Origin of the sequence: Aquabacter spiritensis, from assembly GCF_004346185.1 — a bacterium.
Classification (GTDB): Bacteria; Pseudomonadota; Alphaproteobacteria; order Rhizobiales; family Xanthobacteraceae; genus Aquabacter; species Aquabacter spiritensis.
Map to the genome: position 1 here is coordinate 1 of NZ_SMAI01000015.1, position 56,322 is coordinate 56,322.

The window sequence follows — 56,322 nt, forward strand, 5'->3', positions numbered from 1 at the left end:
AAATCTATGATTCAAGGGAAACCGGACCATGCGCAAGAGTCCAGAAAGACTCAGCTTTCTCCGCCGACCAGACTCCACTTCAAGGGAAAGCGACAATCGCCGACAGCGGGCAAAACGGCCTGGGAAAACGCCGCCTGACAGGTCTTCGCAGACAACCCCTCGCGGGGGAGATCGGCAATGATCGTCGCGCTCCTCAATCAGAAAGGCGGGGTCGGCAAGACGACGCTGGCGTTGCATCTCGCCGGGCAATGGGCTCGGCAGGGACAGCGGATCACGCTGATCGACGCCGATCCGCAGGGCTCCAGCCTCGACTGGTCGCAGCAACGCAGCCGCGAGGCATTGCCACGGCTGTTCGGTGTCGTCGGGCTTGCCCGCGATACGCTGCACCGGGAGGCGCCCGAGCTTGCGCGTGACGCCGATCACATCGTCATCGATGGTCCGCCCCGCGTCGCAGGGCTGATGCGCTCGGCGCTGCTCGCCGCCGATCTGGTGCTGATCCCGGTTCAGCCTTCGCCATTCGACGGTTGGGCCTCGGCCGAGATGCTGGCGCTGATCCGCGAGGCGCGGATCTACCGCCCGGAGATGGTGGTCCGGTTCGTCCTGAACCGCTGCGGCGCGCGCACCGTTCTCGCCCGCGAGACCGCGCGGACGCTGGCCGATCACGATCCGCCAGTGCTCGCCAGCACCATCGGTCAGCGCATCGCCTTTGCGGCGGCGGCACAGTCGGGCCGTCTCGTCTTCGAGCGCGACGATGCTGGGCCGGCCACGCGCGAGATCGCCGCGCTCTGCGCCGAGATCAATGGTCTCGACCTCGGGAGGCTCGCGCCATGAGCGAGCGCCCGATCCGCCGCGACTTCGCCTCTCGGCCTGCTGATCCCGAGCACTGGATCAAGGCAGCAGATGTCGCGCCAGAGCACCGCCCCGGCGCCGCGTTCACTGCGCGGCTCACCATTGATGTGACGCCCGAACTGCGCGGTCGGATCAAGGTCGCCGCCTTCCGCTACGGCGTCACCGTCGCCGAGATGCTGCGCGACCTGCTCGCGCGCGAATTCCCTCCCCAATCTGGAGACCAGCCATGAGCGCGGCGTTTGCGCCCCGTGCGGCAAGCACGGCATTCGCACCTGTTCCCCCGTCCGATGCCATGACCCATGTGGAGTTGACCCATATCGAGAAGCGGATTGAGAACTGGATCCGCTTCGGCCATCACGCGCATGAGCAGCTATTGGATCGCCGCCGGCGCATCCTGTCTTTCCCTCCCGGCAGCATCTTCGCCTTTGTCCGATGGGCGTCGAACGACCTCGGCACCGTGGCCTCCCGCCTCGACATCGTGCGCTGCGTGGCGCCAGGCGAAAGCTACCAGACGCTGCCGTTCGTGCGGCCCGGTGGCGAGATCCTGCTGCGGGTCGATGGCTGGCCGAAGGTCGAGAAAATTCTGCAGCACATTGACGCCATCGAAGCGATCGGCATCGATGCGGCCACCGTCGCGCCCGATCACTGGGGCCATGTCGCGCACCGCATCAGTGTCGGATTCGAGCCGCGCGCCTATAGCGTGGAGCGCCATCAGGCGTGGCTGAAGCGGCGGGAGTGCGGACAATGAACCGCGCCGCTTATGTGCTGATGGCTGCGGCCGCCAGCGTCGGCATGGCCTACGCCGCCACGCTGCCGACGCCGCTGAAGCTGATCTGGAATGTCTCGGCGAGCGTTCCTGTCGGGCTCTACTCGGTCGAGCCGGCGGATCATCTCGAGATCACCGATCTGGTCGCGGTGATGCCACCGCCGCCGCTCGCTGCGTTCCTCATCGCACGTGGCTATATCGGCGAAGGCACGCCGCTGTTGAAGCGCGTGATGGGTCTGCCTGGGCAGGATGTCTGCCGCCTCCGTGACGCCATCACAGTTGATGGCGTGCCACTCGGCGAAGCGCTGCCGCGCGACCGCGGGGGCCGCGATCTGCCGGTCTGGCAGGGCTGCCGGCGTATTGCGCCTGGCGAACTGTTCCTGATGAACCCGGACGTTGGTGACAGTCTCGACGGACGGTATTTCGGGCCGATTTCAGACGGCACCGTCATCGGCCGTGCGATGCCACTCCTCACGGATGAAGCCGGCAACAGTGACTTCATCTGGCGCGCTGCGGTGCGCTGACATGCATCCCTCTGTGCTCTTTCTCGCATCCGGGCTGTTGATCGGCGGTGCATCGCACGGCTCTGCCGCCGCGCAAACCACGCTGCCGACCGTGGCGTATTCCGTCACGTCCTACGCCACCTTTATCGACGAAGCCGCGCAGCGCTTCGAGCTTCCAGCCAGATGGATCCGTGCCGTCCTGCTGGCCGAGAGCGGCGGCGATCCGCGCGCCGTCTCACCCGCCGGCGCCATGGGGCTGATGCAGATCATGCCCGCGACCTGGGACGAGCTTCGCGTCCATCACGGTCTCGGCGTCGATCCGTTCGACCCGCGTGACAACATCCTCGCCGGTGCCGCCTATCTGCGCCAGCTCCATGACCGCTATGGCAGCATCCGCGCTATGCTCGCGGCCTACAACGCCGGGCCTGCGCGCTATGAGGCGTCGCTTGCCGGCAAGCCGCTGCCGCCGGAGACGCGCGCTTACTTCGCGGCCTTGGCGCCGATCATCGACACAGAGTCTGCAGCCGGCGCCACCGCATCGGTGCTGCCAATGGCGCAAAGCTGGCGTGAGGCGCCGCTGTTCGCCACGCCGCCCGCGCGCAGCAATCCCATCGATGCCGCGCTTCTCGCGCCGCGATCGGGCGCGCTTTTCGTTGCACCTTTGCCCTTGCGGAGAGCGCCATGAGCAGGCGGGCCCGCTTTCGCATGGTGTCGGGCTCTGGCGTTCCTTGGCGAGCAAGGAGGCGCAGGACAGAGACCACGACCGCACGAGGGCAGGATAAAAGGGCGCACATTGCGCGGCGGTCGGGGTGTTGTTTCTGCACATCTTTCCTGCGCCTTCGGCACCTTGCGGAGCCGAACCACAAGGTTTGCGCGTGCCGCAAATGGCGCCGCATCAACGATTTTCCGCACATTGCGAGGCTTCGCCATGAGCGATGACCGCGAGTTCCGAGTCCGTCCCGGCCGCATCCGCTCGACCCGCGCCCAGCAGGCCCGCCCCTTCGTCGCCCAGGCGCTCGCTGCGGCCCGGAAGGCCGGCGGCGGGGTCTCTCGCTCGGCCAAGATCGCCACCGGCAACCGCTCGCGTTTCGGCAGCGGACAGGTCGCCAGCCTTCAGGCCAGCCGCCGGATCACGCCGCACTCGCGTGGCGCTGTGGTGAAGGCCCGCGTCGTCCGACACACGACCCGCGCGGGTTCCCTCAGTCAGCACCTCACCTATCTCCGCCGCGAGGGCGTGACCCGCGACGGTGAAAAGGCGCGGATGTTCGGTCCCGAGAGCGCCAGCGTGGATGTTGACGCCTTCACCGAGCGCTGCCGCGATGACCGTCACCATTTCCGCTTCATCGTCTCGCCTGACGACGCCCTGGAGATGGAGGATCTGCGCGCCTTCACCCGTGACCTCACCCGGCAGATGGAAAAGGACCTCGGCACCGGCCTCGACTGGGTCGCCGTCGATCACTGGAACACCGAGCATCCCCATGTGCACCTGATCGTCCGTGGCCGCCGCGACGATGGCCAGGACCTCGTGATCTCCCGCGACTATATCAGCGAGGGCATGCGCGATCGCGCCCGTGACCTGATCACCCAGGAACTCGGCCCGCGCACCGAGCTCGATATCCGCCGGAGTTTGGAACGCCAGATCGAGGCCGAGCGCTGGACCGAGCTCGACCGCCAGCTTGTCCGCGAGACCCGCGAGAGCGGCATCATCGACATGGCGCTGGTTACCGGCCGACAGCCGGACGAGCACCATGCGCTGAAGATTGGGCGCCTCCGCAAACTCGAGACGCTCGGCCTCGCCAGTGAGATCGGCAACGCGCAATGGGTGATGGAGCCGGAAGCGGAAGCCACCCTGCGCGGGCTGGGGGAGCGCGGCGACATCATCAAGCGCATGCACCGCGCCTTCACCGAACGCGGGATCGAGCGTGGCACGGCCAGCTATGTCCTCACCGCCGAGAGCCTCGACGTGCCGGTGATCGGCCGACTGGTCGCGCGCGGCCTTGATGACGAACTCCGCGGCTCCGCCTATGCCATCGTCGATGGCGTGGACGGGCGGTCCCATCACATCCGGCTGCCCGATCTCGATGCAGCCGGCGATGGCGCGCCGGGCTCCATCGTCGAGCTGCGGACCTTCGACGATGCCCACGGCAAACGGCGCGTCGCGCTCGCCGTGCGCTCCGATCTGGATCTCGCCCACCAGGTCACGGCCACCGGCGCCACCTGGCTCGACCGGCAGTCCATTGCGCGTGATCCCGTCGCTCTGTCGAACGGCGGCTTCGGCGCGGAGGTGTGTCAGGCACTCGACAGGCGCGCCGAGCATCTCATCCGCGAGGGGCTGGCCGATCAACAGGGACGACGCGTCGTCTTCGCCCGCAATCTCATCGACACGCTCCGCCGCCGGGAACTGGAGGCCGTCGGCGAGAAGCTCGCCGCCGAGACCGGCCTGACGTTCAACAAGGCCGGTACCGGCGAGTATGTCGCCGGCACGTATCGCCAGCGACTTGTGCTCGCGTCCGGTCGCTTCGCCATGCTCGATGACGGGCTCGGCTTCCAACTCGTGCCCTGGTCGCCCTCGCTGGAGCGCCAGCTCGGCGGGCATGTCTCCGGCGTCGCCCGTGACGATGGCGGCGTCGACTGGAGCTTCGGCCGCAAGCGCGGCCTCGGCCTCTGACTTGAGAGAGGAACCATCACCATGTCGGCGGCGAAAATCCTCTGGGGGCAGATCCTCACCGTGCTGCTGATCGTGCTGGCGGCAATCTGGGGCGCGACACAATATGTGGCCTGGAGCCTCGACTATCAGGCGCAGTTGGGCGCGCCGTGGTTCGCGCTTCTCGAGTTGCCCATCTACTATCCGCCGGCCTTCTTCTGGTGGTGGTACTTTTTCGATGCCTATGCGCCGGAGGTGTTCTTCCGGGGCGCACTGATCGCCGCCTCCGGCGGCTTCCTCTCCATCGCCGTCGCCATCGCCCTGTCGGTCTGGCGGGCGAGCGAGGCATCCCGGGTCGAGACCTATGGGTCGGCGCGCTGGGCCGAGAAGGAGGAGGTCCGCGCCGCCGGGCTCCTCGGCACCGATGGCGTCGTGCTCGGCCGCTTCGACCGTGCCTATCTGCGCCATGACGGGCCCGAGCATGTGCTGTGCTTCGCGCCAACCCGGTCCGGCAAGGGCGTCGGCCTGGTGGTGCCCTCGCTGCTGACCTGGCCGGGATCTGCCATCGTCCATGACATCAAGGGCGAGAACTGGCAGCTCACCGCCGGCTTCCGCGCCCGGCATGGCCGCGTGCTGCTGTTCGATCCGACCAACGCCAAGTCCGCCGCCTATAATCCGTTGCTGGAGGTGCGTCGCGGCAAATGGGAAGTGCGTGACGTCCAGAACATCGCCGACATTCTCGTCGACCCCGAAGGCTCGCTGGAAAAGCGGAACCACTGGGAGAAGACCAGCCACGCGCTGCTGGTCGGCGCCATCCTCCACGTGCTCTATGCCGAAAAGGACAAGACGCTCGCCGGCGTCGCCGCCTTCCTCTCCGATCCGAAGCGGCCGATCGAGACGACGCTCGACGCCATGATGAAGACCGGGCATCTCGGCGAGGCTGGCCCGCATCCCGTCATCGCCAGCGCCGCCCGTGAATTGCTGAACAAATCCGACAATGAGCGCTCGGGCGTGCTCTCCACCGCCATGTCCTTCCTTGGCCTCTACCGAGATCCGGTGATCGCCGAGGTGACACGGCGCTGCGACTGGTGCATCGCCGATATCGTCGGCGGAAACCGGCCGTCGACCCTCTATCTCGTGGTGCCGCCCTCCGACATCAATCGCACCAAGCCGCTGATCCGCCTCCTCCTCAACCAGATCGGTCGGCGGCTCACCGAAGACCTGCAGGCCAAAGGCGGACGCCACCGTCTGCTGCTCATGCTCGATGAGTTTCCGGCGCTGGGTCGGCTCGACTTCTTCGAATCGGCGCTCGCCTTCATGGCCGGCTATGGCCTGAAAGCCTTCCTCATCGCCCAGTCGCTGAACCAGATCGAGAAAGCCTATGGGCCGAACAACTCGATCCTCGACAATTGCCATGTCCGCGTGAGCTTCGCCACCAACGACGAGCGCACCGCCAAGCGCGTCTCCGATGCGCTCGGCACCGCCACTGAGATGAAGGCGATGAAGAACTATGCCGGCCACCGGCTCTCGCCGTGGCTCGGCCATCTCATGGTCTCGCGCTCGGAGACCGCCCGCCCTTTGCTCACCCCCGGTGAGGTAATGCAGCTACCAACCACGGACGAGATCGTCATGGTCGCCGGGACCCCGCCGATCCGGGCGAAGAAGGCGCGATACTATGAGGACGCGCGCTTCCGAGACCGGCTTTTGCCGCCGCCAACGCACTCTCGTGGCCTGACCATCCAACACGATGACTGGACCGCGCTGCCGTTGCCCATACCGCAGGAGAGCATGGGCGGGAGCGCCGCCATCGAAGGTCGCGACGATGACCCTACCGGCTCCGAGCACCGGCATCAGCCCGAGCTCAGCCGAGTGAAGCCGGTCGAGAAAAAGCAGCCCATCGAGAACGAGTTCGAGTTCGACACGGATCGCGACGATGAGATGGACGACATCGCTACCCGGAACCGCCGCATGACCGGACTCATGCAAGGCGTGGCCCGACAGGTCAGCCTCAATCCCAATGACGGCATGGAGTTGTGATCGCCATGGCAGGCCGCACGAAGAAAGCGCAGATCTCGGTCTATCTCGAGCCGGACGTCATGGACCTGCTCGCGCATTACGCCGCCCAGCGCGACCAATCCATGTCCCTGATCGCCCAGGCCGCAATCGCCTCCTTCCTGTCGCCCGACAGCTCAGAGCGCCAGGAAGCCGCTCTTGCCCGGCGCCTCGGCCAGATCGATCGCCGTCTCGCGCGGCTGGAGCGCGACCTCGGCATCTCGACCGAGGCCTTCGCCACCTTCATCCGCTTCTGGCTCGCCACCACCCCCGCGCTGCCAGAACCCGCCGCCCAGGCCACGCGGGCCAAGCTCTCCGAGCGCTACGCTGCTTACACCGGCGCGCTCGGCCGGCGCCTGGCGAAGGGGCCTCAGCTGCGGCAGGAGATCGGGGAGGATGTTTCTCAACTGGAGGGTGACGGAGGCCGCCGATCGTGACGCATTCTCGGGCATTGAGTACGTCTGCTTGTGACGAACGGACCGAGCCAAGTCGCCGAATGGGTCCGAAACCTCAGAGTTAAAACGCCCCGAAGCTGTTTGAACATGGAGGGGTTCATCGCGCACATCGGATCGCTCTGGGATTCAATGTGATGGCATCCGGCTTTAGGCTAGAAAGAACCGTGCCGAGCGCCGCGGTCTGGAGTGGTGCAGAGGAGTGCGTGACACGGTGTCCCCCGAAGGCCACATCCTCATCGTTGACGACGATGCCGAAATCCGGCGTCTCGCCGGCAAGTTCCTGCGCGAGCACGGGCACAAGGTCACGGCCGCGCAAGGCGCCCGCGAAATGCGGGAGACAATGGCTGCCGGCACGGTGGACCTCGTCATTCTCGACATCATGCTGCCGGGGGCGAGTGGGCTCGATCTGTGCCGGGACATCCGCCGCACCTCGAATGTGCCCATCATCATGCTGACCGCCCGCGGCAGCGATGTGGACCGGATCGTCGGCCTGGAGCTGGGTGCCGATGATTACCTGGCCAAGCCCTTCAACCCGCGCGAGCTGCTCGCCCGCATTCATGCGGTGCTGCGGCGGACCCGGCTGTCCGACCCCGCCGCTGTTAATGGCGGCACCCGCCTGACATTTTCCGGCTGGACGCTCGACACCCGGCGGCGGGAGCTCACCAACCCGGAAGGCGCCATCGTCGATCTTTCCACCGGCGAATATGATCTGCTGCTGACCTTCCTGGAGCATCCCCAGCGCGTGCTCACGCGCGACCAGCTGATGGATGCCGCGAAGAACCGCATCGCCACCGGCTTCGACCGGGCGATCGACATCCAGGTGAGCCGGCTGCGCAGGAAGCTCGATTCGAGCGGCGGGCCGGAGATGGTGAAGACAGTGCGTGGGACCGGCTATTTCTTCGTCCCGGAGGTGGCGCGCTCATGATCCGCGCCATCGACAGCCTCGCTCTGCGGACCGCAGTCGTGGCCGTGCTCGGAATCGTCGTGGTCCATGTGCTGAGCCTGTGGACCTACGAACATGCCATGGAGCGCGAGCGCCATGCGGCACATGCCGTCCGCCTCGCCGACCAGATCGTGGCGCTGCGCCGGTCACTCGCCGCCGCACCTGCGGAGCGTCGGGAGGAGGTGGCCCATGCCCTGTCGGGGGGCGCCATCGATGCCCATTGGGGCCGCGAGGCCATGGCCGCGACGGGGCCCCACGCCGACGAGTCCGCCCAGCGCCTCGCCGCCGAGGTTCGCGCGCTCGCACCGGACCTTGCCGCAGCGGACATTCTGGTTGGCGCCGGGCCCGATCCGCACCTCAGCCTCGTGGCCGTGCGCCTGCCCGACGGGAGCTGGCTGAATGTGCGCCTGTTTGCCTCCGTGCCGCAGACCGCCGGGGGGCACGGCTCCCTGCTCTCCACCACGCTGATGGCGGCGGGGGTGCTGCTCCTGTCCCTCGCCATCGCCGCATGGCTCACGCGGCCTTTGCGGGCCATGGCGCGCACCGTCGCGGCCCTGCCGCCGGATGCGGCGCGCATTCACCTGCCCGAGACGGGGCCGAAGGAGGTGCGGGAACTGGCCCATGCCTTCAACGGCATGCAGGCGCGCATCGCTGGGTTGGTCGAGCGGCGCACCCAGGCCCTCGCGGCGGTCTCCCACGACCTGCGCACGCCCATGACGCGCCTGCGCTTCCGCCTCGAGGATGTGAGCGACCCGGCGCTGCGCGACGCCATCGCCGGGGATGTCGCGGAGATGGAGCAGATGGTCGAGGCCACGCTCTCCTACCTGCGCGGCGAGGCGAGCGAGGAGCCGGTGCGGCCGCTCGATCTCGTGGCTTTGGTGGAAACCATCGTGGACGACGCGCGGGACCGGGGCCTGCGGGCCGATCTTTCGGCGCCGCCGCGCCTCGTCGTCGCGGGACGGCTCGTCAGCCTGAAGCGAATGGTGGGCAATCTGGTGGACAACGCGCTCGCCTATGGCGGCTCCGCGCATGTGTCCATCATGGACGAGGAAGCGGATGCCGTCCTGACGGTGCGGGACGAGGGACCGGGGATTCCAGTGGACCAATTCGCCGCCGTGCTAGAGCCCTTCGTGCGGCTTGAGGCGTCGCGCAGCCGCGCTACTGGAGGCGTCGGGCTCGGCCTCACCATCGCCAGCGCGGTGGCCGAGGCGCACGATGGCACGCTGAGCCTCGCCAACGCCACCGGCGGTGGCCTCGTCGCCACGGTGCGCCTGCCCAAGATCCAGGCTGAAACAAACTGATACAGAAGCGATACGCGGCGTGACGCGCCGCGCGCTATCGCTCTCCCGTACCGGAATCACCAGCGGACGGGTTGAGGCATGGGGCGCCATTTCTTGCGGAAAGCCGTCTTCGGCCTGTGCGGGCTTCTCGCCGGCGCGGCGCTGTCCGGCTCCGCTGTGGCCCACGAAGGCCACGACCACGGTGCGCCCCCGCCGCCACAGGTGACAACCCTCGCCCCCCGCGCCGAGGCGGCCTCGGCCGATTTCGAGTTGGTGGCGGTGCTGCGCGACGGCATCCTCACCATCCACCTCGACCGCTTCGCCGACAACGCCCCGGTAGAAGGAGCCACCATTGAGGTAGACACGCCCGAGGGCTCGCAGGCCGCGAAGACCTCCGGGCCGGGCACCTATCTGCTGCCGGTTCCCTTCGCCGCGAAGCCGGGCGCGCACGACCTTGCCTTCACCGTTACGGCCGGCGACACGGTGGACGTTCTTGCCGCCACCTTGACCATACCTGCCGCTCCAACTTCGTCCGAGAAGCAAGCGCCGGCGATGCTGGCGCAGCTCGGCGGGCTGCGAACCGACCTCCTCGCGGGCATTCTGGCGGGCCTCCTCATCGGCTTCCTGGCCGGGGCGCTGGTCATGTCCCGGCGTCGGGCGGGCGCGCTCCTCGTCCTCGGATCGCTCGGCGTCGCTCTGGCCGGTGCCCCGCAGGGGGCATGGGCGGCGGACACGCAGCCGCCCGCTCGGCAGCCCCCCGCTCGCGATGCCGCTCAGCGCCTCCCCGACGGCTCGGTGATCGTGCCCAAGCCGACCCAGCGCATCCTTGGCGTGCGCACCCTCGTGACCGCTGCCGGCACCTTTGCCGGCACTGTGGAACTACCCGGCCGCGTGGTGCCGGATGTCAATGCCAGCGGCCTTGTCCAGACCGCGGTGGGTGGGCGCCTCGCCCCGCCGGAGGGGGGCTTCAAGCCGCTCGGCACCAAGGTCGCGGCTGGCGAGATCCTCGCTTATGTGCATCCGCCCATCGGCGCCTCCGACCTCAAGGACCTGGAGCAGCAGGGCTACGAGCTGGACCAGCAGATCGCTATCGTGAAGCGGCGCTACGAGCGGCTCTCGGCCATTCCCAACGCCGTCACCCGCCGCGAGGTGGAGGAAGCGGAAATCGAGCTGAAGGGGCTCCAGACCCGCCGCGCCAGGCTGGAACGGGTGCAGCGCGAGCCGGAGGCCCTGCGCGCGCCGGTGTCCGGCGTCATCGCCGCCGCCGATGCGGTCGCGGGGCAGATGGCGGACCCGAATACGGTGGTGTTCCGCATCGTCGATCCCGGCCGACTGTGGGTGGAGGCGCTCGGCTTCTCGCCGGATGCCGGCCGGTCCGGTGCCACAGGACGCCTGCCCGACGGGCGCACCGTGGCCCTCGCCTTCGTGGGCGCGGGGATATCCGACCGGGCCCAGGCGTTTCCCGTCCTGTTTTCCGTCGCCGCGGACATCGGGGAGCTGCGCCCCGGCCAGTTCCTGACGGTCTTCGCGGAGGCCGGCGCCCCGCGCACGGGCATCGCCATCCCCCGCTCGGCGGTGGTGCGTGGGGCGAACGGCCAGCCCATCGTCTATGAGCACGTCAGCGCCGAGCGCTTCATGCCGCGCGAGGTGAAGACGGAGCCCCTCGACGCGTCCCGCGTGCTGGTGCTGGCGGGCCTCGCGCCCGGGCGCCGCATCGTGACCGATGGCGCCGAACTCATCGACCAGATCCGCTGAGGCCGGCGATGTTTACGGTCCTCGTCACCCAATCGCTGCGCAACCGCCTGCTGGTGCTGGCGCTGGCTCTCGTGCTGGTGGTCTATGGCGCCTATGCGGTCACGCGGCTGCCGGTGGACGTGCTGCCGGACCTCAACCGGCCCACCGTCACCATCATGACGGAGGCGGAAGGCCTCGCCCCGGCGGAGGTGGAGCAACTCGTCACCTTCCCGCTGGAAACGGCCATGAACGGCCTGCCGGGCCTCGTCCGCCTGCGCTCGGTGTCCGGCGTCGGCCTCTCCGTGGTCTATGTTGAATTCGACTTCGGCACCGACATCTTCCGCAACCGACAGCAGATCGCGGAGCGCCTCGCTCTGGTGCGTGACCGGCTGCCGGCGAATGTTTCCCCGCAGATGGGGCCCATCAGCTCCATCATGGGCCAGATCCTGATGTTCGCCGTGACGAGCGACACCGCATCGCCCATGGCCGTGCGGGAGGCGGCGGACTTCATCATCCGCCCGCGCTTCCTCGCCATCCCCGGCATTGCGCAGGTCATCCCCATGGGCGGGGAGGTGCGGCAGTTCCGCGTCTCGCCGGACGTTTCCGCCATGCGCGCCTACGGCATCACGCTCGATGCGCTGGAAAAGGCGCTCTCCCAATTCGGGACCAATTCCGGCGGCGGCTTCGCCGACCAGGGCGGCCGGGAATTCCTCATCCGCAACATTGCCCGCACCCTGAGCCTCGATGACCTCAGGACCCTCATCCTGCCCCGCCCCGCCGGTGGCAATGTCTTCCTCCACCAGATCGCGCAGGTGGATTTCGCAGCGCGGCTAAAGCGCGGCGATGCCGGCTATATGGGCCGGCCTGCCGTGATCCTCTCCGTGGAGAAGCAGCCGGAGGCGGACACCCTTGCCCTCACCAATGCGGTGGAAGAGGCGGTGGCCGACCTCAACCGCACGCTGCCCGACGGCATCCGCATCTCCCCGCCGGTGTTCCGTCAGGCGGACTTCATCGCCGCCTCCATCGGCAATGTGGAGAAGGTGCTGCTGGAAGCTATGGCGGTGGTGGCCGTGGTGCTGTTCCTGTTCCTTCTCAACTGGCGCACAACCCTCATTTCGCTCACCGCCATCCCGGTGTCGATCCTGGCCACCGCCATCGTGTTCCACGCCTTCGGCCTCTCCATCAACACCATGACGCTGGGTGGCCTCGCCATCGCCATCGGCGAGCTCGTGGACGATGCTGTGGTGGATGTGGAGAACATATTCCGCCGGCTGCGCGAGAATGCCGCCGCAGCCGTGCCCCGTCCCGTGTTCGACGTGGTGGTGGCGGCGAGCCGGGAGGTGCGCTCCGGCATCGTCTACGCGACCCTCATCATCGTATTGGTGTTCGTGCCACTGTTCGCCCTGCCGGGCATTGAGGGGCGGCTGTTCGCCCCGCTGGGGCAGGCCTATATCGTCTCCATCCTCGCGAGCCTTCTGACCTCCATCACACTCACGCCGGTGCTCGCCTTCTATCTGCTGCCGGCCCTCAGCCGCCATGCGGAAAGGGACGGCGCGCTGGTGCGGATGCTGAAGGGCGGCTACGCGGCGTTGCTCTCCACCGCCTTCCGCCACCCGCGCCTGGTGATGGGCACGACCGCGCTGCTCTTCGTCGGCGCGCTGGCCGGTGCCGCAAGTCTGCCGCGCGCATTCCTGCCGCCGTTCAACGAGGGCTCGCTCACCATCTCCATGTCGTTTCGACCCGGCCTCTCGCTGGCCGAGAGCGACCGCATGGGGCTTGTCGCCGAGACGCTGATCCTGGACGTGCCGGAGGTGAAGGCGGTGGGTCGGCGCACCGGCCGGGCGGAGCTGGACGAACATGCGGAGGGCGTGTACGCCTCCGAGATCGAGGTGGACCTGCGGCCCTCCGACCGCAGCCGGGCCGAGATCACGGCGGATATCCGCGACCGCCTCGCCGTCCTGCCGGCGTCCTTCAATTTAGGCCAGCCCATCTCCCACCGGCTGGACCACATGCTCTCCGGCGTGCGGGCCGAGATCGCCCTGAAGCTGTTCGGCGACGACCTCGACACCTTGCGCGCCACGGCGGAAAGCCTGCGCCAGCGCCTCGGCGCCATTCCCGGCCTCGTCGACCTACAGGTGGAGCGGCAGGTGCGGGTGCCGGAGGTGACGGTGCGCGTGGATTACGGCCGCGCCGCCCTCCATGGCCTCCAGCCCGCACAGGTGACGGACGCGCTGGCGCGGCTCTCCAACGGGCGCGTGGCCTCGACCCTCGTGGACGGCAACCGGCGCTTCGACCTGGTGATGCGCCTGCCCGAGGCAACGCGCAGCGCCGAGGCGCTGGCCCGCCTCCTCATCGAGACCCCATCCGGCTGGGTGCCCCTCTCCCAGGTGGCGGACGTGAAGGAGACGGACGGGCCGAACCAGATCCTGCGCGAGGGCGGGCGGCGGCGCATCGTCGTGCTCGCCAACACCTCAGGCGGGCGCGACACGGCGGCCATCATCGCCGACATGCGCCGCGTGATCGCCACGACGGACTTGCCGTCCGGCATGTCCACGAGCCTCGAAGGCACCTTCGCGGCGCAGGAGGAATCCATGCGTACCATCGGCGCACTCGGCGCGGTGTCGCTGCTCCTGGTCTTCGCCATCCTCTACAGCCGCTACCGCTCGGCACTGTTCGCGCTGGTCATCATGGGCAGCGTGCCGCTGGCCCTCATCGGCGCGGTGGTGGCCCTGTGGCTGGCCGGGCAGCCGCTCTCGGTGGCGAGCATGATCGGCTTCGTGACGCTGACCGGCATCGCCGCGCGTAACGGAATCCTGAAGATCAGCCACATCATCAATCTCGCCATCACCGAAGGCCTGCCGTTCGGTCCCGCGCTGGTGGCGCGCGGGAGCCTTGAGCGGCTGACCCCGGTGCTGATGACGGCCGCCTCCGCCGGCATCGCCTTGCTGCCGCTCATGAGCGGGGCCGAGATGCCGGGCAAGGAGATCCTGCACCCCGTGGCCGTCACCATCTTCGGCGGCCTCGTCAGCGCCACGCTGCTCGATGCCGTGCTCACCCCCGTCCTCGTCCTTCTCTACGGCCGCCGCCCGCTGGAGCGGCTGGTGGCGGCGGCGGGCGAGACCGGCCCCACCCCGGCCGCCGCCCGCGCGGATGCCTTTTGATCGGAGTGCGCCATGATCTTCCGCCCCCTTGCGTCGGCCCTCATCGCTCTTCCCCTTGTTGCGACGCCGCTCCTCGCGCACGAGCCCGGCACCGGCCCCAACGGCGGCGTGCGCGTGGACGCCGGGCATTATCACGCCGAACTGGTGGCCGATGGGACGACTGCCGTCTCGCTCTATATCAGCGACGGCTCCGACAAACCGGTTCCTGCCGACGGCTTCAAGGCCAATGCCATCCTGCTGGTGGACGGCAAGGCCCAGCGCTTCCCCTTGACGCCCGCCGGCGGTAGCCGGCTTGCCGGGACCGCCCCGGTCACCGTGCCCAAGGGCGTGAAGGGCGCTGTCCAGCTCACCGCGCCGGACGGCTCAACGACCCAGGCGAAATATTGAACTCAATCCCTGCCTCGCCTCGTCTGCCCGGCGACGCACCCAGGAGGCCGACCATGACCCGACCTAAGCACCTGTCCTCCGTGTCCCGCCGCACCGTCCTCGCGGGTGGCGCCGCTGCCGGCGCGCTCGCCCTCTCCGGCGGATGGAGCCGCGTCCTCGCCGCCCCGCTCATCACCGTGGAGAACCTCACAATCGACGTGAACGGCAAGGCGGCCAAGGTCTTCGCCGTCAAGGGCCCGGGGGGCGAAGGCATCTTCGCGAAGGAGGGCGATCGCCTCGCCGGCTCGGTGCTCAACGCCTCGCAGGTGCCAGCGGTGATGCACTGGCACGGCCAGATCTTCGCTCCGGCGGATCAGGACCGCGCCCGCCCCGACGGCGGCGAACTCGCGCCCGGCGGGACGGACCAGGTGGACTTCCTGCTCACGCCCGGCACCCATTGGATGCATTCCCACACGCTGAGCGAACAGCAGTTGCTCGCCGCGCCCCTCGTCACCCGCGAGGCGGATGCGGGCGATGCGCAGGACGTGGTGGTGATGCTGCACGATTTCTCCTTCCGCAGCCCGGAGGAGATTCTCGCCGGCCTCGGTGGCGCGAACGCCCATGGCGGCCACGGGGCTCACGGAGCGACCCAGCCCACTCAGGCTGCGGTGGGGATGGCGATGCCGGGAATGGGCCATGCCGGCCAAGGCATGGGCGCGATGGGCGGCATGGGCGGCGGAATGATGGGGGCGGGCCAGAACGCGGGCCACATGGGTCACGGCATGGGTGCGGGCATGGGCGCGGGAATGAGCGGCGGCATGATGGCCCACGCCAACGACGTCGATTATGACGCCTTCCTCGCCAACCGCCGCACCCTTGTCGATCCTGAGGTGGTGAAGGTGGAGAAGGGCGGACAGGTGCGGCTACGCATTATCAACGGCGGCACCGCCACTGCCTTCTTCGTCACCGTGCCGGGCCTGAAGCCGCGCTGCGTCGCGGTGGATGGCTCACCCTGCGTTCCGCTGGAGGCGGATGCTTTTCCGTTGGCCCAGGGACAGCGCATCGATCTTCTCGTGGATATTCCGGCGAGCGGCGGGGCCTTCCCGGTGCTGGCGCAGGTGGAGGCCTCGCCCCGGCGTACCGGCCTCGTCCTGGCAACCGCCGGAGCGACCGTCGCGCGCATTGCCGACACGGCCGACCGTCCGCAGGGCCTGCTCGACCTCACGTTCGAAGCGCGCCTTTCCGCCGGAAAGCCGCTCGCGCCGCGCAGGGCAGACAAGGTCTTCCCCATCATGCTCGGCGAGGAGGCGGGCTATCGCTGGACCATCAACGGCCGCACCTATGGTGAGGGAAGGCCCTTCGCCGTCAGTCCAGGCGAGCGGGTCGAGATGACCTTCATGAACCCCACCACCATGAGCCATCCCATGCATCTGCACGGCCACCATTTCCAGGTGGTGGGCATCGGCGGGCGCCGCTTCTCCGGCGCGGTGCGCGACACGGTGATGGTGCCGCCGCACATGCCCGTCACCATCGCCTTTGACGCCGGGCCGAAGGGCGAATGGTTCCTGCACTGCCACCACCTCTACCACATGGCCACGGGCATGATGGCGGTGGTGAAGATAGCTTGATCCCGCAGAGGAGAGACCGTCATGTACTACGATCAAATGATGGGCGGCGGCATGTGGGGGATGTGGCTCTTCGGCCTCCTCATCCTGGCGCTCGTCGTGCTCGGCATTGCGGCGCTCATGAAATATCTCCGGCGCTGAGACGGAATACACTGGCAGTCTGACCGTCCACGGATAGGCCTGATCGTGCCTACGGCGCGGCCATAGATTTTGCGGGTCGGACAGTCAAACAGCCTCGGGCCGTGCTCTGGTCACGACGGTCAATTCCGCCCTGGCTCGGGCCGGTGCACCGCTGCCTGGTGCCGTCGATGGCCTTCGCGAAGCCACGCGTGATGCGGATGGCAAGAGCACCAAACGCCTGGCTCGCCGCAGGCGAGAACCGGCCGCTCCTCTTTTTGCCGGCCTCCGTGGAAAGGCGTGCGCAAGACTAAGGAACGCGGGGCGCGGGGCGCGCCTCTACGGCGGCCTTGCCACCAAGCCAAACTCCGAACTAGCGAGTGTGCGGGGTCACGGACGAGGAGCAGGACGCGCAGATGCGGGGCGCAACGGGATGAGGCGAAGACGTTACAGAGGCTGCTGGAGATGGAGTGCGGGCGGCTGCTTATAGCCGGCAGGACAATGTCGCAGATTGACCCAACGCGACCCCTCAACGGCCCTTTCAGAGACGTCCGCTTTGCGCCGCCAAATCGGTCACTCGAATGATCGCAAGCGGATCCCGAAAGAAGTCATTTGCTCATCGTAACTCTCCGGGGCCGCGACATGTCCGGCCTGTTCGGGTAGAAGATTATGGACCAATGATTCCGGACCAGGGAGGGAATTCTGGTTAGGGGGTGAGATGCATAAACATGATCCGGTTCGACAGATCAGCTTCATTCAGCAGGCGCTGTCGCAGAACCGTAAACCGATCGGCTTCTTCCTCGGCGCGGGCTGCCCGCTGTCGATCCGTGTCAATGAGCGCGAGGAGGATGGGAAGACTGTCACCGACCCGCTGATCTGGGACGTGGCTGGACTGACGAAGGTGATCGCCAAGACCCTGTCCAGCGGGGACCCCGCGAAGCCCAAAAGCTGGGACAAGATCGTTCAGATCGTGAAGGAGGATGGCGGCAACAGCGGCAATATTGAACTGATCCTCAGCCGCATCCGCGTGTTCGCGAGCGTCGCCGGCATCGGAAATGCGAGAGGCCTCACAGCAGCAGAGCTCAAAGTGCTCGATTCCGAGGTCTGTAAGGTGATCTCCAAGGAGGTCACTCGTACGCTTCCGGAAAAGGATAGCCCTTATCACAATCTTGCGATCTGGAGTCGCTCGATCCGTCGTGAGCGGCCCGTCCATCTCTTTACGACCAATTACGACCTGCTGATGGAGCAGGCTCTCGAGGAAAGTTCAGCGCCCTATTTCGACGGCTTCATCGGTGCCCGGAAGGCTTTCTTCGACCTCGGCGCCGTTGAGGACGAGGGCTTGCTGCCGCCGCGGTGGGCCCGGCTGTGGAAAATCCATGGCTCGCTCAATTGGCGCCTGGAGAATGAGACGGTTGTCGTTCGAACCGATGAGAAGACCGATAAGCAGAGCTATCTAATCTACCCGTCGCATCTCAAATATGACCAGAGCCGCAAGATGCCCTATCTCGCGATGCTCGATCGACTTAAGGCCTTCCTGCTCGCGCCGTCGTCGCTGCTCTTCATCTGTGGCTATTCCTTCGCAGACGAGCATATCAACGACGTCATATGCCGTAGTCTCGAGGCGAACCCGACCGCGCATGTTTTTGCCTTTGTTTATGGTGACCTAGAGACAGATAGCTACAAGCTAGCGCGCCAGTGTGCGCTAGCGACTCCGAATCTGAGCCTGTTGGGTTTCGACAAGGCTATCATTGGCCGCACACCGGGTGACTGGACAGGCGACGGCGCGGATGACCTTGTACTGCCGCCCAGCATCCTCGTGAAAGATGGCGACAAGGTCACCGTGCGGCTAGGCGACTTTGCTGCGCTCGGCGCGCTGTTGCGTGGTCTCTCCGGCGACGGGATGAGCGATGATCCAGCCTGATCTGGCCAACCGGGCAACAGTTATCGGCACTGTCCAAGACGTCAGCGGCACGTCGGTCAGCGTCACCTTGACGTCGGACCGCTTCTCGGGCCTGAGCTTTGTCCACGGTCAGGGCCATAAAATCGGCCAGATCGGTAGCTTTGTTAAAATTCCGATCGGCTATGTCGACCTTTATGGGATCGTGTCGCAGGTAGGCGCCAGTGCGGTTCCCGAGAAGGCCGCGCTTTCGATGCCCAACGGGCTGCGTTGGATGACAGTTCAACTTATCGGCGAAGGCTACAGGACAGGCCGGTTCCAGCGTGGCATCTCGCAATATCCGACCTTCGAGGACGAGGTCCATCTCGTCTCTGAGACAGATCTCCAGGCGATCTATGGGCGGTCGGGCAAGCAGAATCATCTGGTCCGGGTCGGTCATGTTGCAGGCAGCGAGTCGATTGACGCACTTGTCGACGTCAACAAACTCGTGACGCGCCACAGCGCGGTCGTTGGGACGACCGGCTCAGGCAAGTCGACGACAGTCGCGGGGCTGTTGAACGTCCTGTCGGATGAAAGCCGCTTCCCGTCGGCGCGGATCGTCGTGCTCGATCTCCACGGCGAATATGGCAAGGCACTCGGCGACCGAGCGAATATCTTCAAGATCAACCCGGATGCCCGCAACGCCAATGAGCATCGGCTGTGCATCCCTTTCTGGGCGCTTAGCTTCGATGAGCTCATTCGGGTGACGTTTGGAAGCCTCCCGCCCGATGGAAAAGCACGCAACATCATCCTCGAGCAGATACTCGAGGCCAAGATCGCAAGCCTAACGGCGCAGCCGGTCGCCGGTGTCGATTCCGCCAGCATCACCGCCGATAGCCCGGTGCCTTTCTCGCTCAACAAACTCTGGCATGACCTCTATTGCCGGGAGTTCGGAACCTATCTCAGCGCTGGTGGGGCAAACCCATCAGATCAGGCGACTTGGGCCTACGAATGCGATCCTTTGGGCGCGAAGATCGTGGGGGATGCGCAGGCCGGGGTCCCACCGCGCTTTCGCAAGGTCAAGAATGTCGCCTCTGATCCGGAGAAGATCAATTGGCTCCCGGACGTCCTCAACGTCCGTGGGCCACTTGAGGCGCTCGGCGCCCGGCTTCGCGTCGCGCGCTATGACTTCCTGCTGAAGGCCGGCGACTGGCATCCCGAGCTCGACGGCACGACGACCAAGACGCTCGCCGAGTTCGTCGGTCAATGGCTCGGCAGTGACAAGCCGATCACGATCCTCGACCTGTCAGGCATTCCCTCGACGGTCACGAACGATATCATCGGCAGCATCTTGCGCGTCCTTTACGATGGTCTCTTCTGGGCGCGGAACCTCTCGGAGGGTGGACGCGAACGCCCGCTGTTGGTCGTGATGGAGGAAGCGCACAGCTATCTTGGCGACAATGGCAGCAGCGCCGCCTCAATCGCGACCCAGCGCATCGTCAAGGAAGGGCGCAAATATGGGATCGGCGCGATGATCGTCAGCCAGCGCCCGGCCGAGATCAATCCCACGATCCTGTCACAATGCGGAACCTTCTTTGCGATGCGCTTGAGCAACGCCACCGATCGCTCACATGTGACCAGCGCGCTCTCCGACAACCTTGAAGGTTTGACCAGCATGTTGCCGGTACTGCGCACCGGCGAGGCTATCATTCTCGGCGAAGCGGTGAGGCTTCCGATGCGGACAATGATCCAAGCGCCGCCTCGCGATCGTCGCCCCGACAGTCAGGATCCGCTGATCTGTGACGAAGCCGCGCCCGAGGATTCGATGACGCCAGGCGGTTGGAACCTGAAAATGCACATCGCCGCGGACTATCAATATTTTGTCGAGACCTGGCTCCAGCAGAACCCGGTCCCCACACCGCCCAAGAAGGAATAACACATATGGCCTGGCAAGATTTCGCTCCCTTCACCTCGTCAAACATCGCCGCAATCCGCTACGATGAAGATCAGCTGCTGCTCGAGGTCGAGTTTCTCAACAGCACCCGCTATCATTATTACGAGGTGCCGCCGCAGATTGCGCAGGCTTTCGATCAGGCCGGATCGAAGGGGACTTTCCTCGCGTCGACCATCAAAGGTCACTATCGCTACAGCCGGGTCTAATATGCCACTTGTCAGCCTTGACCAGAAAAATAGTCGCGTTCAGTTTGGTGCCTTCGAGGTCGACAACAAGATCCTATTCGAGTTCTTCAACAAGGTTCCCGCTACCGATCGCGACGAGCAGCTTCACAAGGCGCTTTATATCGGTGTCTTGGCTCTCATGGAGGACCGGCTCTCGAGCTTCCTCTCGCGCACAGCGAACGAACTCGGGACTGAGCTCGAAAGTCTGAAGCTCATCTTCGATATGAAGAAGGAGCTTTTCTACCGGTCGGCGGTGAAGGGCGTGCTCGCCGAGGCCGATATCGCCGACTTCTTGTCGGAGTTTTTTAATCGCCAGAAGCTCGCCGACCGTATTGAGCTGACCGGCGACCGTGCCGGTGCAATCCGTCGAAACAAGACGGGCGACATTGTTTGCCATCTTGCTGGCGACAGCGGCAAACGGATCGCGATCGAATGCAAGTTCGACAAGAGCATCCGCCTCGGCGACATCCAGACCAAGGATGTCTTCACCAAAAAAGCGGATACGGCCTGGAGCCAGCTACTCGAAGCGCAGGCCAATCGCGAGGGGCAGGCCGGAATTATCGTCTTCGACGCCTCGCTCGTCGACAACAGTATACTCGCCACCGTCCAGGACCTGAAATTCCTCCCCGGTATCGGGCTGATCGCGATTATCGATTCCCAGAAGGGCGATTATCGCAACCTCGCCATCGCTTACATGCTAGCGCGCGACATCGCCCTCAACGCGAAGACGCTCGAGCTCGACACCGACGTCCTTAAGATCATCGTGAACCGACTGATCAAGGATGCGCGCGACATGGCGCTGGTGAAGCATCTCGTCAACGCCAATATCGACAATATGAAGCAGATCCTCGCACAGATCGAGAAAGGCATCCTTCTTGCTGAATTCAATCAGCGCTACCTCATCAAGTTTCTCGCCGAGGGGACCCTCACGAAGGACGACATGCTTGTTTTCTATGCGGGAGAAGAGATTAAGGAGCGTTTCCGGCTTGTCGAACGCGAGATTAGCGACCTTTGCTCATGAGATGTTGAAATGTCGCCCCCGCAGTCGCCTTCATCGAGGTTTGCGCTTTGAACCTGCCAGTCCGGAAACGGCCCCAAAAGTGCCGGTCTGCAATGCGCCCCCATATCGGTCATTCTGGTTCGAGTTGGCGGATCCCAAAAGCGGACGAACATCATTTGCGATATCCTCACGATCAAAAGATAGTTCGAATCCTTCCGGGCGCGCCATTTCAGTACAGAACTATGAACGCCGAACGCCGCCGATTGCCCGCTAGAAGCGGCCACCCGCGTTCGCAGCAGTTCCGACTTCGATCCCATGATGCGGACTTCTTGATCTCCTTGCGCTTGACGCGCAGCAACTGCGCGAGCCTCCGGCCTTCACCGATGGCGACGAGATAGAAACCGGTCGGCTGACCTTCACCGTCAAGCTCCGGCTCCACCACAATTTTTTGCAGGTTGGGAAACTCAACTCATCGGGCATGAGCAAGGCTTCCAACGCCAACGCCGCCGAGGTCCACAACCAGGTTATGATGATGCTGGGGCATGAAATCTTCGATCCCGACATCGGAAAGTGCGTGCTTGTCGATCACGCGTTTATAGTTGCAGGTGGCGAGATTACGAAGGCGGAGCGCAACTGGTTGGGCAGTAAGCTCGACGCGACGAAACGCAGTCAGATACTGTTCATGGATCGCGAGGACATCTTGAACCTCTTCGTCGTCACAAGCCTGCCACTACCGGCGGGCGCCGTGCCGGCAACTGTGGCTGCGGATGACGACGATCTTCATTTCTAGATCACGCGAGGAGTAAGGCGCGTGCGCTGCGGAGCGCAACTTCGGGCGAAGATCGTCATCGAGTGGTCCATCCAGATCCAGAAACGTAAACGAACGATGAGCAAAAGTGCGAAGGTGATTTCCGAACTGCTATCTTCAACTATATCTGTCATCGTGTCGATGTCTTCTCGACTAGGCCGAACGGGGAACGACGGATGCGAATGCCATTCCCCGAGATAGTTGAAACGGCTGAAATCGCGGCCGGTCTGCTCGAAGAACGCAGTCAGTGCTTTGTGATGTAGGGCTGGATCGCGTCGAAAATTGGCATGCGACCCCGAATGCGAATCGAGCGAAAAGTCGATAATACGGAAGCGCCCCGGCGCAAGTTGCTCGGCGAACAGCATGCCGCCAATCTCGCGTGATCCTGCCCGCTGAAGCGCCTTACGCAGACGCGGCTCGATGTCAGGTGCCAGTTCGATCCGCATCGTCCGCCGCCTTATCCAGGAGTGAGACCACGTACTCGAGCGCGGCGCCAGCGTGTTCTCCCGATACAGGGAGCTGCCATTCATCTTCGGCCGCGAAATCAATCGGCCGAGTGTCAAACGGCTCATCGAACACCCAATCCGCTGCGAGGCCGATGACATAGGCCGGATGTGGGAAGATGGAGGTGTCGCGCCGAACCAGTACGTCAACCGCCATGCGTGACGTATGCGCGGCGATGACTGCCACGTCGGCGTCGTCGGCAATGAGTGGTGGGCCGGCATCGCGGTGCACGTCGTAGTCATTTCCTTGGCCATGCCACGGAACCCCCTGGCTACGACACCACGCGAGGTATTGGCGGCGCGCCGCATGCGGAGGCGGCTCAATACCCGGTCGCAGGCGAGCCACGAATCCGCCGATGCCTCCGGCATAAACTTCGGCCCAGATCATCGGGCTACGGGCCCGTCGCGCCACCGATGCAACGAAGTTGAATGCCTGCGGATCGGCGGTTGCGTCGATCAAGAGATTGCATTCAGCAAGTGCGTCAAGGATGGTGGCCGTGCTGCCAGAAGATTCCTGACCGCCCAAATCGACGCGCCAAACCTCGACCGTCACGTTAGGCGCGACCGCGCGCAGGCGTTCTTCAAGTGCGTCAACCTTGTGCGAGCCGAGGCTTTCTGCCGCCAGTTCATTCCGTGCGAGGTTGCCCGGCTTCAAAATGTCGTCATCGATGAGCACGAACTGTCGGACGCCGCTTCGCGCGAGGCTTGCGGCGATCTTCGAGCCCAGTGATCCACAGCCGACGATACCGACCTTCTTCCCGGCCATTGCTGCGTAGAAGTCCGGCAGGCGCGCGCCGGTTTCATTGGAAAGGTCGATGGTGCGATAGTGCAGCACCTTCCACGTGCCCTTGTGTAAGAACGAGAAATGGAACTGTGCGCTCGTCGCGTCAGCGAGCACAGTGAATCGCGACGTGGCATTGTCGTCGGTAGGCGCCTGGCCTTGAATAGCCGTGGCGGTGACAATGCGCTCCAGTTGCTCCTGCTCTGAGACTGCTACGCCATCGAGTGACGGAAGCCGCACGAGGAGCCCGGGGCTGCCCTGGCTGTCTCCAGGCGGTATGCTGTCTTCCTGCCATACGGGCGCGGATACGGGGCCGATCGAGGCGACATAGGCAGTCCACGTCCGGCGAGGGCCATGCGTTTCCACGATATTGCAGGGATAGCCGGCTCCAGCTTCCAGGGCGGCGATGTAATCGCGCAATCCGGGGGTCAGGAACGCTCGGCAGCTCGCGCTCCGCAATTGCTGACCGAGGGATGCCTGATGCGCGCTCGGTACGACGGCGCGCCGATCCAGTGCTGGTTGCTCACCAGAGAGAAGACGATGCGCGCTTTCGATCATCATCGCGCCAGTTACCGCGGGGTCCCAGTTGTCCGTCCTGTATTCGAGGCACAACTCGCCTCCATGTCCCCATTGATGGCTCGAGTAGTGTCGCCCGTCCCGAGGGAGAACAGAGGGCGGCGTTTCCGGAAAGAAGGCCGGATAGGTCAAGGTGAATGGCAGGGCTTCCCCGTTGACGGCCATGTCGAAATCGACGGCGAACTGCAGACCTTTCATCATGCGCGGCGTCGCGACCGCCAGCCAAGGCGCACTCGCCCGGAGGGCCTCGATGCCGGTCACTTCCGTTTTCAGGCGCTCGGGATTGTGGATGAACCACATCAGCCAAATCCCCTCGGCTTGTCGTCGGTGCGCGGCGCGTTGGGGAAAGAGAAGGCTCCTGCAGGCGGCGCAACCGACGCGACCTTGAGAAGGGCAGACTTCTTTTCGAACTTGGTTTCGTCCCGATTGCTGAAGAAGGTCGTCGCATAGACCTTGTCCCAGCATTTCAGAGCTTTGGTGCGGGTGCAGTCGTGCTCGAACAGCGGGGCGAGCGTGTCGATCGCCTCGGTCAGACGCCCGCGCAGGAAGCGTGCGCGAGGATCATCCGTGCCCCTGGTGATGGTTTGATCGGGGGTCACCGGATGTGCAACCACGAGGTTCCAGTTCAGCCGGTCGCGGATGGCCTTCATCGTCGCGTATAGGGCGCGATCTTCCCTCCACATGTCACCTTGGAAGCACTCTGTCACGAGCTTCGTGATGCCAAAGCCGCTGAGGATTTGACCGGACCAGCTTTCGCGGCTGCGTGCGTACTTCTTGATTTCGCGTACCACGCGGCGGAGCTGGCGGCCGTTGACGGTATCAGGGCTCTGCTTTGTGTTCTCGTCTTCGAACCACTTCGACACGTCCCGGGCGTCCGAGCGTTTCCAGTCGCTGCTGGCAAGTTCGTGGTGGTAGCTCTCGCTTCCAAAGATGTCCTTGGTTGCTACGCGACGATACACTGGCACATCCACGCAATATCCTGCGAGGTAGTAGACACGCACACAGTTCTTGCGCACCTCTGGCGGGGTCTTGAATGAACCGTCGTCGAGCGCGTCCCGCGCCATCTGGCGTGCTTGGAGCGCAGTCATCTCCGCGCCGCGCTCGCCAACGAGCACGGCCTTCTCGAAATAGACGCCATCGTCAATATCGTAGTCTTTGGCAGGGTGCTGCGTCATCGTTTTCATGGCGTAACTGCCTTGGCTCGCGAACTCGCGCGGCGCGGGCTTGTCCTTGTCCTTCAGGCCTTTCTTTAGGCGCTCGCGGTTGGCATCACGCCGTCCGCGCATATTGGTCCGCTCCGCCTGCGGGAGGGTCACCTCGTCATCGTGATAGGCAAGAATGTCGTTGGCGCAGTTGTACATGATCACCTCGAATTTTTGAGTTACGCGACCGTCGGGCCGGCAGCGGGCGAAGCCCGGAACGCCAGAGGATCGGTTCGAGGCGGGACGGTATTGAACAGGCCACAGATCAACGCCGCCTCGACGTCGGTCCCTGCGTAAGCACATTTGCTATTAGTCATGTCCGCGTCGGTGCGGGCCTGGTTGATGAGCGCCTCCATAGCTTCGGAGCGCGTTTCGTCAAGATCGAGATATGGGATGAGGGCCGCGGGCACTTTCTCGCTCGGGAAGCGGATAATCGTGCAGTTGCGGTTCACATGGCGCGCAAGTTTCTTGGCCATGTGGTCATATGCGAACTGCTGCGCATCAACAGCGAGGCTGGCAGCCTCGCCGCCGAACTTCCACTCGCCCAAACCGCGATCGAGTGCGGACCTGGCGATCTGTTCACCTGCTGGCATTGGGCAGGTGCCAAGGCAAAAGATTTGGATCTCCTGCCCAGGCGCGGTCAAATCGAGCGCGTCGATAAGACCAATCAGCACGGGATTGTTTGCCCACAGCCCCCCGTCGACAAACACGTTGAAGCCGCTGGACGAATTGTCGGGATGATCTACCGCAGCCATCGCGCGGTAGATCGGCGCGGCCGTAGTGGCAAGGCATACGTCGACGAGTGCGTAGTTGTCGTCGCGATGGTTGGTTGTGTCCTTGAGGTGCGGTGTCTTAAACACCCAAGCGCGGTGCTGGCTCATTTCGACGGTAGGGATCGCGAGGCCGATGCCGCGCGCCGCATAGATGTCGCCCAGCGTCGTCGTGCCGAGCTTCTCGACGAGCGCCTTGCGCAGCACCTCTGTTCCGGCAGCCAGCGCAGGCGGCCGCTTCCAAGCGTCGGGTATGGCACCCATGACACCGGACGGGAGGGACCGCGAGAAGATCTTCGGTCCGTGCTGAACGTAGAGATTAACAATATCCGAAAGCGGGACACCGGCCGCAAGGGCGCAGGCGATGATGCCGCCCGTGCTCGTGCCGACGATGAGATCGAAAGCTGCACCGATATCGACGGCCGCGATACCGCGCCGTTTTGCGAATGCAGCGCCGACACGGTCGAGATAGGTGGCAGTATAGGTTCCACGCATGCCGCCGCCGTCGAGGCTGAGCACGCGAAATGGCGGCAAGCTGGATGTTGTCATGAAATCCTCAAGTACGTTGCCGCCCGGATCGTTCTCCGCCGCGTCGCTACACCACATGTCGTATATAAAAATTCATTGTCTACAATATATGGCGGAGAAGATGGACCGGGCAATCATGTCAAATTCTCACGCCGCCCTCCTGCTCTGGCGGCTGTTGATCCAGTCCCAAGCTTCCTGCGGGAGCCAGCCCTGGTAGTCGCTGGTCACTCCAATCAGCAGGAAGAAATCACTCTTGTCGACGTGCGGCGCGATGCGGTCCCAAATGCCGTTGGCGCGGAGCGATGTATCGACGAGCCACGTCGACCCGAGGATGTGCCACCACTCGCCGCAGTTCTTGATTGCGTCGTACAATGCTTCATAATTCTGACCTGGGCGCTTCAGGTCATAGTTGATCGCATAGATCATGTTGGCTCCTTGACCGGTTACGACGCTGAACCGGCCAACCGGTGCGTCCTGACTCCCTATGCGGAGGCCGGAGCCAGCGCGGACATGGATTGCACCATGTCCGCGCCGAGCGGTCTTCCCGCATAGGCATATTGAAAGGAGATGCATGAGGTGAATTCGGGCCAGGTTGCCGCTACCCGCACTCGTGACGAGATCGCTGTAGCGATTCGATCGCTCACGGCTGCCGACTTGGCGCGCCTGAAGATGGTGGCCAGGAAATACGCCTTCGGACGGCCGATCGAAAGCGACGACCTTCTACAGGAAGCATACGTCCGCGCGTTGGATAGCCGCGCCTGTCCCTCGCATGTCGATGTCGTCAAATTCCTGGCCGAGGCCATGCGTAGTATCGCCCACGGAGAAGCGGAAAAGGTGGAGCACAAAGTCACTATTGTTCCCATCGCGAAAACAGGCGGACCGGAGGACGAAGCGAACTCCATTAGAGATGAGGCTGATGATGCCGAAACGCGGATGATAGCTGCTCAACAGGCCGAGAGGTGCATCGCCGTCCACGCGGCGGTGATTGCCTTGTTCGACGATGAACCTACCGCTCAACTAGTATTGGAAGGAATGATGGAGGAGATGACTGCGGGGGAAATGCGCGAGCTGACCGGCCTCGACAAGACCGGTTACGACAGCAAGCGCAAGCTGATCCGCCGTAGAATTGACAAGCAATATCCCGAAGGATGGAAGCCATGACCGGAAAAGGAAAAAGGGAGCGCGTTGCGCTCGACCGGCTGGCAGATGTCCTTGTCGATGAAATTCTTAGCGCGCCCGATGAGGACGTTCTGGCCGAATTCAAGGAAGCAGGTGGCGACCCAAACCAGAATGCTGCTGAGATGCGAGCTCTCTTCGAAAGAAGCGTCCTCGCATCGAACAAGAAGCGCCTCGCTGTAGCTAAAGCGGCTGTGACAGCGAACCGTCGTTCGCCAACTACGTCTGCGGCCACGCCAATTGATATGGCGGCTGCCCGCGCCCGTCTTCGTGTAGTCATTGATACACCTGGCTTGCCTCAGAAGGTCACGCTGGCCGCCCGAAAAGAGAACGAGCTATCTGATGCAGATATCCTCGGCATGCTTGAGGATCTGCGGGAGCTTGGCTTGTTGCCTCCCGACGACGATCAGGATGGAAAGATCTGATGTCTCTTTCGCCGGCCGAGCGACTTCTTCAAGAATTGGGCGTTACTGAACCGAATGAGATCGATCTTGAAGCGATTGCCTATTACGTCAATGCGCGGGTGAGATATCGATCGCTTGATGGCTGCGAGGCGCGGATCATCGGCAAGGGGGACGAGGCGATCATCACCGTCAATGCCAACAGCACCTATCGTCGGAAGCGCTTTTCGATCGCGCATGAGTTGGGACATTGGCACCATCATCGCGGCAAATGTCTTGCTTGCCGAGTTGAGGAGTACCGCCCGCGCGATGCGCTCTCGCCGGAGCGCACGGCCGACGGCTACGCCGCCGATCTTCTAATGCCCTACTATTTGTTTCGGCCCCTGGCCCGGCAGCAAGGCAAGCTAACTTTTAAGGCAGTTACAGCGCTCGCCGCCATTTTCAATGCAAGCAAACCGGCAACCGCGATCCGGCTAGTGGAGAGTGATCACTCCCCCGCTCTTCTTATCTGTCACGGCCCTAGAGGTCGAAAATGGTTTACTCGAGCACCAAGCGTCCCTCAGAGGTGGTTCCCGCAAGAAAGCCTCGACGCCGACAGCTACGCTTTCGGGATTCAGTTCGGCGGAAATCCAGATGATCCCTTGCCGCGCAAGATTGGCGCGGAGGCTTGGTTCGACCGCCGGGACGCCGATCGGTTCGAAGTTCACGAACAGACCATGCGAACCGGTCCGGATGAAACGCTTACGCTTGTGCTAATCAGTGACCCCAGAATGTTGGAAGACCAAGATTATCGAGGCCGCGGTTAATGTTTGGGTGTATGGCTAGCAAAGTCACTGCAGCAGCTTACGGCGGGCACGTCGACGAGCGAGACAAGAACCGGCAGCAGGCAAGTCTGCTTTCTGATTCCACTCCCGAAAAGCAGACCATCTGGTAACGGCGCCGAACCGGCCATTCATCGTCGCCGCAGCGAACTTCGGCTCCTGGCGCAGCGCTCTAGCCCACCGCATGGATGTCCATGGGATGAGCAAACGGGGAGCGCTTCAACCGGCCCCGAGAACGAAGTCACGGCTGGATAGAAGTTGGGGCAACGTCAGGTGCTCACTATGATTACGATCACTGGGCGTGGCAGTTTTTTTGCGGTTTGCGCTCGATAGATGACTTTCCGCTGTCGACCCCGTCGCGCGCCACCTCTATTGCGTGGAAAGGGCGTTTGAGCAGCTAGTACGTGTCTTTTAGGTTGACGAAGAATGACTATGACTTAGTCACGTCAGACCATCTCGCTAATTCGACTGCGACCCCATACCGGGTCCTCCAGCACAATCATGCGTGCGTTAGGATCAGCATTCAGGGCCGCGAGCAGCGTCTCTGTGGAGACGCTTCTGGCAAGCGGTGCATCGGTTTGTGCTGACGCCTTTGCGTGAGGGATCGCCAAATGGCTGTAGAGGTCAGGCCGATCCTCTCGCTTCATCGCGACGGCCGCCCTGTCCACTATATCGAGCAGATGTGAGGCGTTGCGACCGGCGGCTGCGCGCGTGGTCTTTCGCGTGGCGACTTCATCGATCAGCGATGTCGCGAACTCTAGGTTGTTACTAAGAATGGCCGGACACGCCCAGACGAGTTGAGTGCGAAGAAGCACGGGCTGACGCTCGTCGTCGATCCATCCTCGAACAACCGTTCCTTCCATCGTTGAGAGGGCGTCGGCAACCAAACCGGCAACAGCTTCCACCCATTTCGGATTATAAGCGAAACGCTCTGCCACCGGCAAAAATGCGGATGCCGATTTCAGTGCCTCGTCGCGCAAGCGGATGAGCGGCGCCTTCCGGTCGCATAGGGCGACCAGAAGGGCGAACTGGAGCACGACGGACCAGCGGCCGATGCTGTTTTGGAAGCGCTCGTGAAAACGTGCAGCCGCGAACGGTTGCAGCACGAAGTCTCGCAGAGCTGCTTCGACGCTTCCGATCCGGCGCGCGGCGTCGTGGCCGGCGTCGCGCTGCTTCTTGAGCTTTGAGAGCTCAACCTGAGAGTTCGCAGCCCAAAAGGCGAATTCCCGCTCGGCACGGACCGCGTCAAAATTCTCGTTGCAAATCCGCTCTGGGTGCCGGACTCCGACAAGCCGATCGAAGGTCGTCAACGCCTCTTCCAAAGCGGCTTGTCGCAAAGGCACTTCGGTATGTGCCATCGCGAAACGATGCCTTATCTCCGGCGTGTCTACCAGCGATGGCTCGAAAACTGTCCAAAGCGTCTTTGGATCAATATCCTGCCGCGCGGCCGTTTGCAGGGCGTCGTCGCGCGCCAGTATGACCGCCGCCCGCAACCGCTCTAACTCGGGCGCGTCCTCCACAAGGCGCGCGATCTGATGAACGGCATTGTGTTCGCCGCCCATCGCTTGCTGGGGATGTATCTCCAGGATTGCACGCTTACGCCGGTTTTCGGCAGGACGATCCTTTTGACGATGCCAGGCATGAACGGCTTCCTTCAGCATAAACGCGCTGAGGTGAATGCGCCCCTCTATCGGCGTCCCGCTCGCAACCAATGCGGCGTCTATGGCAGACGCCTTCCAGCCTTTGCCATCCTCTCCGCCGTCTCGAAGCTTGGCCACCCCGAAACCAGCGAAGAGCGGCACGCCGCTTCGCAGCGCCTGCTGCGCGGCTCTATCACTCCAGAAACACGCTTCCGCGACGCTTCCGATGATCGCAGGCAGAATGCGCCGCTTGTCTGCTTCCTTCGCGAGCCATCTCAATCGCCTTGGGTCGTTACGCAGCAGGACGCGGGCGACAAATCCTATGCCGTAGCCAGGCGATGTTCCCAGTGGCCTCGGATGCCGAATCCATCGGTCCGCCAAGGTGATTTGCGTCCAATCCATGATCGACAGAATTTCCGTCTCGTAGACGGGTGAAAGTGACCGCGGAGCAGTCTTCTTCGGTCGTGCCAGATCGACCGCTTGCCGAAGCATACGGAGCCGGATCGTTTCCGAAGACGTGTGCCGAAACAGCCGGCCCAAGATGCCCTCGATCTCATCCTCCGGCGCATGGGCGCGTGCGATCATCTCGCCGATGCCGATGAGAATAGCGCCATCCTTCAGCGACTTGCCCGAGCGCGCCCGCTGCCTAAGCAGGCGCGCCAGAAGCGGGCCATCGCACTTCCATAGCCCGCCGGCTCGGCCTTTTCGGAGCAGCCCTATGACATGGGCGCGCCGCAGCAGAGTGGCGTCGCACTCGTTCTCTCGTCCCATGAGCCAAGCAGCGGCGGCGAGCACGCCGGGCTCGAGCTTCGGGTCGACTCTATCGTCCGTCACGGGGAAGGCCATTGGAAGGTCGTTGTAGGCTGGGTCGAGCCGGAAATGTCCCGCCCATTGGCCAGCCCGTCGATGTAGCGCACGGCCTCTCGCGCCGCGGCCCCCTCCAGCCGCGACATGCAGAACGGCCAATTGCCCGCCATGCGGTTCAGGCTGTTGGAAAGGAGATAGACCTCGCGCTCCCCCTCGTGTGGGGTGAGCAGAAGATAGCGGTCATGGAATGCCTGTCGCGGCCCATCGATGAGATTGATGAGCCTCAGCCGCCGGGCGGCATTTGGGATGCCATCGCTTCGGAGGTCACGCAGCACCGTTTCCAGTTCATGGAGCAGGTCCAACTTTTGATCGTTCGTTTCAGGATCGGTCTCTCTCAGGCTCGTGACGACGGTCAGATTGACGTCGAGACTCTCGAGCCGCGAGATGACGCGCTTTAGGGTGTCGATCCCGAAGTAAGGATCGACGATCGTGCCGGCGCTGACGCGCGCGCCGTCCAGCAAGCTGTTGAAGTGAGCGATGACGCCGACTTCGTCCGCGATGCCTCGCTGAAACCAGCGGTCGCTGCCTGACGGAGGCACCAGCCGATGCGTGAGCGCCCGCATGGTGGTTCGGTGGATCTCGAAGGCCGCATCGTTCTGTGCGCCGATCAGCGATCGGCTCGTGGATCGCATCCGAACTTTCGATGCGCGATCTTGCAGTTCCGTCCCGAGCCCTTGCGCCGAGCGAGCCAACGGGTCGTTGATGGTGAGATTTGGGCCCATCGCGGACATGTTGAGACCGACACGGAGGAGAAGCGGATGTTCCTCGAACTGGATCAGCAGGCCTGACGGATCAAAAACGGACATCCTGTAATGGTCGAACGGGACAGCGGTCACTGTCCTCGACACCGCAGGCCGCAAGGAGATCAGCCTTGAGAAGACCGGTTCTCCGCCAAGCTGCAGCTCGACATGGACTGAGCAGGCGTCTGCGATCGTCCCATTCGCAGACAGGGTGAACTCCTCCGGGCAGGAGAGCTTCTGCGTTGGGTCGGACCGTTCGACGCTGAACTCGACCTGCGGGTCGCCATCATCGGTGTCCGACGCATCATACACATCAAACGCGCCGAGACGATCGGAGGCGCGGCGGAAATCGACCCCGATCGCATCTTTCAGGAAATCGAGAACCTGATGCCATCCAAGGTCTGAAAGCGTGGCTTGCTCTACGCCGACATAGGTCTCCGTCGGCCGGGCGCGGCGTCCGAAGCCATCAACGAGCCGATGGCGGGAACCGCTCAGCACGATGTCTGGGCCGCCTTGCCGCGACAGGTCCAGAATCGACTGCCCGAGCGCCGCATCCGCGATCAGCTTGGCCTCGTCATCGTCGAGGAGGGTCTGCAGGATCTCGGCATCGGTTCCGTCGAACTGCACAGCTTTGCGCTGCTCGCCTTTCGGAATGGCGGCCTCACGCCCGGCGCCGTGCACAAGACAGCCGTAGAGCAGCAGCTCTTGGCTGAACGCAACCCAGAGCCAATGGCGTCTTCCAGTTTCCGTCATTCAGCACCTGAGGTAACCTGTAACATATACAGGTTCAGTATCGTACCATACCACCTGATTTGGCTTAAAACTGAGGCTAGCAAACTAGAGGCGGTGCATGTCAGCTTTCCGATAATCATTGCTCCAAAGGCGACAGTCTGCAATCGGCCCCAAACCGGCTGTTCGTCGCAGCCGCAGCGAACTTCGGCTTCTGGCGCGTCCTGCAGGTTCAAGGGGGATGCCTCGCCGAGGGCGCCTCAAAGACCCCGAACAGTTGCGGCACGTGCCGCCAGCTCACGACCTTACAGCCTGTCCCGGCAGATTCAGGTGGTATCGCGTGTAGCGGCGCTCTCCGGTTCGCGTCAGGGCGCCTTTCTCCACCAGATCGTGCAGATCGCGCGTGGCGGTGGGGCGTGAGGTGCCAGTGATCGCGAGGTAGTTCTCCGCGCTCAGGCCGCCCGTGAAGCCACCGGGGCCCTCACGGAACAGGCGGGCGATCACCTTTTCCTGCCGTTCGTTCAACTTGTCGCGGAAGCGATCATAAAAATGCGCCTTGGCGATGTGGAAGGCGACGCGGCCGAGCGTCGTCTGCTGGGCCGCGATGATTGTTTCGGCGAAATAGACCAGCCAGTCCGTGACATCGAGCGTCCGCTGATGGATCTCGAGCTGGTCGTAATAGGCCTTGCGATGCTGCTCGATGGTATGGGCGAGCGCGATCAGGGTCGGCTGCCCGATGTTCTGGGCGAGGGATTTTTCCGCCAGTGTCCGGCCGATACGACCATTGCCATCCTCGAAGGGATGGATGCTCTCGAAATAAAGGTGCCCGATCCCGGCCCGGGTAAGTGCCGGCAAGGGCGTTTCACCGTCCGGAGCCGAGCCATTGAACCAGGTGAGATATGCAGCCATCTCGTCCCGAACCCGAGAAGATGGAGGCGCCTCGAAATGCACGGTCGGCCGATCCTGACGGCCAGACACGATCTGCATCGCGTCTTCATGGCGACGGTAGTCGCCGATCGTTTCCAGATGCCGGCTGTCCGCCATCAGCATGCGGTGCCAGCGGAATAGCGTGTCGGCGTCGAGGGGATCGGCCCAGCTCCTATAGAGATCGACCATCATCTCCGCGATGCCACGCTCTTTCGGCTTCACGTTGCGATTGTCGGTGTCGAGGCCGAGCTGACGGCGCAGGGAGGATTGCACGCTGAGGCGATCCAGCGTCTCCCCTTCGATCGCGCTGGTCTTGACCGCCTCGTCGCTGAGGAGTTCGATCCGCAGCAGGTCCCGCTCGTCATCGCTCACATGCCGGACCGCACCGATCACCTCGCCGGTGAGCAGCAGGAACCGCCGCTCCAGCGGTTCGAGGGCAACCGGATCATAGGCAAAATGCGGCCAGCCGTGCTGCGTCCAGTTCCACACCATGAGCGATAGAGTCTCCCGATATAGCTCACATAATAGCGAATACGTGATCGATAGATAGCTATCCTATCGCTCATGGCGGAGCCGCGCCATCGCGCCACGCAGGTTGATCGAGCGACCTCATCCCCATTTCCTGCGCTGGCACAGGGAGCATTGTTTCAAGCCGTGACGCGGAGGCTCCCTATGAAGCTTCCGATCGCCTCACAGCAGGTCCGCCGTTCGCCTGTCATTGCACGCCACGCTGCGACGCGGATCGAATCCTGTTGAACCGGCCCAATATCGGGCTCTTTTAATCATCCCCGACCGGGATGAGATCGTCATGACCCCGGCATTGTCGGGGTTGGGATGGCGGCAGCACATCATCATCAGGGCTTTGCCCGCGGCGCGCGGATGCTGCGCACGGCGCTGGGTCCGGCGATCGCTCGGCATCTGGAAGACCCGGCCGTCGTCGAGGTGATGCTGAACCCGGATGGGCGGCTGTGGATCGACCGGCTCTCGGAAGGGTTGGGCGACACAGGCGAGAAGCTGTCGCCCGCTGACGGTGAACGCATCGTGCGGCTCGTCGCGCATCATGTCGGCGCCGAGGTGCATGCCGGAGCTCCGCGCGTTTCGGCCGAACTGCCCGAGACGGGAGAACGGTTCGAGGGCCTGCTGCCGCCGGTCGTCGCGGCACCGACATTCGCCATCCGCAAGCCCGCCGTCGCGGTGTTCACGCTCGAGGACTATGTCCGCGCCCGGATCATGTCCGCCGGACAGGCCGACGCGCTGCGCCAAGGTGTTGCCTCTCGCGCTAACATTCTCGTCGCGGGCGGCACCTCGACGGGCAAGACCACGCTGACCAATGCGCTGCTCGCCGAGGTCGCGAAAACCTCCGATCGCGTCGTTCTCATCGAGGATACGCGCGAGCTGCAATGCGCGGCCCCGAACCTCCTCGCTCTGCGCACCAAGGACGGCGTCGCTTCGCTGTCCGACCTTGTGCGCTCGGCGCTGCGCCTGCGGCCCGACCGGATCCCCATCGGCGAGGTGCGCGGCGCGGAGGCGCTCGACCTATTGAAGGCCTGGGGCACCGGCCATCCAGGTGGCATCGGAACCATCCATGCCGGCAGCGCGCTCGGCGCGCTGAGGCGGATGGAACAGCTCATCCAGGAAGCTGTCGTCACCGTCCCACGCGCGCTGATCGCTGAGACCATCAGTCTCGTGGCCGTGCTCTCGGGCCGCGGCGCGACGCGCCGGCTCACCGAACTCGCTCATGTCGAGGGCCTTGGCCCCGATGGCGACTACCGCGTCACCCCTGTCATCACCGGAGATCCCACATGATCCGATCGCTCCATCGCGCCGGAAGCGCAGCCCGGCTGGCAGTGTCTGCCACCTGTATCAGCCTGCTGGCCATGGCCAGCGCTCACGCCTCCGGCTCGTCCATGCCGTGGGAGGCGCCGCTGCAATCCATCCTTCAATCGATCGAAGGCCCCGTCGCCAAGATCATCGCCGTCATCGTCATCATCTCGACCGGGCTGGCGCTGGCCTTCGGCGACACGTCGGGTGGCTTCCGGCGGCTGATCCAAATCGTGTTCGGCCTATCGATCGCCTTCGCCGCCTCGAGCTTCTTCCTGTCCTTCTTCTCCTTCGGCGGCGGAGCGCTCGTCTGATGGCCGAGACGGTTGAGGTTCCCGGCTTCAGCGTGCCGGTCCACCGGGCGTTGACCGAGCCGATCCTGCTCGGCGGCGCGCCACGTGCCATCGCCATCGTCAATGGCACGCTCGCCGGGGCCGTGGGTCTCGGCCTGCGCCTGTGGCTGGTCGGCCTCGCCATCGGGATGATCGGCCATGTCGTGGCGGTGTGGGCCGCAAAGCGCGACCCGCTTTTCGTCGAGGTGGTGCGCCGGCATCTGCGCATCCCGACGCACCTCTCGGTCTGAGCGGGGTGCCGTGATGATGAACCTCACTGAGTATCGCAGCCGCAACCGCCGCCTTGCCGATTTCCTGCCCTGGGCAGCGCTGGTTGCGCCCGGCATCGTGCTGAACAAGGACGGTTCGTTTCAGCGAACCGCATCTTTTCGGGGGCCGGACCTCGACAGTGCCGTGCCGGCCGAGCTCATCGCGGTTGCCGGGCGGCTGAACAACGCCTTCCGCCGCCTCGGCTCGGGTTGGGCGATCTTCGTGGAGGCGCAGCGCCATGCTGCAGGGACCTATCCCGCGAGCACTTTCCCGGATGCTGCTTCCGCTTTGGTTGATGCCGAGCGGAGGGCCGATTTCGAAGAGGCCGGCAGCCATTTTGAGTCGAGCTACTTCCTGACCTTCACTTATCTGCCGCCCGCCGAGGATGCCGCGCGCACCGAAGGCTGGCTCTATGAAGGGCGGGACAAGGCGGGGCTTGATCCCCATGAGACGTTGCGTGGCTTTACCGACCGAACCGATCGGCTCCTCAACCTTATCGACGCCTTCATGCCGGAATGCCGCTGGCTCGATGACGGCGAGACGCTGACCTATCTGCACAGCTGCGTCTCGACGCATCGGCATCGTGTCCGTATGCCGGAAACGCCGATCTATCTCGACGCGATGCTGGCCGATCAGCCGCTCACCGGCGGGCTGGAGCCACGCCTTGGCGACCAGTCTCTGCGGGTGCTGACCATCACCGGCTTGCCCACGGTGACGACGCCCGGCCTGCTCGATGAGCTCAACCGCCTGGCCTTTCCCTATCGCTGGTCGACCCGGGCGATCCTGCTCGACAAGACGGATGCGGTCCGGCTGCTCACCAGGATCCGCCGCCAATGGTTCGCCAAGCGCAAATCCATCGCCGCCATCCTGAAGGAGGTCATGACCAATGAGGCCTCCGTCCTCGTGGACTCGGATGCCGCGAACAAGGCTGAAGATGCCGACCTCGCGCTTCAGGAGCTCGGCGCGGATCACGCCGGCGTCGCCTATGTCACCGCGACGGTGACGGTGTGGGACGCCGATCCGCGCATCGCCGACGAGAAGCTGCGGCGGGTCGAGAAGGTCATCCAGGGTCGCGACTTCACGGTGATGACCGAGACCATCAACGCCGTCGACGCCTGGCTCGGCAGCTTGCCCGGTCATGTCTATGCCAATGTCCGCCAGCCACCGATCTCGACGCTCAATCTGGCCCATATGATCCCGCTGTCAGCAGTGTGGGCCGGCGAGAGTGCCGACGCGCATTTTGATGCACCGCCGCTGCTGTTCGGCAAGACCGAGGGCTCGACGCCGTTTCGATTCTGCCTCCATGTCGGCGATGTCGGCCATACCCTCGTTGTCGGACCGACCGGCGCGGGCAAGTCCGTGCTGCTGGCGCTGATGGCCCTACAGTTCCGCCGCTATGCGGGCGCGCAGGTGTTTGCCTTTGATTTCGGCGGCTCGATCCGGGCCGCGGCGCTGGCCATGGGCGGGGACTGGCACGATCTCGGTGGCGGGCTCAGCGAGGGGAGCGCGGAGAGTGTTTCGCTCCAGCCGCTTGCGCGCATCGATGAGGCTGCCGAGCGCGCTTGGGCCGCAGACTGGCTCAATGCCATCCTCACCCGCGAAGGCGTTCCCATCACGCCGCAGGTGAAGGAACATATCTGGACGGCGCTGACATCGCTCGCCTCGGCGCCCGGCGAGGAGCGTACGCTTACGGGGCTGTGCGTCCTGCTGCAGGCGAACGACCTGAAGCAGGCACTGCGTCCTTATTGCATCGGCGGCGCCTGGGGCCGGCTGCTCGACGCCGAAAGCGAGCATTTGGGCATCTCCACCGTCCAGGCCTTCGAGACCGAGGGGCTGATCGGGACCGAGGCCGCGCCGGCGGTGCTGGCCTATCTGTTCCACCGCATCGAGGACCGGCTCGACGGATCACCGACCCTCATCATCATCGATGAAGGCTGGCTGGCGCTGGATGACGAGGCCTTCGCCGGCCAGCTGCGCGAATGGCTGAAGACGCTGCGCAAGAAGAACGCCTCCGTCATCTTCGCCACGCAGTCCCTCTCCGACATTGATGGCAGCGCCATTGCCCCGGCGATCATCGAGAGCTGCCCGACACGTCTTCTGCTCCCCAATGAGCGGGCCATCGAGCCGCAGATCACCGCGATCTATCGTCGCTTCGGACTGAACGACCGGCAGATAGAGATCCTCGCGCGGGCCATGCCGAAGCGGGACTATTACTGCCAGTCGCGGCGCGGAAACCGGCTGTTCGAGCTGGGCCTGTCCGACGTGGCGTTCGCGCTGTGCGCTGCGTCCTCCAAGACGGACCAGCAGGCCATCGGCAGGATCTTCGCCGCGCACGGTCGCGACGGCTTCCTGGACGCCTGGCTGCGTCATCGCGGCCTCGGCTGGGCCGCGGACCTCATCCCCAACCTCGCCAATCTGGAGACGCAGCCATGACGCTGTTCCGTCCGCGCGCGCTCACCGTCGCCGTCGTGCTGCTGACCGCGCCGCTCGCCCTCGCACCCGTGCTGTCCCCGCCCGCACAGGCCCTCACGGTCTATGACCCGTGGAACTACGCGGAGAACATGATATCGGCCGCCCGCGCGCTGGAGCAGATCAACAACCAGATCACCTCGCTGCAGAACCAAGCGCAGATGCTGATCAACCAGGCGCGCAATCTCGCCAGCCTGCCGCATTCCTCGCTGCAGCAGATCCAGCAATCGGTCCAGCGCACCCAGCAGTTGCTCGGGCAGGCGCAGAGCATCGCTTTCGATGTCGGCCAGATCGACCAGGCCTTCCAGCAGCGCTACGGCAACATCCCGCTCTCGGCCTCCGATGCCGATCTCGTCGCCGGGGCGCGCTCGCGCTGGCAGACCACGGTCGGCGGCCTGCAGGATGCGCTGCGGGTGCAAGCCGGCGTCGTCGGCAATGTCGACGCCAACCGCGCCGAGATGGCGACGCTTGTCGGCCAGAGCCAGGGCGCGACGGGCGCGCTTCAGGCTACGCAGGCCGGCAACCAGTTACTCGCTTTGCAGTCGCAGCAGCTTTCCGACCTGATCGCAGTGATGTCCGCCAATGGGCGCGCCGCGGCGCTGTCCGAGGCGGAACGCGCGACCGCCGCCGAGCAGGGCCGTGAGCAGCGCCGGCGCTTCCTCACCCCGGGCGCCGGCTATCAGGCCGGCAATGCCCGCATGTTCAGCAACTGAGGGAGGCCGACATGGACGGAGCCATGCTGGCCCGGCTCGGCGCGGTGATCTTCGTGGCCGTCGCCGGTACGGCGGCGGTTCTGGAGATGAGCCGGGAGGAAAAGGCGCCGGAGCCTTCACCCCTTCGGACGGTCGAGGCCGAGCACGATCCTCTGCGCGGTGAACAGCGCCGCTGCCAGCAATTGGGAGAGGCTGCCGCGCAGGACACCCCGTGCCTGAAGGTCTGGGCGCAGACACGCGACCGGTTTCTCGGGCATCCCGCGCCGAACGAAGGCCGCTGAGCCATGAACGGCACTGGCGTTATCGACACTTTCCTGGGGGTCTTCACCTCTTATATCGACAGCGGCTTCGGCCTGCTTGGCGGCGAGGTCGCCTTCATCGCCACCACGCTCATCGTCATCGACGTGACGTTGGCGGCGCTGTTCTGGTCCTGGGGCGCGGATGACGACGTCATCGCCCGGCTCATCAAGAAGACGCTGTTTGTCGGCGTCTTCGCCTACATCATCGGCAATTGGAACAACCTCGCCCGCATCGTCTTCGAGAGCTTTGCCGGGCTTGGGCTGAAGGGCTCGGGAACGGCATTTTCCGTCAGCGACCTCATGCGCCCGGGCAAGGTGGCGCAGACCGGGCTCGATGCCGGCCGTCCCTTGCTCGACTCCATCTCCGATCTGATGGGCTGGGTCGCCTTCTTCGAGAACTTCATCCAGATCGCCTGCCTGCTGTTTGCATGGGCGCTGGTGCTGCTCTCCTTCTTCATTCTCGCGGTCCAGCTCTTCGTCACCTTGATCGAGTTCAAGCTGACGACGCTCGCCGGCTTCGTGCTGATCCCCTTCGGCCTGTTCGGCAAAACCGCCTTCATGGCCGAGCGGGTGCTGGGGAACGTCGTCTCCTCCGGCATCAAGGTCATGGTGCTCGCGGTCATCATCGGCATCGGCTCCACCCTGTTTGGCCAGTTCACCGCGGGGTTTGGGGGACAGACGCCCACCATCGATGACGCCATGGCCATCGTGCTGGCTGCCCTTTCCCTGCTCGGCCTCGGCATCTTCGGCCCTGGCATTGCCGCGGGCCTTGTCTCCGGCGGCCCGCAGCTGAGCGCGGGGGCCGCGGTCGGCACGGGCCTCGCCGCCGGTGGCGCGCTGATGGCGGCCGGCGGTGCGGCCAGCCTCGCCGTCCGCGGCGGTGGGGCGGCGCTCTCCGCGACGGCGGCCGCGGCGCGGGGCGGTGCGACGGCCTACAGCATCGGCGCGGCAGGCCAGTCCGGCATGGCGGGTGTCGCCTCGGGACTGGGTGGCGTCGCGCGGGCTGCGGGCTCCGCCGCCATCTCACCGCTCGCGACCGCCATCAACGGCACGGCATCGGCTTCCGCGGCCGGTGACGTGCCCGACTGGGCCAAGCGCATGAAGCGCGGCGAGTCCCTTCGCCACGGCGTCTCCGCCGCCACCCATGCTGTGCGCTCCGGTGATAGCCATGCCGGCGGCTCTTCCGTCTCCCTCAATGAGAGCGACCGCACATGAGCCTCTTCAAGCGACCTGCGACCCATTACGGCACCTCGCCCGAGCCGGTCACGCCCTATCAGCAGGCAGCACAAGTCTGGGACGAGCGCATCGGTTCGGCCCGGGTGCAGGCCAAGAACTGGCGGCTGATGGCCTTTGGCAGCCTGTTCCTCTCCGCCAGCTTCGCCTCAGCACTGATCTGGCAGTCGACGAAGGGCACCGTCGTGCCCTGGGTGGTCGAAGTCGATCGTCTCGGCCAGACGCAGGCCGTTGGGCCCGCCACCGGCGATTATCGCCCGACCGATCCGCAGATTGCCTGGCATCTCGCCCGCTTCATCGAGCAGGTGCGCAGCCTGCCGGCCGACCCCGTGATCATCAGGCAGAACTGGCTTAGGGCCTATGAGTTCACCACAGATCGGGGCGCCGCCGCGCTCAACGACTATGCCCGCGCCAACGATCCTTTTACCCGGGTCGGCAAGCAGCAGATCGCCGTCGATGTCTCCAGCGTGATCCGCGCCTCGCCGGATTCCTTCCGTCTCGCCTGGGTCGAACGGCGCTATGAGAACGGCCAGCTCGCCGCCACCGAGCGCTGGAGCGCGATCCTGACCCTGGTGATTCAGCCGCCGCGCGATGCCGAGCGCCTGCGCACCAATCCCCTCGGCATCTATGTCAACGCTATCAGCTGGTCGCGGGAGATGAGCCAGTGAAAACGTCTTTCCACAAATCCGCATCTCCGGCTTTCCGCCGATCCGCCTTTGCGGTTCTCCTGCTCTCCGCAACCGCGCTGGGCGGTTGCGCATCGGCACCTAAGCCGCCGCAGATCAGCTATGACAGTGACGTGCCGGCGCTGCCGGCGGCGCCTGCCCTCGTCACGGATGAGCGGCCGCGCCCGCTCCACACACCTCCTGCCTGGACGCCGACCAAGGGCGGCACGGACGCCAAAACGCCCGTCGCCCGCGTCGAGAACGCCAATGCCGCCGCGCGGGTCGAGCCACGCCGCGAGGGCTATTACAACGCCATCCAGATCTATCCCTGGAGCGAGGGCGCGCTCTATCAAGTCTATGCCGCGCCCGGCCAGATCACCAACATCGCGTTGGAGCCGGGCGAGAGCCTGACCGGCAGCGGACCGATCGCGGCGGGCGATACCGCGCGCTGGATCATTGGCGACGCCGAGAGCGGCGAGGGTGCGAACCGGCGCGTGCATGTGCTGGTGAAACCGACGCGGGCGGACATCTCCACCAACCTCGTCATCACCACCGACCGACGCAGTTACATGATCGAGCTGCGGGCCGGCGAGAAGCCCTATATGCCGGCTGTCGCCTGGGCCTATCCGCAGGTTCCGGGATCGCTGCGCCCGAGTGTTCCGCCGACGCCGGTCATCCCGAGCTTCGCGGCCCGCAACTACCGTTATGCGCTCACCGGCGACACGCCGCCCTGGCGGCCGATGGCCGTCTATGACGACGGGCGCAAGGTCTATGTCGAGTTCCCGCGCGGTATCGTTCAGGGCGAGATGCCGCCGCTCTTCGTCATCGGGGCGGATGGCGAAGCGCAGATCGTCAACAGCCGTATCCACCAGAACATCCTGATCGTCGACCGGTTATTCGGTGCGGCCGAACTTCGCCTCGGCGGCGGCGAGCGTCCGCAGAAGGTGCGGATCGAGCGGACGGACGGGAGGCCCGCATCATGAGCAATCCGGATAATCATGACCTCGCGGCGGATCTTGGCGCTCCGGCCACCGATCACGCCGCCGCCATGCGGCTGCGTCCCGAGCCGCCGCGCGTCACGCGTCTCTCGCGCAAGGTGCTGGCCGGCGCCGGGCTGGTCGTCAGCCTCGGCATTGGTGGCGCGTTGATCTATGCGCTGCAGGGGCGCGTCAAAGGGACTGGCGGCGAGGAGCTCTACTCGACGCAGAACCGCTCCACCGCCGATGGCCTTGCCGGCTTGCCGCGGGATTACACTGGCCCCATCCTTGGACCGCCTCTACCCGGCGATCTCGGCCGACCGATCCTTGATGCACAGAACCGCGGCCAGCCCGCCGTGCCGCCGACAATGACAGCGCCACAGGTCGATCCTGAGCAGCAGCGGCGTCTTGCGGAACAGGAAGCCGCGCGGACCAGCCGCGTGTTCTTCCAGGCTGGGCAGGCCCGCGCGCCGGCGTCGTCAGTGACGGGTGCCTCCGGCTTCAGCGGCCCTGGCTCGGCAGGAACGGGCGGCACGTCCTCACCCCAGGATCGCCAGCTTGCCTTCCTCAATTCCGCCGTCGATCGACGCGTCGTGGCGTCCGATCGCGTCATGGCGCCGGCATCGCCTTATGTGCTGCAGGCCGGCGCCGTCATCCCGGCCGCGCTCATCACCGGTATCCGCTCCGATTTGCCCGGCCAGGTCACCGCGCAGGTGACCGAGAATGTCTATGACAGCCCGACGGGCCGGATCCTGATCATCCCGCAGGGCACACGCCTGCTCGGCCAGTACGACAATGGCGTCGGCTTCGGCCAGCGCCGCATCCTGCTGGTCTGGAACCGGCTGATCTTCCCCAATGGCCGCTCCATCGTGCTGGAGCGTCAGCCCGGCACGGATGCGCAAGGCTATGCCGGCCTCGAGGACGGCGTCGACATGCACTGGTGGGATCTCGCCAAGGCGGTCGGGCTCTCGACGCTGCTCTCCGTCAGCGCCGAGCTCGCCATGGATGACGAGGACGAACTGATCCAGGCGCTGCAGAGCGGGGCGCAGGACACCATCAACGATGCCGGGCAGGAGATCATCCGCCGGCAGCTGCAGGTCGCGCCCACCCTGACCATTCGGCCCGGCTTCCCGGTGCGGGTCATGGTCACCCGCGACCTGGTGCTCGAACCCTACAGGTATTGACCATGGCGAAGCTGAAACTCGGACCGATCACGAACGACAAGCCGGTGAAGGTGGCGCTCTCGCTACCCGGCGCGCTGCACCGTGATCTTGTCGCTTATGCGGAGGTGCTCGCGCGAGAAACCGGCCAGCCGGTCGATGATCCCGTGAAGCTCGTCGTGCCCATGCTGGAGCGCTTCATCGCCACTGATCGCGAGTTCGCCAAGGCGCGCCGCGAGGCTGGCGGCGCTGCGAGGATCAGCGCGCCGCTGCCCGCTCCTGGGTCATCTTCCGTGTGAGGCTGAGCAAGGTGCGTACTGCCGGGTTGTCGTTGCGAGGCGAGTAAATCACGGAGAACGGGATCGCCTCGCCGGCGAGAGGGCGGAACACCACCTCCGGCAGACCGATGACCGTTTCCGACTCAAGCACCGGCACGATTCCGCGTCCCGTGGCGACCAGACCGAGAAGGCTATAGCGCGCGACCTGCTGCGTGCTGATGCGCGGCGAGATGTCGAGTTCCCGGAATTTGCGTTCAAGAAAACCGCGCACCTCATTGCCGGAGCCTTCGGTGCGGACAAGAAAGGTCTCATCCACGAGATCTCGCCAAGACAGCACATCCCTTTGGACCAGAGGATGAAGCCGCGGCAGCGCGAACAGGAGTGGTTCGCTCCACGAGGAAATCGCATCACAGTCCGGCCAGCTTTGCCGGCCCAGCACGAATGCGGCGTCGAGATCGAAGCGCCGTATCGCGGCCGCGTGATTTTCGGCAGGCGCTTCGACAAAGTCGATATGAACGCCCGCATATCGGCTGTCATAGGTCTGGAACAGGTCGCGCAGAAAGCCGGAGGACAGGTTGGAGAACAGGCCAATTTTCAGGTGGCCTTCCTCAGCACGCCCGAGCGCGGCCGCTTCCACGGTTGCCTCCCGGATTTGATCGAGGGCCTGACGCGTGCGGTTCAAAAAGCGCTGCCCCGCCAGAGTGAGGTTCACCCCACTTGAGTGCCGGATGAACAGCGACACGCCAATCTCGTCTTCGAGATCGCGCACGCTCCGGCTGATCGACGATTCCTTGACCTCGAGAGCCACCGCAGCCTTGCGGAAGCTTCCCTGCTCGGCAGCCGCCACGAAATAGCGCAGATGGCGCAGTTCGATCGAGGTGGAAAACGGCGCAGCCATCCGGGCTCCGGCGTGTTGAGTAGCTTTGGAAATTTCTACCGAAGGTTTCAAGAGAGGTCGAGCCCGACAAATGCGGCGCCACCCGTCCGCAGCTGCCGCACCTTGGCGTCGCCTAAATCCAGGCGGTCACGCCCGTCACGTCGATGGGCGAGATGGGTAGCATCAAGGCTCTTCCCGGCATGGTCGACGCAGTTGCCGACACGGTCCACAAAATTTGGCGCGCCGGCGTAGATCTTGCCGCACGCGCTTTCAATTAAGCGGCTGCGGCGCTGGTCGACATCGTGGTCCGAGGCCTGTCGCAATCGCGTCTGTGGCGCATGGCTGTGCCCTGCCGGGACAGCTTTACGATTCTGACTGCGGCAGTCTCTGATCCGTCTCCCGCGACTGTCGCGTCCCACGCCGAGAAGGACGCGCAGCCGCCGCCTTGCCGTCGAGGATGTCGGCCATCTCGTCCGCGACGCGGTCGGCCGCGAGCCGCAGCGCCTCGTCGATATGGATATAGCGCTGCGTCACGCCGCGCGCCGCGTGGCCGAGCAGCGCCGCGATCGTCAGTTCGGAAAAGCCGAGGTCGCCGGCGACGCTCGCGAAGGTGTGGCGCAGGGTATGCGGGGTGACGTCCTCCAGTCGCGCCATTGCGCAGAGGCGATCGAGCACGCGGACGATCCCGACGAAATGCCCTTCACCCCAATCGGCCGGGAAGAAGAAGCGCGATCCGGCTTGTGGCTGAGCCAGCAGCAAGTCAACGGCGGCGCGGCCGATGACCCGCGTCTGCGCGCCGCTCTTCGTGTCGGGAAATCGGATCGAGCCCTCCTCGTCATGGAGCCAGGCACGCTCCAAAGCGAGCCCCTCCATACGGCGCAGCCCCGTCATCAGAAAGAAGCGGATTGCCGCGAGGCCGGTCGGGTGCTCGCCGTCCTGCTCCGCTATCCGCATCGCCTTGCCGAGCTTCTCGATCTCGGCGCGGCTCAGCCGGCGGTCGCGTGGCGTACTGGCGAGGCGACGGACACCCTTTGCCGGGTTGCTCGTGATTTTCCCCAGCCGCACCGCGTGCTCCAAGATGGAGTGCAGGGTCGACATGGTGCGTGCAGCGACCCCTTCGCCGCCTGTGGTGGCACCGCCGCGGCTACCGACGCGCGCTTTCGACGTCTTACCGGCCGCGATATCGGCCTGGGCACCTTCGATGTCTCCTAGCTTAAGCGTGTTTATGATCCGTTTGCCCAGCAGCGGCTTGATATGCGCATCAATTCGGCTGCGATCCATGGCAAGCGTCGACGCCTTGATAGGCCGGCGTCGCTTGCCAAGAATTCGTCCGGCCTCCGCCTCGGCCAGATACCAGTCGCAGACCGCACCGACGGTTAGATCGTCCGTTCGCGTGGCGGCCTCCTCCGGATCGCATCCCTTTGCGACCGCCATCAGGATGTCTCTTGCCGCGTCCCGCGCCTGCTCCACGGTCATGAGACCATACCGCCCGATGACCCTGCGGCGATGGCGTCCTTCCGGCGTTCGGTACTGCACGATGAAACTCTTGAGGCCCGCCGCGCTGACCCGCACGCCGAAGCCGCGCAACTCGCCATCCCAGAGGAACTGCTCAGAACCTTCGACCCCAACCTTGGAAGGTTTCAGAGCGTCCAAACGGCGCTTTGTGAGCTTTTCCATTTTATTCCAACCGCTTATATGAAATCTGCTTCCATTTCTCCCATTTTAACGCTTCCGGAAGCCGAATGGAAGCATCTGAAATCAAATCGTGGCGTCTTGGCGAGGACGATCGGCGGAGCGTGTATCATCTAAATATCTATTTTCTCGTAATTTTTACAATTGTGGCGAAGGACCGGATATTGCAGCGAACGGCTCTCGGGCACGTTGCCAAGGTTGGGGTCGAGGGTTCGAATCCCTTCGCCCGCTCCAAATTTTCTTTTGAAATCAATATGTTACGTCAGGCCGCCGCAAGGCGGCCTCGTCGTTTCATTTCCGGGTCGCCTCCGGGTCGCCGCGCGGATGAAATCTCTCTCGGGCTGATGCGCTGGCCCTGTCGTTCCGCCGTCCTGCCGATATAAGGATAAAGAGATAGAGCGCTGAGGGTCGTTCGCTTTCCACGGCCCGCTCTCGCGCTTTCACATAGCGCTGTAGAGAGCGGGCGGTGGGAAAGGAACGGGTAGAGCGCTCAGCAACGCGTTATCAGCACCGGATAAGCCCTGTTCGGTCTGGCCAATCATCGGTTCCAACCGATAGCGTCAAGACGGAGCCGCTCAGACCGAGGTGCTTGCTTGATCAAGCCCATCAACCGCCTGCAGGTCGGCGAGCCTGCGAGCGATCTGAGCCTCTGGGGCAGGTTGTAGCTGCGCGCGGCATACGCGCAAGATCTGCGACCTTATTCCCATGGCGTAGGAGCACGTCACCCGCCCAATAGTCATCCAACTCTGGATGAGACAAGATTTCAGGCAAAACTGAACCGCCCCGGCGTCACGGGAGACCATTTGGTTAAGTCACGCCGCCATGGCTGTCTCACCGAGCATGGCGCAGTAGCGTTCCTCGGCTTCGGCCGGCGGGATGTTGCCGATAGGCTCCAGCAGCCGGCGATGGTTGAACCAGCCAACGGAGGTCAGCGTGGCGAACTCGACGACTTCGAAGGATCGCCAAGGACCCCGGTGATGGATGACCTCGGCCTTGTAGCGGCCATTGATCGTCTCGCCGAGTGCATTGACATAGCTGTCACCGACGCTGCCGACGGAGGGCTCGATGCCGGCCTCAGCCATCCGTTCGGTGCAGCGAATGCTCACACGTGTCGAGCACTTCGACGGATCAAGCCGCCGGGCGACATGCGCATGATAGGGCGATGGGGCGATCCGATCTTTCACATCGGCTCGACCCCATACACGCTGAGATGATCGTCGATGAGCGCGCGGATGCCTTGCGCAGGACCTCGTTCGGCTTGCCGCAACTCGCGGTTCTCGCTCAAGGCCCTTCAGTTTCGCCGCCATATCCGTCGACCGGCCGGCCCGTTTGCCGGCATCGACCTCGGCCTTCTTCCGCCACTCGCTCAACGCGTGCGCCGAGCAGCCGGCGCGCGGAGCCCGCAAGAGACGTGGCCGCCCGGGTGAGGCCGAACCCGCTCGTCTGACTGGGCGCATATTGCCGCCTCACAGGTCGTCGCCGGGAGGGGCCGGCTCGAACACCGGCAGGGTCAAGGTCACCCGCCCCCCGACCGTCCCATTTGCCCCAAGCGTGATGCCGCCACCATGGGCTTCCACGAGGCCGCGCGCGACGGCAAGGCCGAGGCCGGCGCCGCCGGTCGCCCGCGCTCGCGAAGGTTCGGCGCGCACGAAGGGTTCGAGCAGGATGTCCCGGTGCTCCGGGAGAAAGCCGGGTCCGTCATCGTCCACATGGATGGAAATCTGTTTGCCATCCGATGACAGCGTCACCCTGGCCCTCTCGCCGAATTTCACGGCGTTGTCGATGACATTGCCCAGGACGCGGCGCAAAGCGAGCCTGTCGCCGATCACCCATGCCTCGGCGCCGGCCGGAGCGGATTCCAATTGAACCGGGGATCCGGCCGCCTTGAGGTCCGTCACCTCCGTCTGCACCAGCAGGGCCAGGTCCAGCAATTCCTCGTCCAGCACCCCGACGCCGGCCCGCGCCGTCAAAAGGGCATTGTCCAGGAGCTCGATCATGGTGGCGATATCCTGCGCCGCCCGTTCCCGCTCCCGCGCGTCGGGAAGGTGCTCCACCCGCAGACGCAGGCGCGTGGCGAAGCTCCTGACGTCATGCTGAATGCCGCCGATCATCGCGAACCGGGAGCGCATCATGGTCTGGAGCCGCGTCTGCAGGCGGTCGAACGCCCGGATCAGCGCACCGATCTCGGGTGTCGATGAGCGGATCGCCGGCAGGTGGATGGGGTCGCCCGCCGGATCGATCCGGTCCACGGCAGCCGCGAGCCGGGTGAGCGGCCGGATTTCCCTGTGGAGCAAAACGAAGGCGGCACAGGCAAAAAGCGTCCCCAGGAGGCCGGCGCCAAGTCCCGCCGGCAATCCTGACAAGGTGACGATGAACGGCGTGCGCGCCTCCACCAATAAGGTCTCGCCGCCGCGCAGGCGGATCCAGAATTCGATCACCTCCGCGACGCGGGGGAACAGGCGTTGCCCCAGGGCGCCGTCCGGCCGGGGCGCGGCCCTTATGGCCAGCAGACGGTCTCCCAAGAGGTCGCGGTATGGTGCGAATGCGGGCCGGGACCCGGCATCGGCTCCGGCGTTTAGTGGGGGGAGGGATTGCACGATCCGCACCTCAAGCGTCGCCGATTGCAGCGCGCGGAGGATGATGTCCCGCTCCCGTCCGTCTGCGTCCAGCAGGTCGGCTATGCCCGCCAGTTGCTCGGGCCGCGGATTGGCCGCGGTGCGGGTGAGGTCGCTGCTCCAGTAGTAAAAGGCGATCAGCATGATCCAGCATGCCAGAAGCATGCTTCCGCCAATGGCGAGGATTCTGGTCGTGAGCCCGAACCGGATCGTCATGTGACCTTCTTGACCGCGGCGGTGAGGAGATAGCCACCGTTGCGAACCGTGCTGATGAGAGCGGCATCGGAGCTGTGGGGCGAGAGCTTTTTCCTCAGCCGCGACACCAGGATATCGACAGTCCGGTCGAACGGATCGGCGGTGCGCCCGTGTGTCCAATCGAGAATTTGATCCCGCGACAGAACCCGGCGCGGCCTGAGGATGAAGCAGGCGAGCAAATCGAACTCTCCGCTCGTGAGATGCACCAGGCTGCCATCCTCGGCATGGAGCTGCCGCGCGTCGAGGTCCGCCACGAGGCGGTCGAAGGCATAGCGGCTTGTGCGCGCCTGGACTCTTTGCGCGCCCGAGCGCCGGATCAGCGCGCGTATCCGGGCCAGCAACTCCCTCGGCCCGAACGGCTTGACCACATAATCATCCGCGCCAAGTTCGAGGCCGACCACGCGATCTGTCTCATCCCCCTTTGCCGTGAGCATCAGGATAGGCAGAGGGCGCTCCGCCTGGAGCCGCCGGCAGATGGACAGGCCGTCCTCACCCGGCAGCATCAGATCGAGGACGATGAGATCCGGCACGGCGCCCCGGGCGAGAAGGGCATCCATCGCCCGCCCGTCCGGAACGCAGTCCACCTTGAATCCCTCGCGGATGAGAAACTCACCCACCAAGCGGCGGATATCCGCGTCGTCGTCGACGACAAGGATCCTTTTGGTCTCCTGCTCCATCGCGTCAGCATGTGCCCATGCAGCGCGCGAAATCAATGCTGAACAGCAGCCGGATACAACATGATACAGATTGAAACATAAATCAAAAACATGAAAGAGCCGGTTCATTTAACAGAAGAACAGGCTGTTCAATATTCGGAACATGGCCTGGAGACAGTCGAAATCCGCGGAGGACAAGGCACCTGACAGCCGCAGGGAGATATCCCACGTGCCTTGCTGCGAGACGCGGACGCACCCGGATCAGGCTCTCCTCCATCATGGCGGGCGCACGCCTGCCTTTCATTGCCAAGGCGCCATCGCCTCGGTGAGGCCTGCGGCACCACCCGGTGGACCAGGTCCTGCCATTCCGGCCACCGGGTGCCCTGCCCGCCTTCTGGAGGATTTGGCCGTGTCCTTCACCAAGGGAGACGCGCCCGCTCCTGTCACGCCCACACGCTTCGATGCCGGCGGCGATGGGCATGGCCCGCGCATCGGGCGTTCTCATGCCCAAAACCCTCCAGTCCCGGCGCGGCGCCAAGATCCGGAGAAGCCGGCGGAGGGGACGCCCGCCTTGGCCATCTCCCGGCCTCCGCCGCGTCCCAGACGGGCGGGAATGGGACGATGGATGGTCGCCTTATGTCTGCTGCTGGTCGTTGGCGCGGTCGGCATCCTGCGCTACGGAGCGGCCTATCCGGCGGAGCACATGCAGGTGCAGGCTGGGCGGTTCGCGGCGGAACTGAGCGGCCCCGGAACCCTCGATGCGCTTCGCAAGGCCAGCGTCAGCTCCCGCGTTCAGGGGGTGCTCGCCTCGGTGCGGGTCGATCGCGGCGATCAGGTCCGGGCCGGCGAGGTGATCGCGCAGATCGCCGCACAGGACCTGAAGGCGCAGCTCGATGTGGCCCTGGCCTCCCGGGAGGCCGCGCGCACGGCCATTGACGTGGCGCGCGCGGACCGCGACCGGGCGCAGGCGGCGCTTGCCAACGCCCAGTCGACATTCGCCCGCCAGCAGCAATTGCTCCGCACGGAGATGGTCAGCAAGTCCGGTTACGAATCGGCGCAGGCGGCCCATCTGCAGGCGCAAGCCGACCTCACCCACGCCGACGCGGCGATCAGCCAGGCGCAGGCGCAGGCGCGCTCCGCGGCGGCGAGCGTCGAGGTCAGCCGGGCGCAACTGGAGGATTCCATCATCCGTGCACCCATTGACGGGATCGTCGTGTCGCGCGCCCTCAATCCCGGCGACCTGGTCTCGCCGGGCGCCAAGATCGTCGAGATCGTCGATCCCGCCAGCGTCCTTCTGACGGCGCGGTATGACGAGGGCGCCATGGCTTCGGTCGTGCCGGGGCAGGGCGCGATGGTCCGGTTCAGCTCCCAGAGCACGGCGGTGGCGGGCCAAGTCTACCGGATCGGTCGCGAGGTGGATTCGGAAACCCGTGAATTCACGGTCGACGTGGTGCCGGTCCAATTGCCGCTCAACTGGGCGATGGGCCAACGGGGCATCGCCACGATCCATGTGGACCTGAGGGATGACGTGGTTGCCATACCGGCCCGCGCCGTTACGTGGCGAAAGGGGCGGGCGGGTGTCTGGACAATCGAGCGCGGCCGGGCTGCGTGGAGGCCGGTTGAACTGGGTGCCATCGGTGGCGCCCGCGTCGAGGTCCGCTCGGGCCTCGGGACGGGCGAAGCCGTCATCCTGGCGCCGGAGGGAATCTATGCCGGGATGCGGGTGTCGCGGGCGGATGGTCCGTCATGAATCTCGCGCTCAAGGACATCCGCCACAATGCCGTGCGCTTCCTGCTTACCGTGACGGGTGTCGCCTTCCTCATCACCGCATCCATCGGCATGGTGGGATTGTATCGGGGGATCGTCTCCGACGCGCTTCTGATCATCGAAGAGGTCGGTGCCGACCTCTGGGTGGTTCAAGGCGGCCGGGCCGGACCGTTCTCAGAAAGTTCGGCCATCTCTGCCGAACTCGACCGCCGTGTGGAAGGCGTGGCGGGGGTGGCTTCGGCGCGTCGTTTCGTTCAGGTCAGCCAGCAGTTCGACCACGGGGGCCGCCAGTTGCGCGCTGCCCTCGTGGGCGTCGACTACCCCGAGGATGCCGGGCAATGGACCCACCTGATCCAAGGGCGCCCTCTCGCCTCGGGCCATTTCGAGGCGATTGCGGACGAGGCCGTCGGCCTTTCCCTGGGAGACCGGATCCGCCTCGGCCAGGAGGACTACACCATCGTCGGGTTGACCCGGGGCATGGTGGATATGAGCGGCGACGGCTTGCTGCTGGTAAGCGTGAATGACGCGCTTGCCATTGCCCAGCGGCGCACCAGCGAAGAAGTGCTTCTGGCTCGGTCGGCGGGAGGGCGCGCCCCTGCTGCGCCTTCTGGCGGAAGCTCCGTCCGGCAGGACAGCAAAATTGCGGCGGTTCTCGTCACGCTCGACCCGGCGGCGGACCCGGAGGCGGTGCGTCGCACCATTCTTCGTTGGGGAGACGCCAATGTCCTCAGCAAGGCGGAGCAGGCCGGCCTTCTGCTCGATCAGCGCCTCTGGCGCCTCAGAGTCCAGATCCTCGCCTTCACCGCTGTCCTGCTCCTGGTCATGACCATCGTCATCTCCCTGATCATCTACATGCTGACCATGGAGAAGGTGCACGAGATCGCCCTGCTGAAGCTCATGGGCGCACGCAACACGCTCATCATCGGGATGATCGCCCAGCAATCGTTCTTGATCGGCGCTGCGGCGCTCGGTCTGGGCCTCGTCCTGGCCCAGGGGATCTTCCCGCATTTCCCCCGCAAGGTCGCCATAGATCCCGGCGACATCGCCATGCTGGGGGGAGCGGTGGCGCTGGTCTGCGGGTTTGCGAGCCTCATCGGAATTTCCCGCGCCATGAAGGTCCGGGCTCAGGAGGTGCTGTCATGATCGCGGCGCCGATCCTCACGCTGCGCGATGCCGCCCGGCACTATCCCAGCGGCGACACCCTGGTCCGGGCGCTCGACGGGGTCTCCTTCAACATCTATCCGGGGGAACTCGTCGGCATCCTGGGGCCGAGCGGGTCCGGCAAAAGCACGCTGCTGCTCATCGCCGGATTGCTGGAGCCGCCCAGCGCGGGCGAGGTCCATATTCGCGGCAAATGCGTGTCCCATCCGGGAATGGATCTGGACCAGATGCGCCACTTCCGGCGCAACAATATCGGCTTCGTGTTCCAGAAGGCCAATCTCATCCCGTTCCTGACGGCGGTGGAGAACGTCGCGCTCGCGCTCCATATCGACGATGTTCCCGCGCGCGCGGCCCGTTCCTATGCCGCCCATCTCCTGGCGAGCCTCGACCTTGCCCACCGGGTCGACAGCATCCCCTCCCGCCTCTCCGGCGGGGAGCAGCAACGGGTGGCGGTGGCACGGGCATTGGCCACCGATCCGGGCCTCATCCTGGCGGACGAACCCACCGCGGCGCTCGACAGCGTACGGGGGCGTCAGGTGATCGGGTTGTTCCGCCAGATCGCGGACGAGAGGAAGGCCGGCGTCCTCGTCGTCACGCACGACCCTCGCACCCTCGACCTGTTTGACCGCACCATAGAAATGAATGACGGCAGGATCGTCGGCTGACCCTCGATCCTGGAGCACGGTTCGATCGAACGGCGTCGCGTCGGCCAGGAAATCTTTATTTATCAAATGGTTATAAGATTTCATGCCGATCTGTGTGCTTCAACCGGGGCCGGATCACGCCCTACACCTACATAATCGCAACAAACGCGAAATAAGCGCGAAAACTGGCTGCGCCATTGTCCGCCCGATGACCGGCCCTGCGTAAGGCGGGATCAAGACGCAGCGGAGATCCACATGTTCAAGAAGCTCTTCCTGGCCGCAGTCCTGTTTGCCGGGTTTTCGCCAATGGCGGAAGCGGCGACCCTATCGGTCGCGACCGCGAACGTGAATCTGCGTGCGGGACCCTCGACGGCCTACCCCGTCGTGACGGTGATCCCCCAGGGTGCGGGGATTGTTACCTACGGCTGCCTTCCAGGCTACAGCTGGTGCGACATCTCGCTTGGGCCGTACCGCGGGTGGGTCTCGGCGGGCTACATCCAGGTCACCTACCAAGGGGTACCCGTGGCGCTCACACCGGTGGTGGCGCCCCGTATCGGCGTGACGGTGGTGAATTTCGGCCCGGTCTATTGGAACACCTTCTACACGGCCTATCCCTGGTATCGGTCATGGGCGTCCTACGCCCCTTACGCCCCTTACCCGGCGGGTCGCGTCACCTCCTATGAGCGCACCGTTCAATGCGCCGGCGGCAGTTGCAGCGCGACCCGGGCGGCGACGGGACTCTACGGCGGCTCCGCCAGCCAGAGCCGCACCTGCGGCGGCGGTGAATGCACCGCAAAGCGGGAAGTGGAGGGGCCCCATGGCAACACGGCATCGCGGGTTCGGAGCTGCAGCGCCAACAGCGCGTCCTGTTCCGCAACGCGAACCGGGCCACAGGGCGGCGTCGTCACGCGGACCTTTCAGCGCTAGCGTCCGCGAAGATCGATGTCGTCGTCGCACCGGGCCGGAGCGGGGTTGCACCTGCCGGATCGAGCGTTCCAGAAGTCCGCCGATCGCGAACTCTAAAAGGCCGAGGTCATCCATCGGCGCGGCCCCTGGCGTTCGTGCGAGGCCGTCGAATACGCCACCCTAGTTGTTTCGTCCCGGGGGATGCCGTGATGATTCAAATAGGACCCCGGGGCTCTCAGCCCTGCCGGCGCAGGAAGGCGGTGATGGTGACGCGCTCCCAGATATCGGCCGCGTGGAAGGGGTCCGCCTTGTTGAAGTGCTCCACGGCAGCGCGGTCGGGCGCCTCCAGGAGGAACAGGCTGCCCACCATGGTGGCGCCGTCGTCCGCCACCAGGGGGCCGGACATCACCATGGTCACGCCATAGGGGCTGGTGTCGGAGAGGAACGCCTTGTGCGCCTCATAATGCGCCTTGCGCGTCTCAAGCGCGCCTTTGCGGTCGATCCCGTGAATGACGAACAGCATATGTGCCTCCTCAGGCAGAAGCAGCCGGGCGTCGGCCCGGCCGCCTCCATTGGGTCAGATCAGTTGGTCTTGGTGGCCATGGCCGCCGCCTGGTCCCAGGCGGGGCAGGAGCGGCTTTCCACGGCGACGTCGTAGGGCTGGTAGTTGGTGCTGTCGACCACGGTGGGCTTCAGCACCACTTCGGTGACGATGGGCTGGCCGCGCAATGCGCGGATGGCGACCATGGTGCCGATGCAGCCCTGGACGAAGCCGTTATAATCGCCCGAGGCGAGCATCTTCCCGGCCTTGATGGCGTCCACCGCCTCCTTGGTGCCGTTGATGCCGATGACCTGCGCCTTGCGGTTGGCGCCGTCCAAAGCCTCGATGGCGCCGATCGCCATGCCGTCATTGGCGGCCATCACACCGTCGATCTGCGGGTGGGACTGCATCAGGTTCTCCATCACCTGGAGTGCCTGGAGCCGCTGGTAATTGGCCGGCTGACTGGCCAGCAGCTTCACGTCCTTGAATTCCTTGATGGCGTCGTTGAAGCCGCGCACCCGGTCGATGGAGGTGAGCGAGCCCTTCACGCCCTCGATGATGACCACATTGCCCTTCCCGCCCAGCTTCTTCAGCAGATAGCGGCCAGTCTCCAGGCCCAGATTGTAGTCGTCGGCCCCCACGAAGGCGAGGAACTTGCCGCCGGCGGAGCGGTCGGTGACGTTCACCACCGGAATCTTGGCCTCGTTGATCTGCTCGACGCCCGGCACCATGGCCTTGTAGTCCACCGGGATGAAGACGATGGCGTTCGGCTTCTTCACGATCACGTCCTCGATCTGGCTGAGCTGCTCCGGGATCGAGTCGGGCTTGGTGGGGATGTAGTGAATGACCTTGGCATTCATGGTCTTGGCGGCATTTTCGGTGCCGACGCGAACCGCCTGGAAATAGGGGTTGGTCTGGTTCTTGGTGAACACGGCGATGCTCTCGCCATCGGCGAGCGCCGCGGTGGAGAGAA

The 56,322-nt window shown here is 64.8% G+C and carries 51 protein-coding genes and 3 pseudogenes (1 of these 54 only partly in view); 38 read left to right on the forward strand and 16 right to left on the reverse strand.

Annotated elements, in window-relative coordinates; genetic code table 11:
• Positions 1-177: 177 nt before the first annotated feature.
• The 19 genes from parA to EDC64_RS19425 all read left to right on the forward strand — a co-directional run bounded on the left by parA (position 178) and on the right by EDC64_RS19425 (position 22,339).
• Positions 178-831: a ParA family partition ATPase gene (gene parA / locus EDC64_RS19340; RefSeq protein WP_132034454.1), complete on the forward strand. Its 654-nt coding sequence runs from the start codon at positions 178-180 to the stop codon at positions 829-831.
• Complete coding sequence (locus EDC64_RS19345) at positions 828-1,079, forward strand: ribbon-helix-helix protein (protein ID WP_132034456.1); 252 nt, start codon at positions 828-830, stop codon at positions 1,077-1,079. Before parA ends, EDC64_RS19345 begins: the two co-directional genes overlap by 4 nt.
• Positions 1,076-1,597, forward strand: coding sequence for a DUF2840 domain-containing protein (locus tag EDC64_RS19350; RefSeq protein ID WP_132034458.1), 522 nt, complete (start codon positions 1,076-1,078; stop codon positions 1,595-1,597). The genes EDC64_RS19345 and EDC64_RS19350 overlap by 4 nt, the downstream gene beginning before the upstream one ends.
• Positions 1,594-2,139 carry a S26 family signal peptidase gene (locus EDC64_RS19355; protein WP_132034460.1) on the forward strand — a complete coding sequence of 182 codons (546 nt, stop codon included), beginning with the start codon at positions 1,594-1,596 and terminating at the stop codon, positions 2,137-2,139. The genes EDC64_RS19350 and EDC64_RS19355 overlap by 4 nt, the downstream gene beginning before the upstream one ends.
• Before the next feature lies 1 nt (position 2,140).
• Entirely contained in the window at positions 2,141-2,803 is a 663-nt protein-coding gene (locus EDC64_RS19360) for a lytic transglycosylase domain-containing protein (RefSeq protein ID WP_132034462.1), read from the forward strand.
• 243 nt (positions 2,804-3,046) lie between these two features.
• Entirely contained in the window at positions 3,047-4,786 is a 1,740-nt protein-coding gene (locus EDC64_RS19365; protein WP_132034464.1) for a relaxase/mobilization nuclease domain-containing protein, read from the forward strand.
• A gap of 21 nt (positions 4,787-4,807) precedes the next feature.
• Positions 4,808-6,799: a conjugal transfer protein TraG gene (locus EDC64_RS19370; RefSeq protein ID WP_132034466.1), complete on the forward strand. Its 1,992-nt coding sequence runs from the start codon at positions 4,808-4,810 to the stop codon at positions 6,797-6,799.
• 5 nt (positions 6,800-6,804) lie between these two features.
• Entirely contained in the window at positions 6,805-7,251 is a 447-nt protein-coding gene (locus tag EDC64_RS19375) for a CopG family transcriptional regulator (protein WP_132034468.1), read from the forward strand.
• Between the two features lie 217 nt (positions 7,252-7,468).
• The gene (locus tag EDC64_RS19380; RefSeq protein ID WP_274594960.1) at positions 7,469-8,194 is read left to right on the forward strand and encodes a response regulator; all 726 of its coding nucleotides are present in this window, start codon (positions 7,469-7,471) and stop codon (positions 8,192-8,194) included.
• Positions 8,191-9,513 (forward strand): ATP-binding protein, encoded by a 1,323-nt coding sequence (locus EDC64_RS19385; RefSeq protein WP_132034472.1) that lies wholly within the window; start codon positions 8,191-8,193, stop codon positions 9,511-9,513. Before EDC64_RS19380 ends, EDC64_RS19385 begins: the two co-directional genes overlap by 4 nt.
• Positions 9,514-9,606: 93 nt before the next feature.
• A complete protein-coding gene (locus tag EDC64_RS19390) occupies positions 9,607-11,247 on the forward strand; it encodes an efflux RND transporter periplasmic adaptor subunit (protein WP_420808970.1) in 1,641 nt (546 codons plus the stop codon).
• Positions 11,248-11,255: 8 nt separating this feature from the next.
• Positions 11,256-14,387: an efflux RND transporter permease subunit gene (locus tag EDC64_RS19395; RefSeq protein ID WP_132034476.1), complete on the forward strand. Its 3,132-nt coding sequence runs from the start codon at positions 11,256-11,258 to the stop codon at positions 14,385-14,387.
• Positions 14,388-14,399: 12 nt separating this feature from the next.
• Positions 14,400-14,774: a hypothetical protein gene (locus EDC64_RS19400; protein WP_132034478.1), complete on the forward strand. Its 375-nt coding sequence runs from the start codon at positions 14,400-14,402 to the stop codon at positions 14,772-14,774.
• Between the two features lie 53 nt (positions 14,775-14,827).
• A complete protein-coding gene (locus tag EDC64_RS19405; RefSeq protein ID WP_132034480.1) occupies positions 14,828-16,381 on the forward strand; it encodes a multicopper oxidase family protein in 1,554 nt (517 codons plus the stop codon).
• Positions 16,382-17,213: 832 nt separating this feature from the next.
• Positions 17,214-18,416 (forward strand): SIR2 family NAD-dependent protein deacylase, encoded by a 1,203-nt coding sequence (locus tag EDC64_RS19410; protein ID WP_132034482.1) that lies wholly within the window; start codon positions 17,214-17,216, stop codon positions 18,414-18,416.
• The gene (locus EDC64_RS19415) at positions 18,403-20,307 is read left to right on the forward strand and encodes an ATP-binding protein (RefSeq protein WP_245504793.1); all 1,905 of its coding nucleotides are present in this window, start codon (positions 18,403-18,405) and stop codon (positions 20,305-20,307) included. The genes EDC64_RS19410 and EDC64_RS19415 overlap by 14 nt, the downstream gene beginning before the upstream one ends.
• A gap of 5 nt (positions 20,308-20,312) precedes the next feature.
• Complete coding sequence (locus EDC64_RS23880; protein ID WP_245504794.1) at positions 20,313-20,531, forward strand: KTSC domain-containing protein; 219 nt, start codon at positions 20,313-20,315, stop codon at positions 20,529-20,531.
• Between the two features lies 1 nt (position 20,532).
• The gene (locus tag EDC64_RS19420; RefSeq protein WP_132034484.1) at positions 20,533-21,570 is read left to right on the forward strand and encodes a hypothetical protein; all 1,038 of its coding nucleotides are present in this window, start codon (positions 20,533-20,535) and stop codon (positions 21,568-21,570) included.
• A gap of 457 nt (positions 21,571-22,027) precedes the next feature.
• On the forward strand, positions 22,028-22,339 hold the full coding sequence (locus EDC64_RS19425) for a hypothetical protein (protein ID WP_207916142.1): 312 nt from the start codon (positions 22,028-22,030) through the stop codon (positions 22,337-22,339).
• Here the strand turns inward: EDC64_RS19425 and EDC64_RS19430 are convergent.
• The 5 genes from EDC64_RS19430 to EDC64_RS19450 form a co-directional block, all read right to left on the reverse strand.
• Positions 22,336-22,803, reverse strand: a complete 468-nt coding sequence (locus tag EDC64_RS19430; protein ID WP_132034486.1) for a Mov34/MPN/PAD-1 family protein — start codon at positions 22,801-22,803, stop codon at positions 22,336-22,338. The two genes, EDC64_RS19425 and EDC64_RS19430, sit on opposite strands and share 4 nt — an antisense overlap.
• The gene (locus EDC64_RS19435) at positions 22,781-24,517 is read right to left on the reverse strand and encodes a ThiF family adenylyltransferase (RefSeq protein WP_132034488.1); all 1,737 of its coding nucleotides are present in this window, start codon (positions 24,515-24,517) and stop codon (positions 22,781-22,783) included. The genes EDC64_RS19430 and EDC64_RS19435 overlap by 23 nt, the downstream gene beginning before the upstream one ends.
• Positions 24,517-25,578, reverse strand: coding sequence for a cyclic GMP-AMP synthase DncV-like nucleotidyltransferase (locus EDC64_RS19440; RefSeq protein ID WP_132034651.1), 1,062 nt, complete (start codon positions 25,576-25,578; stop codon positions 24,517-24,519). Before EDC64_RS19440 ends, EDC64_RS19435 begins: the two co-directional genes overlap by 1 nt.
• A gap of 20 nt (positions 25,579-25,598) precedes the next feature.
• Complete coding sequence (locus EDC64_RS19445; protein WP_132034490.1) at positions 25,599-26,738, reverse strand: CBASS cGAMP-activated phospholipase; 1,140 nt, start codon at positions 26,736-26,738, stop codon at positions 25,599-25,601.
• Between the two features lie 126 nt (positions 26,739-26,864).
• Entirely contained in the window at positions 26,865-27,143 is a 279-nt protein-coding gene (locus tag EDC64_RS19450) for a hypothetical protein (RefSeq protein ID WP_132034492.1), read from the reverse strand.
• Positions 27,144-27,284: 141 nt separating this feature from the next.
• On the opposite strand from EDC64_RS19450, the gene EDC64_RS19455 reads away from it, so the two are divergent.
• The 3 genes from EDC64_RS19455 to EDC64_RS19465 are packed head-to-tail and all read left to right on the forward strand — an operon-like array spanning position 27,285 to position 29,100.
• Positions 27,285-27,878, forward strand: coding sequence for a hypothetical protein (locus EDC64_RS19455; protein WP_132034494.1), 594 nt, complete (start codon positions 27,285-27,287; stop codon positions 27,876-27,878).
• On the forward strand, positions 27,875-28,318 hold the full coding sequence (locus EDC64_RS23720) for a hypothetical protein (protein WP_207916144.1): 444 nt from the start codon (positions 27,875-27,877) through the stop codon (positions 28,316-28,318). Before EDC64_RS19455 ends, EDC64_RS23720 begins: the two co-directional genes overlap by 4 nt.
• A complete protein-coding gene (locus EDC64_RS19465; protein WP_132034496.1) occupies positions 28,318-29,100 on the forward strand; it encodes an ImmA/IrrE family metallo-endopeptidase in 783 nt (260 codons plus the stop codon). Before EDC64_RS23720 ends, EDC64_RS19465 begins: the two co-directional genes overlap by 1 nt.
• Positions 29,101-29,561: 461 nt before the next feature.
• Here the strand turns inward: EDC64_RS19465 and EDC64_RS19470 are convergent, their stop codons facing one another.
• The 3 genes from EDC64_RS19470 to EDC64_RS19480 form a co-directional block, all read right to left on the reverse strand.
• A complete protein-coding gene (locus EDC64_RS19470; protein WP_245504795.1) occupies positions 29,562-31,601 on the reverse strand; it encodes a hypothetical protein in 2,040 nt (679 codons plus the stop codon).
• Positions 31,586-33,115: a VPA1262 family N-terminal domain-containing protein gene (locus EDC64_RS19475; RefSeq protein ID WP_132034498.1), complete on the reverse strand. Its 1,530-nt coding sequence runs from the start codon at positions 33,113-33,115 to the stop codon at positions 31,586-31,588. The genes EDC64_RS19470 and EDC64_RS19475 overlap by 16 nt, the downstream gene beginning before the upstream one ends.
• 273 nt (positions 33,116-33,388) lie before the next feature.
• Positions 33,389-34,510 (reverse strand): Fic family protein, encoded by a 1,122-nt coding sequence (locus EDC64_RS19480; RefSeq protein WP_132034500.1) that lies wholly within the window; start codon positions 34,508-34,510, stop codon positions 33,389-33,391.
• 82 nt (positions 34,511-34,592) lie between these two features.
• Between EDC64_RS19480 and EDC64_RS23885 the strand changes: the two are divergent.
• The 12 genes and pseudogenes from EDC64_RS23885 to EDC64_RS19540 form a co-directional block, all read left to right on the forward strand.
• Positions 34,593-34,676 (forward strand): annotated as a pseudogene (locus EDC64_RS23885) (HNH endonuclease); the annotation flags it as partial.
• A 176-nt stretch (positions 34,677-34,852) separates the two neighbouring features.
• Positions 34,853-35,824, forward strand: coding sequence for a P-type conjugative transfer ATPase TrbB (gene trbB / locus EDC64_RS19490; protein ID WP_132034502.1), 972 nt, complete (start codon positions 34,853-34,855; stop codon positions 35,822-35,824).
• Positions 35,821-36,153, forward strand: coding sequence for a TrbC/VirB2 family type IV secretion system protein (locus tag EDC64_RS19495; protein ID WP_132034504.1), 333 nt, complete (start codon positions 35,821-35,823; stop codon positions 36,151-36,153). Before trbB ends, EDC64_RS19495 begins: the two co-directional genes overlap by 4 nt.
• The gene (locus tag EDC64_RS19500; protein ID WP_132034506.1) at positions 36,153-36,422 is read left to right on the forward strand and encodes a VirB3 family type IV secretion system protein; all 270 of its coding nucleotides are present in this window, start codon (positions 36,153-36,155) and stop codon (positions 36,420-36,422) included. The genes EDC64_RS19495 and EDC64_RS19500 overlap by 1 nt, the downstream gene beginning before the upstream one ends.
• Positions 36,423-36,435: 13 nt before the next feature.
• Positions 36,436-38,874: a conjugal transfer protein TrbE gene (gene trbE, locus EDC64_RS19505; protein ID WP_132034508.1), complete on the forward strand. Its 2,439-nt coding sequence runs from the start codon at positions 36,436-36,438 to the stop codon at positions 38,872-38,874.
• On the forward strand, positions 38,871-39,623 hold the full coding sequence (gene trbJ / locus EDC64_RS19510) for a P-type conjugative transfer protein TrbJ (RefSeq protein ID WP_132034510.1): 753 nt from the start codon (positions 38,871-38,873) through the stop codon (positions 39,621-39,623). The genes trbE and trbJ overlap by 4 nt, the downstream gene beginning before the upstream one ends.
• Positions 39,624-39,634: 11 nt before the next feature.
• A complete protein-coding gene (gene trbK-alt, locus EDC64_RS19515; RefSeq protein ID WP_132034512.1) occupies positions 39,635-39,904 on the forward strand; it encodes a putative entry exclusion protein TrbK-alt in 270 nt (89 codons plus the stop codon).
• Positions 39,905-39,907: 3 nt separating this feature from the next.
• Positions 39,908-41,137: a P-type conjugative transfer protein TrbL gene (gene trbL, locus EDC64_RS19520; RefSeq protein WP_132034515.1), complete on the forward strand. Its 1,230-nt coding sequence runs from the start codon at positions 39,908-39,910 to the stop codon at positions 41,135-41,137.
• Positions 41,134-41,823: a conjugal transfer protein TrbF gene (trbF, locus tag EDC64_RS19525; protein WP_132034517.1), complete on the forward strand. Its 690-nt coding sequence runs from the start codon at positions 41,134-41,136 to the stop codon at positions 41,821-41,823. Before trbL ends, trbF begins: the two co-directional genes overlap by 4 nt.
• On the forward strand, positions 41,820-42,803 hold the full coding sequence (gene trbG, locus EDC64_RS19530) for a P-type conjugative transfer protein TrbG (protein ID WP_132034519.1): 984 nt from the start codon (positions 41,820-41,822) through the stop codon (positions 42,801-42,803). Before trbF ends, trbG begins: the two co-directional genes overlap by 4 nt.
• Complete coding sequence (locus tag EDC64_RS19535) at positions 42,800-43,981, forward strand: TraB/TrbI/VirB10 family type IV secretion system protein (protein ID WP_132034521.1); 1,182 nt, start codon at positions 42,800-42,802, stop codon at positions 43,979-43,981. Before trbG ends, EDC64_RS19535 begins: the two co-directional genes overlap by 4 nt.
• A 2-nt stretch (positions 43,982-43,983) precedes the next feature.
• Positions 43,984-44,256: a DUF2274 domain-containing protein gene (locus EDC64_RS19540; protein ID WP_132034523.1), complete on the forward strand. Its 273-nt coding sequence runs from the start codon at positions 43,984-43,986 to the stop codon at positions 44,254-44,256.
• Here the strand turns inward: EDC64_RS19540 and EDC64_RS19545 are convergent.
• The 6 genes and pseudogenes from EDC64_RS19545 to EDC64_RS19565 all read right to left on the reverse strand — a co-directional run bounded on the left by EDC64_RS19545 (position 44,216) and on the right by EDC64_RS19565 (position 50,351).
• Positions 44,216-45,133, reverse strand: a complete 918-nt coding sequence (locus EDC64_RS19545) for a LysR family transcriptional regulator (protein WP_132034525.1) — start codon at positions 45,131-45,133, stop codon at positions 44,216-44,218. The genes EDC64_RS19540 and EDC64_RS19545 overlap by 41 nt on opposite strands.
• Positions 45,134-45,475: 342 nt before the next feature.
• Entirely contained in the window at positions 45,476-46,789 is a 1,314-nt protein-coding gene (locus tag EDC64_RS19550; RefSeq protein ID WP_132034527.1) for a tyrosine-type recombinase/integrase, read from the reverse strand.
• An 827-nt stretch (positions 46,790-47,616) separates the two neighbouring features.
• Positions 47,617-47,919, reverse strand: a pseudogene (locus EDC64_RS24120) (integrase core domain-containing protein); the annotation flags it as partial.
• 137 nt (positions 47,920-48,056) lie between these two features.
• Positions 48,057-48,204: pseudogene (locus tag EDC64_RS24125) on the reverse strand (IS3 family transposase); the annotation flags it as partial.
• 66 nt (positions 48,205-48,270) lie between these two features.
• A complete protein-coding gene (locus tag EDC64_RS19560; RefSeq protein ID WP_132034529.1) occupies positions 48,271-49,635 on the reverse strand; it encodes an ATP-binding protein in 1,365 nt (454 codons plus the stop codon).
• A complete protein-coding gene (locus EDC64_RS19565) occupies positions 49,632-50,351 on the reverse strand; it encodes a response regulator (RefSeq protein ID WP_132034657.1) in 720 nt (239 codons plus the stop codon). The genes EDC64_RS19560 and EDC64_RS19565 overlap by 4 nt, the downstream gene beginning before the upstream one ends.
• A 592-nt stretch (positions 50,352-50,943) precedes the next feature.
• Here EDC64_RS19565 and EDC64_RS19570 point away from each other — a divergent pair.
• The 4 genes from EDC64_RS19570 (at position 50,944) to EDC64_RS19585 (ending at position 54,829) form a co-directional block, all read left to right on the forward strand.
• Entirely contained in the window at positions 50,944-52,080 is a 1,137-nt protein-coding gene (locus EDC64_RS19570) for an efflux RND transporter periplasmic adaptor subunit (RefSeq protein ID WP_165933825.1), read from the forward strand.
• Entirely contained in the window at positions 52,077-53,240 is a 1,164-nt protein-coding gene (locus tag EDC64_RS19575) for an ABC transporter permease (protein ID WP_132034533.1), read from the forward strand. Before EDC64_RS19570 ends, EDC64_RS19575 begins: the two co-directional genes overlap by 4 nt.
• Positions 53,237-53,923, forward strand: coding sequence for an ABC transporter ATP-binding protein (locus tag EDC64_RS19580; RefSeq protein ID WP_132034535.1), 687 nt, complete (start codon positions 53,237-53,239; stop codon positions 53,921-53,923). The genes EDC64_RS19575 and EDC64_RS19580 overlap by 4 nt, the downstream gene beginning before the upstream one ends.
• Before the next feature lie 234 nt (positions 53,924-54,157).
• Entirely contained in the window at positions 54,158-54,829 is a 672-nt protein-coding gene (locus tag EDC64_RS19585; RefSeq protein WP_132034537.1) for an SH3 domain-containing protein, read from the forward strand.
• Between the two features lie 214 nt (positions 54,830-55,043).
• On the opposite strand, the gene EDC64_RS19590 is transcribed toward EDC64_RS19585, so the two are convergent.
• Together EDC64_RS19590 and EDC64_RS19595 are read right to left on the reverse strand one after the other, a co-directional pair.
• Positions 55,044-55,331 carry a YciI family protein gene (locus tag EDC64_RS19590; RefSeq protein ID WP_132034539.1) on the reverse strand — a complete coding sequence of 96 codons (288 nt, stop codon included), beginning with the start codon at positions 55,329-55,331 and terminating at the stop codon, positions 55,044-55,046.
• A 59-nt stretch (positions 55,332-55,390) separates the two neighbouring features.
• Positions 55,391-56,322 carry the 3' portion of a sugar ABC transporter substrate-binding protein gene (locus EDC64_RS19595; protein WP_132034541.1) on the reverse strand. It continues 43 nt past the right edge of the window, so 932 of the gene's 975 nt are visible here — the last part of the coding sequence; its start codon lies off the right edge, out of view; it ends in the stop codon at positions 55,391-55,393.

Bases quoted from the DNA above. Each gene is read 5' to 3' on its own strand.
- parA (WP_132034454.1), top strand. From the start codon at position 178: ATGATCGTCGCGCTCCTCAATCAGAAAGGCGGGGTCGGCAAGACGACG.
- EDC64_RS19345 (WP_132034456.1), top strand. From the start codon at position 828: ATGAGCGAGCGCCCGATCCGCCGCGACTTCGCCTCTCGGCCTGCTGAT.
- EDC64_RS19350 (WP_132034458.1), top strand. From the start codon at position 1,076: ATGAGCGCGGCGTTTGCGCCCCGTGCGGCAAGCACGGCATTCGCACCT.
- EDC64_RS19355 (WP_132034460.1), top strand. From the start codon at position 1,594: ATGAACCGCGCCGCTTATGTGCTGATGGCTGCGGCCGCCAGCGTCGGC.
- EDC64_RS19360 (WP_132034462.1), top strand. From the start codon at position 2,141: ATGCATCCCTCTGTGCTCTTTCTCGCATCCGGGCTGTTGATCGGCGGT.
- EDC64_RS19365 (WP_132034464.1), top strand. From the start codon at position 3,047: ATGAGCGATGACCGCGAGTTCCGAGTCCGTCCCGGCCGCATCCGCTCG.
- EDC64_RS19370 (WP_132034466.1), top strand. From the start codon at position 4,808: ATGTCGGCGGCGAAAATCCTCTGGGGGCAGATCCTCACCGTGCTGCTG.
- EDC64_RS19375 (WP_132034468.1), top strand. From the start codon at position 6,805: ATGGCAGGCCGCACGAAGAAAGCGCAGATCTCGGTCTATCTCGAGCCG.
- EDC64_RS19385 (WP_132034472.1), top strand. From the start codon at position 8,191: ATGATCCGCGCCATCGACAGCCTCGCTCTGCGGACCGCAGTCGTGGCC.
- EDC64_RS19395 (WP_132034476.1), top strand. From the start codon at position 11,256: ATGTTTACGGTCCTCGTCACCCAATCGCTGCGCAACCGCCTGCTGGTG.
- EDC64_RS19400 (WP_132034478.1), top strand. From the start codon at position 14,400: ATGATCTTCCGCCCCCTTGCGTCGGCCCTCATCGCTCTTCCCCTTGTT.
- EDC64_RS19405 (WP_132034480.1), top strand. From the start codon at position 14,828: ATGACCCGACCTAAGCACCTGTCCTCCGTGTCCCGCCGCACCGTCCTC.
- EDC64_RS19410 (WP_132034482.1), top strand. From the start codon at position 17,214: ATGCATAAACATGATCCGGTTCGACAGATCAGCTTCATTCAGCAGGCG.
- EDC64_RS19415 (WP_245504793.1), top strand. From the start codon at position 18,403: ATGATCCAGCCTGATCTGGCCAACCGGGCAACAGTTATCGGCACTGTC.
- EDC64_RS23880 (WP_245504794.1), top strand. From the start codon at position 20,313: ATGGCCTGGCAAGATTTCGCTCCCTTCACCTCGTCAAACATCGCCGCA.
- EDC64_RS19420 (WP_132034484.1), top strand. From the start codon at position 20,533: ATGCCACTTGTCAGCCTTGACCAGAAAAATAGTCGCGTTCAGTTTGGT.
- EDC64_RS19425 (WP_207916142.1), top strand. From the start codon at position 22,028: ATGAGCAAGGCTTCCAACGCCAACGCCGCCGAGGTCCACAACCAGGTT.
- EDC64_RS19430 (WP_132034486.1), bottom strand. From the start codon at position 22,803: ATGCGGATCGAACTGGCACCTGACATCGAGCCGCGTCTGCGTAAGGCG.
- EDC64_RS19435 (WP_132034488.1), bottom strand. From the start codon at position 24,517: ATGTGGTTCATCCACAATCCCGAGCGCCTGAAAACGGAAGTGACCGGC.
- EDC64_RS19440 (WP_132034651.1), bottom strand. From the start codon at position 25,578: ATGTACAACTGCGCCAACGACATTCTTGCCTATCACGATGACGAGGTG.
- EDC64_RS19445 (WP_132034490.1), bottom strand. From the start codon at position 26,738: ATGACAACATCCAGCTTGCCGCCATTTCGCGTGCTCAGCCTCGACGGC.
- EDC64_RS19450 (WP_132034492.1), bottom strand. From the start codon at position 27,143: ATGATCTATGCGATCAACTATGACCTGAAGCGCCCAGGTCAGAATTAT.
- EDC64_RS19455 (WP_132034494.1), top strand. From the start codon at position 27,285: ATGCATGAGGTGAATTCGGGCCAGGTTGCCGCTACCCGCACTCGTGAC.
- EDC64_RS23720 (WP_207916144.1), top strand. From the start codon at position 27,875: ATGACCGGAAAAGGAAAAAGGGAGCGCGTTGCGCTCGACCGGCTGGCA.
- EDC64_RS19465 (WP_132034496.1), top strand. From the start codon at position 28,318: ATGTCTCTTTCGCCGGCCGAGCGACTTCTTCAAGAATTGGGCGTTACT.
- EDC64_RS19470 (WP_245504795.1), bottom strand. From the start codon at position 31,601: ATGGCCTTCCCCGTGACGGACGATAGAGTCGACCCGAAGCTCGAGCCC.
- EDC64_RS19475 (WP_132034498.1), bottom strand. From the start codon at position 33,115: ATGACGGAAACTGGAAGACGCCATTGGCTCTGGGTTGCGTTCAGCCAA.
- EDC64_RS19480 (WP_132034500.1), bottom strand. From the start codon at position 34,510: ATGGTGTGGAACTGGACGCAGCACGGCTGGCCGCATTTTGCCTATGAT.
- trbB (WP_132034502.1), top strand. From the start codon at position 34,853: ATGGCGGCAGCACATCATCATCAGGGCTTTGCCCGCGGCGCGCGGATG.
- EDC64_RS19495 (WP_132034504.1), top strand. From the start codon at position 35,821: ATGATCCGATCGCTCCATCGCGCCGGAAGCGCAGCCCGGCTGGCAGTG.
- EDC64_RS19500 (WP_132034506.1), top strand. From the start codon at position 36,153: ATGGCCGAGACGGTTGAGGTTCCCGGCTTCAGCGTGCCGGTCCACCGG.
- trbE (WP_132034508.1), top strand. From the start codon at position 36,436: ATGATGAACCTCACTGAGTATCGCAGCCGCAACCGCCGCCTTGCCGAT.
- trbJ (WP_132034510.1), top strand. From the start codon at position 38,871: ATGACGCTGTTCCGTCCGCGCGCGCTCACCGTCGCCGTCGTGCTGCTG.
- trbK-alt (WP_132034512.1), top strand. From the start codon at position 39,635: ATGGACGGAGCCATGCTGGCCCGGCTCGGCGCGGTGATCTTCGTGGCC.
- trbL (WP_132034515.1), top strand. From the start codon at position 39,908: ATGAACGGCACTGGCGTTATCGACACTTTCCTGGGGGTCTTCACCTCT.
- trbF (WP_132034517.1), top strand. From the start codon at position 41,134: ATGAGCCTCTTCAAGCGACCTGCGACCCATTACGGCACCTCGCCCGAG.
- EDC64_RS19535 (WP_132034521.1), top strand. From the start codon at position 42,800: ATGAGCAATCCGGATAATCATGACCTCGCGGCGGATCTTGGCGCTCCG.
- EDC64_RS19540 (WP_132034523.1), top strand. From the start codon at position 43,984: ATGGCGAAGCTGAAACTCGGACCGATCACGAACGACAAGCCGGTGAAG.
- EDC64_RS19545 (WP_132034525.1), bottom strand. From the start codon at position 45,133: ATGGCTGCGCCGTTTTCCACCTCGATCGAACTGCGCCATCTGCGCTAT.
- EDC64_RS19550 (WP_132034527.1), bottom strand. From the start codon at position 46,789: ATGGAAAAGCTCACAAAGCGCCGTTTGGACGCTCTGAAACCTTCCAAG.
- EDC64_RS19560 (WP_132034529.1), bottom strand. From the start codon at position 49,635: ATGACGATCCGGTTCGGGCTCACGACCAGAATCCTCGCCATTGGCGGA.
- EDC64_RS19565 (WP_132034657.1), bottom strand. From the start codon at position 50,351: ATGGAGCAGGAGACCAAAAGGATCCTTGTCGTCGACGACGACGCGGAT.
- EDC64_RS19570 (WP_165933825.1), top strand. From the start codon at position 50,944: ATGGGACGATGGATGGTCGCCTTATGTCTGCTGCTGGTCGTTGGCGCG.
- EDC64_RS19575 (WP_132034533.1), top strand. From the start codon at position 52,077: ATGAATCTCGCGCTCAAGGACATCCGCCACAATGCCGTGCGCTTCCTG.
- EDC64_RS19580 (WP_132034535.1), top strand. From the start codon at position 53,237: ATGATCGCGGCGCCGATCCTCACGCTGCGCGATGCCGCCCGGCACTAT.
- EDC64_RS19585 (WP_132034537.1), top strand. From the start codon at position 54,158: ATGTTCAAGAAGCTCTTCCTGGCCGCAGTCCTGTTTGCCGGGTTTTCG.
- EDC64_RS19590 (WP_132034539.1), bottom strand. From the start codon at position 55,331: ATGCTGTTCGTCATTCACGGGATCGACCGCAAAGGCGCGCTTGAGACG.